The sequence below is a fragment of the Actinokineospora baliensis genome (genome assembly GCF_016907695.1).
GTDB lineage: Bacteria > Actinomycetota > Actinomycetes > Mycobacteriales > Pseudonocardiaceae > Actinokineospora > Actinokineospora baliensis.
Genome location: NZ_JAFBCK010000001.1, coordinates 4080001 through 4136909 on the forward strand (window position 1 = coordinate 4080001; position 56909 = coordinate 4136909).

The 56909-nt window shown below is 70.7% G+C and carries 51 protein-coding genes and 2 rRNA genes (2 of these 53 only partly in view); 28 read left to right on the forward strand and 25 right to left on the reverse strand.

What is annotated here, in order from left to right:
• Both JOD54_RS18945 and rrf read left to right on the forward strand, forming a co-directional pair.
• A 23S ribosomal RNA gene (locus JOD54_RS18945) occupies window positions 1–2663 on the forward strand (it extends 443 nt beyond the left edge of the window).
• A gap of 116 nt (window positions 2664–2779) precedes the next feature.
• Window positions 2780–2896: ribosomal RNA gene (gene rrf, locus JOD54_RS18950) — 5S ribosomal RNA — on the forward strand.
• A gap of 272 nt (window positions 2897–3168) precedes the next feature.
• Here the strand turns inward: rrf and JOD54_RS18955 are convergent.
• The 9 genes from JOD54_RS18955 to JOD54_RS18995 form a co-directional block, all read right to left on the reverse strand.
• Window positions 3169–4131, reverse strand: a complete 963-nt coding sequence (locus JOD54_RS18955; protein WP_307860546.1) for a TIR domain-containing protein — start codon at window positions 4129–4131, stop codon at window positions 3169–3171.
• 64 nt (window positions 4132–4195) lie between these two features.
• Entirely contained in the window at window positions 4196–5170 is a 975-nt protein-coding gene (locus JOD54_RS18960) for an SEFIR domain-containing protein (RefSeq protein WP_204451806.1), read from the reverse strand.
• Window positions 5171–5201: 31 nt separating this feature from the next.
• Window positions 5202–6143, reverse strand: coding sequence for a toll/interleukin-1 receptor domain-containing protein (locus JOD54_RS18965; RefSeq protein ID WP_307860548.1), 942 nt, complete (start codon window positions 6141–6143; stop codon window positions 5202–5204).
• 126 nt (window positions 6144–6269) lie between these two features.
• Window positions 6270–7205 (reverse strand): GNAT family N-acetyltransferase, encoded by a 936-nt coding sequence (locus tag JOD54_RS18970; RefSeq protein WP_204451808.1) that lies wholly within the window; start codon window positions 7203–7205, stop codon window positions 6270–6272.
• A gap of 175 nt (window positions 7206–7380) precedes the next feature.
• The gene (locus tag JOD54_RS18975) at window positions 7381–9024 is read right to left on the reverse strand and encodes a glycosyl hydrolase family 18 protein (RefSeq protein WP_204451809.1); all 1644 of its coding nucleotides are present in this window, start codon (window positions 9022–9024) and stop codon (window positions 7381–7383) included.
• A 149-nt stretch (window positions 9025–9173) separates the two neighbouring features.
• Window positions 9174–10676 carry a glycoside hydrolase family 3 N-terminal domain-containing protein gene (locus tag JOD54_RS18980; RefSeq protein ID WP_204451810.1) on the reverse strand — a complete coding sequence of 501 codons (1503 nt, stop codon included), beginning with the start codon at window positions 10674–10676 and terminating at the stop codon, window positions 9174–9176.
• Window positions 10676–11509, reverse strand: a complete 834-nt coding sequence (locus tag JOD54_RS18985; RefSeq protein WP_204451811.1) for a carbohydrate ABC transporter permease — start codon at window positions 11507–11509, stop codon at window positions 10676–10678. The genes JOD54_RS18980 and JOD54_RS18985 overlap by 1 nt, the downstream gene beginning before the upstream one ends.
• A gap of 4 nt (window positions 11510–11513) precedes the next feature.
• Complete coding sequence (locus tag JOD54_RS18990; RefSeq protein ID WP_204451812.1) at window positions 11514–12491, reverse strand: carbohydrate ABC transporter permease; 978 nt, start codon at window positions 12489–12491, stop codon at window positions 11514–11516.
• 9 nt (window positions 12492–12500) lie between these two features.
• Complete coding sequence (locus tag JOD54_RS18995; RefSeq protein ID WP_204451813.1) at window positions 12501–13799, reverse strand: sugar ABC transporter substrate-binding protein; 1299 nt, start codon at window positions 13797–13799, stop codon at window positions 12501–12503.
• Window positions 13800–13982: 183 nt separating this feature from the next.
• Here JOD54_RS18995 and JOD54_RS19000 point away from each other — a divergent pair, with 183 nt between their 5' ends.
• Window positions 13983–14771: a GntR family transcriptional regulator gene (locus JOD54_RS19000; RefSeq protein ID WP_204451814.1), complete on the forward strand. Its 789-nt coding sequence runs from the start codon at window positions 13983–13985 to the stop codon at window positions 14769–14771.
• Between the two features lie 188 nt (window positions 14772–14959).
• On the opposite strand, the gene JOD54_RS19005 is transcribed toward JOD54_RS19000, so the two are convergent.
• The 4 genes from JOD54_RS19005 to JOD54_RS19020 all read right to left on the reverse strand — a co-directional run bounded on the left by JOD54_RS19005 (window position 14960) and on the right by JOD54_RS19020 (window position 20504).
• A complete protein-coding gene (locus tag JOD54_RS19005) occupies window positions 14960–16480 on the reverse strand; it encodes a beta-N-acetylhexosaminidase (RefSeq protein WP_204451815.1) in 1521 nt (506 codons plus the stop codon).
• A gap of 110 nt (window positions 16481–16590) precedes the next feature.
• Entirely contained in the window at window positions 16591–17592 is a 1002-nt protein-coding gene (locus tag JOD54_RS19010) for a lactonase family protein (protein ID WP_204451816.1), read from the reverse strand.
• 1 nt (window position 17593) lies between these two features.
• Window positions 17594–19201 (reverse strand): N-acyl-D-amino-acid deacylase family protein, encoded by a 1608-nt coding sequence (locus tag JOD54_RS19015; RefSeq protein WP_204451817.1) that lies wholly within the window; start codon window positions 19199–19201, stop codon window positions 17594–17596.
• 1 nt (window position 19202) lies between these two features.
• Entirely contained in the window at window positions 19203–20504 is a 1302-nt protein-coding gene (locus tag JOD54_RS19020) for an amino acid deaminase (RefSeq protein WP_307860549.1), read from the reverse strand.
• 244 nt (window positions 20505–20748) lie between these two features.
• Here JOD54_RS19020 and JOD54_RS19025 point away from each other — a divergent pair, with 244 nt between their 5' ends.
• The 6 genes from JOD54_RS19025 (at window position 20749) to JOD54_RS19050 (ending at window position 25239) form a co-directional block, all read left to right on the forward strand.
• Window positions 20749–21753: a sugar kinase gene (locus JOD54_RS19025; protein ID WP_307860163.1), complete on the forward strand. Its 1005-nt coding sequence runs from the start codon at window positions 20749–20751 to the stop codon at window positions 21751–21753.
• Window positions 21750–22508, forward strand: a complete 759-nt coding sequence (locus tag JOD54_RS19030; protein ID WP_204451819.1) for an IclR family transcriptional regulator — start codon at window positions 21750–21752, stop codon at window positions 22506–22508. The genes JOD54_RS19025 and JOD54_RS19030 overlap by 4 nt, the downstream gene beginning before the upstream one ends.
• Before the next feature lie 25 nt (window positions 22509–22533).
• Window positions 22534–22911, forward strand: coding sequence for a RidA family protein (locus JOD54_RS19035; RefSeq protein WP_204451820.1), 378 nt, complete (start codon window positions 22534–22536; stop codon window positions 22909–22911).
• 77 nt (window positions 22912–22988) lie between these two features.
• Window positions 22989–23921, forward strand: coding sequence for a sporulation protein (locus JOD54_RS19040; RefSeq protein ID WP_204451821.1), 933 nt, complete (start codon window positions 22989–22991; stop codon window positions 23919–23921).
• 57 nt (window positions 23922–23978) lie between these two features.
• The gene (locus JOD54_RS19045) at window positions 23979–24347 is read left to right on the forward strand and encodes a PPOX class F420-dependent oxidoreductase (RefSeq protein ID WP_204451822.1); all 369 of its coding nucleotides are present in this window, start codon (window positions 23979–23981) and stop codon (window positions 24345–24347) included.
• 250 nt (window positions 24348–24597) lie between these two features.
• On the forward strand, window positions 24598–25239 hold the full coding sequence (locus tag JOD54_RS19050; protein ID WP_204451823.1) for a hypothetical protein: 642 nt from the start codon (window positions 24598–24600) through the stop codon (window positions 25237–25239).
• Here the strand turns inward: JOD54_RS19050 and JOD54_RS19055 are convergent.
• Window positions 25211–25996 (reverse strand): peptidase M10A, encoded by a 786-nt coding sequence (locus JOD54_RS19055; RefSeq protein ID WP_204451824.1) that lies wholly within the window; start codon window positions 25994–25996, stop codon window positions 25211–25213. The genes JOD54_RS19050 and JOD54_RS19055 overlap by 29 nt on opposite strands.
• A gap of 203 nt (window positions 25997–26199) precedes the next feature.
• On the opposite strand from JOD54_RS19055, the gene JOD54_RS35620 reads away from it, so the two are divergent.
• Window positions 26200–26934, forward strand: coding sequence for a response regulator transcription factor (locus tag JOD54_RS35620; protein WP_307860164.1), 735 nt, complete (start codon window positions 26200–26202; stop codon window positions 26932–26934).
• Window positions 26935–27455: 521 nt separating this feature from the next.
• Here the strand turns inward: JOD54_RS35620 and JOD54_RS19070 are convergent.
• Both JOD54_RS19070 and JOD54_RS19075 read right to left on the reverse strand, forming a co-directional pair.
• Window positions 27456–28247 carry a peptidase M10A gene (locus tag JOD54_RS19070; RefSeq protein ID WP_204451825.1) on the reverse strand — a complete coding sequence of 264 codons (792 nt, stop codon included), beginning with the start codon at window positions 28245–28247 and terminating at the stop codon, window positions 27456–27458.
• Between the two features lie 105 nt (window positions 28248–28352).
• Window positions 28353–29168 carry a DNA/RNA non-specific endonuclease gene (locus JOD54_RS19075; protein WP_204451826.1) on the reverse strand — a complete coding sequence of 272 codons (816 nt, stop codon included), beginning with the start codon at window positions 29166–29168 and terminating at the stop codon, window positions 28353–28355.
• 378 nt (window positions 29169–29546) lie between these two features.
• On the opposite strand from JOD54_RS19075, the gene JOD54_RS19080 reads away from it, so the two are divergent.
• From JOD54_RS19080 to JOD54_RS19095, 4 genes are read left to right on the forward strand one after another with little or no spacing between them, the layout of a single operon-like run.
• Window positions 29547–32012: a nitrate- and nitrite sensing domain-containing protein gene (locus tag JOD54_RS19080; RefSeq protein WP_204451827.1), complete on the forward strand. Its 2466-nt coding sequence runs from the start codon at window positions 29547–29549 to the stop codon at window positions 32010–32012.
• A 26-nt stretch (window positions 32013–32038) separates the two neighbouring features.
• The gene (locus JOD54_RS19085; protein WP_204456379.1) at window positions 32039–32506 is read left to right on the forward strand and encodes a roadblock/LC7 domain-containing protein; all 468 of its coding nucleotides are present in this window, start codon (window positions 32039–32041) and stop codon (window positions 32504–32506) included.
• Window positions 32506–32877, forward strand: coding sequence for a DUF742 domain-containing protein (locus JOD54_RS19090; RefSeq protein ID WP_204451828.1), 372 nt, complete (start codon window positions 32506–32508; stop codon window positions 32875–32877). Before JOD54_RS19085 ends, JOD54_RS19090 begins: the two co-directional genes overlap by 1 nt.
• The gene (locus tag JOD54_RS19095) at window positions 32858–33454 is read left to right on the forward strand and encodes a GTP-binding protein (RefSeq protein WP_204451829.1); all 597 of its coding nucleotides are present in this window, start codon (window positions 32858–32860) and stop codon (window positions 33452–33454) included. The genes JOD54_RS19090 and JOD54_RS19095 overlap by 20 nt, the downstream gene beginning before the upstream one ends.
• Window positions 33455–33800: 346 nt before the next feature.
• On the opposite strand, the gene JOD54_RS19100 is transcribed toward JOD54_RS19095, so the two are convergent.
• Window positions 33801–34832 carry a hemolysin family protein gene (locus JOD54_RS19100; RefSeq protein ID WP_204451830.1) on the reverse strand — a complete coding sequence of 344 codons (1032 nt, stop codon included), beginning with the start codon at window positions 34830–34832 and terminating at the stop codon, window positions 33801–33803.
• Window positions 34829–36172: a hemolysin family protein gene (locus JOD54_RS19105; RefSeq protein ID WP_204451831.1), complete on the reverse strand. Its 1344-nt coding sequence runs from the start codon at window positions 36170–36172 to the stop codon at window positions 34829–34831. The genes JOD54_RS19100 and JOD54_RS19105 overlap by 4 nt, the downstream gene beginning before the upstream one ends.
• 638 nt (window positions 36173–36810) lie before the next feature.
• On the opposite strand from JOD54_RS19105, the gene JOD54_RS19110 reads away from it, so the two are divergent.
• Together JOD54_RS19110 and JOD54_RS19115 are read left to right on the forward strand one after the other, a co-directional pair.
• A complete protein-coding gene (locus JOD54_RS19110) occupies window positions 36811–37911 on the forward strand; it encodes a tryptophan dimethylallyltransferase family protein (protein WP_307860165.1) in 1101 nt (366 codons plus the stop codon).
• Window positions 37912–37959: 48 nt separating this feature from the next.
• Window positions 37960–39330, forward strand: a complete 1371-nt coding sequence (locus JOD54_RS19115) for a tryptophanase (RefSeq protein WP_204451832.1) — start codon at window positions 37960–37962, stop codon at window positions 39328–39330.
• A gap of 33 nt (window positions 39331–39363) precedes the next feature.
• Here the strand turns inward: JOD54_RS19115 and JOD54_RS35625 are convergent, their stop codons facing one another.
• Window positions 39364–40311: a cold-shock protein gene (locus tag JOD54_RS35625; protein WP_204451833.1), complete on the reverse strand. Its 948-nt coding sequence runs from the start codon at window positions 40309–40311 to the stop codon at window positions 39364–39366.
• A 94-nt stretch (window positions 40312–40405) separates the two neighbouring features.
• Here JOD54_RS35625 and JOD54_RS19125 point away from each other — a divergent pair, with 94 nt between their 5' ends.
• The 3 genes from JOD54_RS19125 to JOD54_RS19135 all read left to right on the forward strand — a co-directional run bounded on the left by JOD54_RS19125 (window position 40406) and on the right by JOD54_RS19135 (window position 42948).
• On the forward strand, window positions 40406–41053 hold the full coding sequence (locus tag JOD54_RS19125) for a DUF998 domain-containing protein (RefSeq protein ID WP_204451834.1): 648 nt from the start codon (window positions 40406–40408) through the stop codon (window positions 41051–41053).
• Window positions 41054–41164: 111 nt separating this feature from the next.
• Window positions 41165–41926: a hypothetical protein gene (locus JOD54_RS19130; protein ID WP_204451835.1), complete on the forward strand. Its 762-nt coding sequence runs from the start codon at window positions 41165–41167 to the stop codon at window positions 41924–41926.
• Window positions 41923–42948: a DNA topoisomerase IB gene (locus JOD54_RS19135; RefSeq protein WP_204451836.1), complete on the forward strand. Its 1026-nt coding sequence runs from the start codon at window positions 41923–41925 to the stop codon at window positions 42946–42948. Before JOD54_RS19130 ends, JOD54_RS19135 begins: the two co-directional genes overlap by 4 nt.
• On the opposite strand, the gene JOD54_RS19140 is transcribed toward JOD54_RS19135, so the two are convergent.
• Both JOD54_RS19140 and JOD54_RS19145 read right to left on the reverse strand, forming a co-directional pair.
• Window positions 42928–45315, reverse strand: coding sequence for a glycoside hydrolase family 65 protein (locus tag JOD54_RS19140; protein WP_204451837.1), 2388 nt, complete (start codon window positions 45313–45315; stop codon window positions 42928–42930). The genes JOD54_RS19135 and JOD54_RS19140 overlap by 21 nt on opposite strands.
• Entirely contained in the window at window positions 45312–46046 is a 735-nt protein-coding gene (locus JOD54_RS19145) for an HAD family hydrolase (protein WP_204451838.1), read from the reverse strand. Before JOD54_RS19145 ends, JOD54_RS19140 begins: the two co-directional genes overlap by 4 nt.
• 89 nt (window positions 46047–46135) lie before the next feature.
• Here JOD54_RS19145 and JOD54_RS19150 point away from each other — a divergent pair, with 89 nt between their 5' ends.
• Window positions 46136–46513, forward strand: a complete 378-nt coding sequence (locus JOD54_RS19150) for an anti-sigma factor antagonist (protein ID WP_204451839.1) — start codon at window positions 46136–46138, stop codon at window positions 46511–46513.
• A gap of 287 nt (window positions 46514–46800) precedes the next feature.
• Window positions 46801–47106: a WhiB family transcriptional regulator gene (locus tag JOD54_RS34285; protein ID WP_307860166.1), complete on the forward strand. Its 306-nt coding sequence runs from the start codon at window positions 46801–46803 to the stop codon at window positions 47104–47106.
• A gap of 864 nt (window positions 47107–47970) precedes the next feature.
• On the opposite strand, the gene JOD54_RS19160 is transcribed toward JOD54_RS34285, so the two are convergent.
• Window positions 47971–48402: an ATP-binding protein gene (locus tag JOD54_RS19160; protein ID WP_204451841.1), complete on the reverse strand. Its 432-nt coding sequence runs from the start codon at window positions 48400–48402 to the stop codon at window positions 47971–47973.
• A gap of 94 nt (window positions 48403–48496) precedes the next feature.
• On the opposite strand from JOD54_RS19160, the gene JOD54_RS19165 reads away from it, so the two are divergent.
• Genes JOD54_RS19165 through JOD54_RS19175 form a run of 3 tightly spaced genes read left to right on the forward strand, consistent with a single transcriptional unit; the run spans window position 48497 to window position 49453 of the window.
• Entirely contained in the window at window positions 48497–48901 is a 405-nt protein-coding gene (locus JOD54_RS19165) for a phage holin family protein (RefSeq protein ID WP_204451842.1), read from the forward strand.
• Window positions 48898–49182: a DUF3618 domain-containing protein gene (locus tag JOD54_RS19170; RefSeq protein WP_204451843.1), complete on the forward strand. Its 285-nt coding sequence runs from the start codon at window positions 48898–48900 to the stop codon at window positions 49180–49182. The genes JOD54_RS19165 and JOD54_RS19170 overlap by 4 nt, the downstream gene beginning before the upstream one ends.
• Window positions 49183–49186: 4 nt before the next feature.
• Complete coding sequence (locus JOD54_RS19175; protein ID WP_204451844.1) at window positions 49187–49453, forward strand: DUF4235 domain-containing protein; 267 nt, start codon at window positions 49187–49189, stop codon at window positions 49451–49453.
• A gap of 20 nt (window positions 49454–49473) precedes the next feature.
• On the opposite strand, the gene JOD54_RS19180 is transcribed toward JOD54_RS19175, so the two are convergent.
• Complete coding sequence (locus JOD54_RS19180; protein WP_204451845.1) at window positions 49474–49647, reverse strand: hypothetical protein; 174 nt, start codon at window positions 49645–49647, stop codon at window positions 49474–49476.
• Between the two features lie 101 nt (window positions 49648–49748).
• On the opposite strand from JOD54_RS19180, the gene JOD54_RS19185 reads away from it, so the two are divergent.
• A complete protein-coding gene (locus JOD54_RS19185; protein ID WP_204451846.1) occupies window positions 49749–51683 on the forward strand; it encodes a SpoIIE family protein phosphatase in 1935 nt (644 codons plus the stop codon).
• 289 nt (window positions 51684–51972) lie between these two features.
• Here JOD54_RS19185 and JOD54_RS19190 read toward each other — a convergent pair whose 3' ends face one another.
• Together JOD54_RS19190 and JOD54_RS19195 are read right to left on the reverse strand one after the other, a co-directional pair.
• Window positions 51973–52368 carry a hypothetical protein gene (locus JOD54_RS19190; RefSeq protein ID WP_204451847.1) on the reverse strand — a complete coding sequence of 132 codons (396 nt, stop codon included), beginning with the start codon at window positions 52366–52368 and terminating at the stop codon, window positions 51973–51975.
• Window positions 52365–53471 carry a carboxylate-amine ligase gene (locus tag JOD54_RS19195; RefSeq protein ID WP_204451848.1) on the reverse strand — a complete coding sequence of 369 codons (1107 nt, stop codon included), beginning with the start codon at window positions 53469–53471 and terminating at the stop codon, window positions 52365–52367. The genes JOD54_RS19190 and JOD54_RS19195 overlap by 4 nt, the downstream gene beginning before the upstream one ends.
• Before the next feature lie 76 nt (window positions 53472–53547).
• Between JOD54_RS19195 and JOD54_RS35640 the strand changes: the two genes are divergently transcribed.
• The 3 genes from JOD54_RS35640 to JOD54_RS19210 all read left to right on the forward strand — a co-directional run.
• The gene (locus tag JOD54_RS35640) at window positions 53548–55035 is read left to right on the forward strand and encodes a CYTH and CHAD domain-containing protein (RefSeq protein ID WP_204451849.1); all 1488 of its coding nucleotides are present in this window, start codon (window positions 53548–53550) and stop codon (window positions 55033–55035) included.
• 78 nt (window positions 55036–55113) lie between these two features.
• The gene (locus JOD54_RS19205) at window positions 55114–55758 is read left to right on the forward strand and encodes a hypothetical protein (protein ID WP_204451850.1); all 645 of its coding nucleotides are present in this window, start codon (window positions 55114–55116) and stop codon (window positions 55756–55758) included.
• Window positions 55755–56909: the 5' portion of a calcium:cation antiporter family protein gene (locus JOD54_RS19210; RefSeq protein WP_204451851.1), read on the forward strand. 165 nt of this gene lie beyond the right edge of the window; only the first 1155 of its 1320 coding nucleotides appear in the window; it begins with the start codon at window positions 55755–55757; its stop codon lies beyond the right edge, outside the window. Before JOD54_RS19205 ends, JOD54_RS19210 begins: the two co-directional genes overlap by 4 nt.

Here is a 56909-nt window from a genome sequence, read left to right on the forward strand (position 1 = left end):
GAGAGTGTTCCCAAGTAGCAGCGTACTCGTGAAATTCGCTGTGAATCTGGCGGGACCACCCGCTAAGCCTGAATACTTCCTGATGACCGATAGCGGACTAGTACCGTGAGGGAAAGATGAAAAGTACCCCGGGAGGGGAGTGAAAGAGTACCTGAAACCGTGTGCCTACAAGCCGTCAGAGCCTTGAGGGGTGATGGCGTGCCTTTTGAAGAATGAGCCTGCGAGTTAGTGCTACGTGGCGAGGTTAACCCGTGTGGGGTAGCCGTAGCGAAAGCGAGTCTGAATAGGGCGCTTGAGTCGCGTGGTCTAGACCCGAAGCGGAGTGATCTACCCATGGCCAGGGTGAAGCGACGGTAAGACGTCGTGGAGGCCCGAACCCACCAGGGTTGAAAACCTGGGGGATGAGCTGTGGGTAGGGGTGAAAGGCCAATCAAACTCCGTGATAGCTGGTTCTCCCCGAAATGCATTTAGGTGCAGCGTCGCATGTTTCTTGCCGGGGGTAGAGCACTGGATGGTCTAGGGGGCCTACAAGCTTACCGAAATCAACCAAACTCCGAATACCGGTAAGTGAGAGTGCGGCAGTGAGACTGCGGGCGATAAGGTTCGTAGTCGAGAGGGAAACAGCCCAGAACACCAGCTAAGGCCCCTAAGTGTGCGCTAAGTGGGAAAGGATGTGGGGTCGCCCAGACAACCAGGAGGTTGGCTTAGAAGCAGCCACCCTTGAAAGAGTGCGTAATAGCTCACTGGTCAAGTGGTCCTGCGCCGACAATGTAGCGGGGCTGAAGCGCACCGCCGAAGCTGTGTCATTCACATATTACATCCGCATGATCCTTGAGGTCGTGTGCAGTGGTGTGGATGGGTAGGGGAGCGTCGTGTCACCGGGGAAGCGGCGGAGTGATCCAGTCGTGGAGGTGACGCGAGTGAGAATGCAGGCATGAGTAGCGATAGGCGAGTGAGAATCTCGTCCGCCGAATGACCAAGGGTTCCTGGGCCAGGCTGTTCCGCCCAGGGTAAGTCGGGACCTAAGGCGAGGCCGACAGGCGTAGTCGATGGACAACGGGTTGATATTCCCGTACCCGTGTGGACGCGTCCCTGGTGAGGTCGGTGATACTAACCGCCCAAAGCCCTGACCTTCTTCGGAGGGGAGGGGTGGAGCGCGGGATCTGATCCGGTAGTAGCCAAACGATGGGGTGACGCAGGAGGGTAGCTCCGCCAGCTGTTGGTGTCTGGTGTAAGCGTGTGGCCCGAGCGATAGGCAAATCCGTCGCTCATGAGGGTGAGGCGTGATGCATAGCCGATTGAGGCGAAGTAGAGTGATCCCATGCTGCCGAGAAAAGCCTCTAGTGAGTGTCCGTGCGGCCCGTACCCCAAACCGACACAGGTGGTCAGGTAGAGTATACCGAGGCGTTCGGGTGAACTGTGGTCAAGGAACTCGGCAAAATGCCCCCGTAACTTCGGGAGAAGGGGGGCCGCAGCGTTTGAAGCCCTTCGCGGGCTAGGGCGAGGCGGCCGCAGAGACCAGCGAGAAGCGACTGTTTACTAAAAACACAGGTCCGTGCGAAGTCGCAAGACGATGTATACGGACTGACGCCTGCCCGGTGCTGGAACGTTAAGAGGACGGGTTAGTGCGTAAGCGCGAAGCTCAGAATTTAAGCGCCAGTAAACGGCGGTGGTAACTATAACCATCCTAAGGTAGCGAAATTCCTTGTCGGGTAAGTTCCGACCTGCACGAATGGCGTAACGACTTCTCGACTGTCTCGACCACAGGCCCGGCGAAATTGCACTACGAGTAAAGATGCTCGTTACGCGCGGCAGGACGGAAAGACCCCGGGACCTTTACTATAGCTTGGTATTGGTGCTTGGTTCGGTTTGTGTAGGATAGGTGGGAGACTGTGAAGCGCTCACGCCAGTGGGTGTGGAGTCATTGTTGAAATACCACTCTGATCGTACTGAGTGTCTAACTTCGGACCGTGATCCGGTTCAGGGACAGTGCCTGGTGGGTAGTTTAACTGGGGCGGTTGCCTCCCAAAGGGTAACGGAGGCGCCCAAAGGTTCCCTCAGCCTGGTTGGCAATCAGGTGTTGAGTGCAAGTGCACAAGGGGGCTTGACTGTGAGACTGACAGGTCGAGCAGGGACGAAAGTCGGGACTAGTGATCCGGCCATGGCTTGTGGAAGCGTGGTCGCTCAACGGATAAAAGGTACCCCGGGGATAACAGGCTGATCTTGCCCAAGAGTCCATATCGACGGCATGGTTTGGCACCTCGATGTCGGCTCGTCGCATCCTGGGGCTGGAGTAGGTCCCAAGGGTTGGGCTGTTCGCCCATTAAAGCGGTACGCGAGCTGGGTTTAGAACGTCGTGAGACAGTTCGGTCCCTATCCGCCGCGCGCGTTGGAGACTTGAGGAAGGCTGTCCCTAGTACGAGAGGACCGGGACGGACGAACCTCTGGTGTGCCAGTTGTCCTGCCAGGGGCATGGCTGGTTGGCTACGTTCGGAAGGGATAACCGCTGAAGGCATCTAAGCGGGAAGCTCGTTCCAAGATGAGGTCTCCCTCCACCTTTGAGTGGTTAAGGCTCCCAGTAGACGACTGGGTTGATAGGCTGGAGATGGAAGCCCTGTGAGGGGTGGAGTCGACCGGTACTAATAGGCCGAGGGCTTACAACGAAGAGGCTACGCATCCACTGTACGGTGTCTGAGACACCAACCACCCCACCAGGGGCAGACCACACGACACTGTGTGGGCGCCTGGGTGGGTTGAGGTTGAGTTTGTTTCATAGTGTTTCGGCGGTCATAGCGGTGGGGAAACGCCCGGTCCCATTCCGAACCCGGAAGCTAAGCCCACCTGCGCCGATGGTACTGCACTCGTGAGGGTGTGGGAGAGTAGGACGCCGCCGGACAATCATTCGAGAACCCCCACCAGGATCCCTGGTGGGGGATTTCTCGTTTTCCGGCTCGCCTGCGGCATTGCGACCGGGTCCGTGGTGGTGCGGTGGGCTCGATGGGGCGAACCTGTTTTGCGCGGGGCCCCTGCGCCGCCCGTGGCAGGACCGCAAAGCTGGGGCCGAAAAGCATGGCCCTGCAGCGCACAACGCTACGGGCACCGCCACCCCACACAAAACAGGTCCACCCCATCGAGCATTGGGTGGGCTGGCTCTTGGCTGGTCCGGTCTCACAACACGGCTCGCCCGCCGAACGGGTTGGTGATCCCGAGCAGCCTGCACTGGTGGTCGAACTTGTTGAGCGCCTTCAGCGATCGCACCTCGCCCCAGGCGGCGAGCAGCAGCGGGCCGACCAGGAACAGGCTGCTGGGCCGGTTCGCGATCCCGCCGACGTTCAGGGCGATCACGCGCAACGAGACGACGAGGCCCAGGTAGGTCTCCTGCCACTGGCGAACCCGCCGGCGGTCTTCCTCACTGGTGGGCAGTCGCACCGCGCTGAGCCGCCACCAGCCCGCCTCCGCGGCGTCGTGGAAGCGGCGGATCGTTCGCGCGTGCTCGACCCAGCCCGCCTTGGTGATCAGCGGTTTGCGCACGTCCTGTTCGCGCGCCCTGGCCAACTCGGCGCGGATCGCCAGGCAGTGCGGGGAGACCTCCGCCGCGTACCCCACCAGGTCCCTCGGCGCTTGCGACCGGTGTCGCTCGGGCTCGGGTTCGGGCGGCAGCGGCGGGACCGCGCCGGGAGCGGGTTTGATCCGGCGCCGCTGGTGGGTGATGACGCGGACCAGGTCCTCGATCCCCGGGCTGCTCAGCTCCGAGATGGCGAAGTGGCTGGTCAGCGCGGGCATCAGGAACCGCGGCAGATCGGCGGGGGAGTGGGTGGGCAGGACCACGGGGAGGATCTTGGCGGTCCACGTGCGTGGGGCGCTGTGCAGCAGGTCGCGCAGGATCGTCGTCTCGGCGAATACCCGGTCGGCGCGGCCGGTCCCGCCCGCCGCGGCGGCATAGCGGGGTGAGGCGACGGCGATGACGCGGTCAGCGGACAGGATCGCCCCCGTCGCCCACGCCTGCCAATCCAGGCGTTCGTGCTCCCACTGGTCCAGGACCACGTCGATACCCGCGGCGACCAGGAGACGGGCGAGGAAGCGCACGTCGTCCTCGTGGTCGGCCGAGTCGTGGGCGTAGCTGAGGAACACCTGGGGCAAGATCGCGTCCCCTCCGGCCGGTGCCACGGGCGTCGAAGATCATCCCACGTGCCCCCTACCCGGACGCAGCCTTCTCGAGCAGTTCGCTCTGGTGCTTGAACTCGGAGAGCCGCTTGGCCACCCGGGTCGCCGCGTGGCTGACGACGAACGGGTCCGCCAGGGCCAGCAGGGTGGGCTTGCTCGCCCACTCCTCGCACGCCGCCGCGAGCTGGCCCGCCGCGGTCGTGAACCGCAGGTAGGACTCCTGCCACCGGCGCACCTGACGGCGATCTTCTTCGGCGGTCGGCAGCCGCACCGCGGCCAGGGCGGACCACCCCGCGTCGAACGCCGCGTGGTGGCGGCGAATCCTCTCCGCGTTGGCCCTGCGGCCCGCCTTCGTCAGCAGCGCGAGGTCGCCCTGCTCCCAGGTTTCCGGGGTGAGTTCGGCCTGCAGCGCGTTCCCGAGCGGGGCCACGTCGGCGACGTAGGCCGCTAGGTCGCGGGGCTCCTCCCGCAGCTGCGGTTCGGGGGTCGGTGGCAGCAGCGGGATCTCGCCGAGGGCGGGCTTGAGGAGGCGCGGCTGCCCGGTGATCACGCGGACCAGGTCCTCGATCCCGGGGCCGCTGAGCTCGGTGATCGCGAAGTGGCCGGTCAGCGCCGGGAGCAGGAACCGCGGCAGGTCGCGGCGGGAGTGGGTGGGCAGCACCACGGGGAGGATCTTGGCTGTCCACTCCGCTGGGGCCTCTTGCAGCAGGTCGCGCAGGATCGTCGTCTCGGCGACTGCCCGCCCATCGACCTGGCTCGTCCCGTCCGCCGCCGCCGCGTACCGGGGCGACGCGACCGCGATGACCCGGTCAGCCGTGAGGATTGCCCCGGTTGCCCACGTGTGCCAGTCGTGGCGCTCGTGTTCCCACTGGTCGAGCACCACGTCGATTCCCATCGCCACCAGGAGGCGGGAGAGGAAGCGCACGTCGTCCTCGTGCTCGGTCGAGTCGTGCGCGTAGCTGACGAACACCTGGACCAAGATCGCGTCCCCTCCAGCGGGTGCCACGGGTGCGAGATCATCCCACTCGGCACGGAGTTCAGGTCGTCGGGTTGGCGATGCCCAACAGGGTGCTGCGGCGGCTGAGCTCTGAGTAGGCGTTGTTCGCGCGCATCATGGACCAGCCGGTGGCGAGCGAGGCGCCTGGCAGCAGGGCGAGGAGCGGGCTCTTCGCGATCTTCGTGGTCCTGCCTGAAGCCTCGTCGAGCAGTTGTACCAGGCGAAGGTAAGCCTCCTGCCAGTGGCGGACACTGCGTCGGTCGTCCTCACCGGTGGGCAGTGGCACCGCGCTCAGGTCGTGCCAGCCCGCCTTGAGGACATCGTGGAACTGGTGGAGTCTGCGGGCGCTCGCGCCCCAGCCCTCGGTCGTACGGCTCGCCTCGTCCATGTAGCTGCGGATCCTCAGGCACACCAGCGACACGTCCGCAGCGTAATCTTCCATACCCCGGTGCACCTGCTTCTCGGAGCGTCGCTCGTCGAGGTCCGCCTCCGGCTCCGGCGGGAGGTGTGGAATCCCCCCTACCGCGGGGCGGACCCGCTTCGGCTGCTTGGTGATCACGCGAACCAGGTCTTCCACCCCAGCACTGCTGAGCTCGGTGAGCGTGTAGTAGTCCGCGATCGAAGGGGTCAGGAAGTCGGGGAGATCGCATGGGCCGTACTGGGGGAAGACGACGGGGAGGATCTTGGTTGTCCACTCCGCCCAGGAGCTGACCAGCCGGTCGCGCAGTGCTTTCGCCTCGTGCACCACTGTGCGGTCCGCGTAGGTGCCGTTCCCGTTGGCCGCAGCGACATAGCGGGGCGAGGCGATCACGATGACGTGATCCGCGTCGTAGATTGCCCGCATGACCCACTCTGACCAGTCGTGGCGCTCGTGCTCCCACTGGTCCAACACCACGTCGATTCCCATCGCCACCAGGAGGCGGGCGAGGAAGCGCACGTCGTCCTCGTGCTCGGTCGAGTCGTGCGCGTAGCTGACGAACACCTGGACCAAGATCGCGTCTCCTCCAGCGGGTGCCACGGGCGTCGAAGATCGTCCCACGGGCCGCGGGGAGAAAGGGGATCGCGCCCCCAGCCAGGCTTGAGGACGCGATCGTCGAGCGAGAACCCCTTATCCGATGGGCAGTTCCGCCCGAACGTCGTCCCCCCGGTGGGTCAGCGTGGCCCCGCACGTGCGCAGGGCCCCGAGCGCGGCCGCGTTGCCCGTTGAGGTGTCCGCGACGATGGTGCGGACCCCCGCGGCGGCGGCTTCGGCGACCAGGGCTCGCAGGGCGGCCGTTCCGATGCCCTTGCCTCGGGCGGAGCGGCCGAGCCACATGCCGGTTTCGGCCTCATCTTGCGACAGGCGGGCCATGCGGATCATGCCGGTGAAGCTGCCCTCGGACTCGACCGCGTACATCACCGTCCCGTTCGCGCCGTGGAAGTGGGCGCGGTGGAACTCGCGGAAGGCGTTCTCCGTTGCCGGGGTCCAGGTGCTGGTGCCGTCCTGGACCGGCATGACGTCGATGGGGCGGGCCTCGTGCACCGCCACGCTCAGCAGCCGTTCGGTGGTGGCCTCGTCGAGGGGCACCAGCCGGACGCTGGGGTTGGTGGGTTTGTCGGCCCGCACGACGTCGTGGATGCGGTCGAGGAAGCGGCGGGCCATGGCCAGCTCGGCTCCGTCGAACTCGCGCATCGCGTCGACCATGTCGGTGATCAGGCCGCCGTAGAAGGACCAGCCGAGCCGGATGGCGTCGTCCTGGACCGTGAGCAGGACCCGTCTGCGGTCGCGGTTGTCCCGGGTTCTGCGCACGTAGCCCGCGCGGACCAGGCGGTCGACCAGTGCCGTGACCGAGGCCGAGTTGAGCGCCAGCTTGCCGCTGAGCCACCCCGGCGTCGCCGGGACCTCTTCGCGCCGCGCGTCGAGCAGGTGCATGAGCGCGCGCAGGTCCGTCGGATGCAGGCCGTTGGCGGCGGCGAACTCCGCGGCCATCAGGTCGAGTCTGCCGGTGATCCGGCGCAGCAGGTGTACCAGCTCCAGTCCCGCGTCCCCGTCGTCCACGTCCACGTGGCACCTCCGCGTGAGCGCCGCCTCGTGGGCGAGCGCGCCGAGTGAGAAGAAGTCAACCAAGGGGCGGACCGGCGGTCCGCCCGCGAAAGAAACACCCGGCCGCAACGGGCTGAGCGGCTGCCCGGGGGTTGACCCGAGCAGCCGCCCACATCCGGCCCGTCCCAGCCGGAGACTAGCCGCGCAGAGCCGCGATCAGCTCACCGTTGCTGGTGTCACCGGAGAGCTCCCAGAAGAAGGAGCCGCCGAGACCCTGCGCCTTGCCCCAGTTGCGCTTGCCCGCGATGGTGGCGGGGGTGTCGTAGCCCCACCAGTTCCCACCGCAGAAGGCGTACGCGGTGCCACCGACGGTGCCGGTGGCCGGGCACTTGGTCTTGAGGACCTTGTAGTCCTCGAAACCGGCCTCGTAGGTGCCCGGAGCGGCGCCGGTCGCGGTGCCACCCGGGGTGGCCTGCGTGACGCCGGTCCAGCCGCGGCCGTAGAAGCCGACGCCCAGCAGGATCTTGCTCGCCGGGATGCCCTTCGACTTGAACTTGTTGATCGCGCCCTCGGTGGTCCACTTGTCCTTCGGGATACCGGGGTAGGCGGTCAGCGGCGAGTGCGGGTTGGTCGGGCCCTTGGTGTCCCACGCGCCGAAGAAGTCGTAGGTCATCGGCATGACCCAGTCCAGGTACTGGACCGCGCCCGCGTAGTCGGCGACGTCGAGCTTGCCGCCGTCGGCACCGTCGGCCGAGGTCGCCGCGGTGATCAGGTTGTTCGCGCCGAACTTGTTGCGCAGGGCCTGGGTCACCGCCTTGAAGGAGTCCGGACCGCTGGTGTCGCAGGTCAGACCACAGGCGTTCGGGTACTCCCAGTCGATGTCGATGCCGTCGAACACGTCGGCCCAACGGGGGTCCTCGACCAGCTTGTAGCAGGAGTCGGCGAACGCGGCCGGGTTCTTCGACGCCTGGCCGAAGCCACCGGACCAGGTCCAGCCACCGAAGGACCAGAGGACCTTCAGGTTCGGGTACTTCTTCTTCAGCTTGCGCAGCTGGTTGAAGTTGCCCCGCAGCGGCTGGTCCCACGTGTCGGCGACACCGTCGACGCTGTCGGCGGCGGTGTAGGCCTTGTCGTAGTCGGCGTAGGAGTCACCGATGGTGCACTGGCCGTTCTGGACGTTGCCGAACGCGTAGTTGATGTGCGTCAGCTTCGCCGCCGAACCGCTGGTGTCGACGTTCTTCACGTGGAAGTTGCGCCCGTAGACGCCCCACTGGATGAAGTAGCCCACGAGCTTGTTCCCCGGCGGGGGGTTGTCGGTCGTGGTGGTCGTGGTCGTCGACGACGAGGTGGTCGTCGTGGTGGACGACGACGTGGTGGTCGTGGTCGACGTGGTCGGCTTCGTGGTGGTGGTCGTGGTCGTCGTGGTGGTGGTGGGGTTGGTGCCACCGCCGCACGGCTGACCGTTGAGCGTGCAGTTGCTCGGCGAGCCGCTACCGGAGCCGTTGAACCCGAACGAGGCCGTGCCACCGGCCGGGACGTTGCCGTTCCAGGACAGGTTCGAGAACTTGTAGTGGTTGCCCGTCTTGGTCAGGGACGCGTCCCAGGCCGACGGGATGCTGGTGCCCGCGGGCAGGTCGAACTCGACGACCCAGCTGGTCAGCGCCGAGCTGCCACCGTTGCGCACGGTGACCTTGCCCGTCCAGCCGGAGCCCCAGTCCTGCGTCTTCTGGAACTCGGCGGTGGGCGAAGCGGCGCCACTGGCTGGCGCTGCCACGATTCCGAACGTGACGGCGGCCGCGGCGATGGCCGCCGCGGTCAGGTGCCATCTGATCCTGGACAATTGTTCACCTCGGAAGGGAGCAGGGATAACACTGTCTACCGTGGTCCAGACCAATTCTTCGGGACAAGGTCTAGACCAATAGTCTCACTCGAATGGAGCAGTGGCGCCAATCGAACGGACCGTCTGGGTGCGCGTGCGGACACGCGCGGTCACCGATCGGTGAGACCGGTGGGGTTGGTGTGCCTGGCTCGTCCGGACACCGCGGCCGCGCTGATCACCTCCGCCGCCGCGCGCAGGCTCGAGCGCGAGCCGCCGAACGTGTCGATCCGGCCCAGGGCGCCCAGTTCGGGCCCCGGGGTGCCGGTTTCCACGTGCACGACCGCCGTGGCGGCCCGGACGAGGCCAGCCACCAGTTCGAGCACCGCGGGGTGCCGGTGCGCGTCACGGGTGGTCACGACGACCTCCCGCCCGCGCGCCAGCTCGAACAGCTCGCCCGGCTCCGCCGCGGTCACCCGCAGGGCCCTCGTGCCGGGGAGCAGTTCGACCAGGTGCGGGCCCAGTCCCCAGGGGACCGGACCGGCGGCGATGGTCGGCTCGACTTCCACGTCGACCACCACCAGTTCAGGGGACAACGCTGGGAGGTGGGTGGTCCGCGTGGCCTTGCGCGCCACGGTCATGCCCAGGTCCACCTCGTCGCGCGCGGCGACGCCACCGGTCGGCGGCACACCAAGCGAGCGGGTGCGCTCGGCCGCGTGCGCCAGCCTCTCCTCCGACAGCGTGCCCGCCACGACCTCGGCCACGATCCGCTCGACGATCACCGCGACCGCGTCGGCGTCGGCGATCTCGCCGCCGATGCACAGCGCGTCCGCCCCGGCCCGCAGCGACCGCACCGCGGCGTCGGCCAGACCGGCCGCGTTGCCCAGGTGCCCGGCCACCGCGCCCATCTCCAGCGCGTCGGTGACCACCGCCCCGGTGAAGCCGAGTTGGCCGCGCAGCACGTCCTGGATCGCCGTCGGGTTGACCGTCGCGGGGTCCTCGCCCCACCCGGGCACCACCAGGTGCCCGGTCATCACCGACCGCACCCCCGCGGCGATCGCCGCGCGGAACGGGACGAGCTCCACCGCGTCGAGCTCCTCCGGTGTGCGCGGCAGCACCGGCAGGGTGAAGTGCGAGTCCGAAGTGGACGCACCGTGCCCCGGGAAGTGCTTGGCGCAGGCCGCGACGCCCGCGCTCTGCATGCCGCGCACGTAGGCGGCCACGTGCGCGGCCGCGGCGTAGGGGTCCGCGCCGAAGGCGCGCACCCCGATGATCGGGTCGTCCGGGGTCAGCGTCAGGTCCGCGCACGGCGCGAGGTCCAGGGTGACCCCGCAGGCGGCGAGCCTGGCGCCCAGCGCGGTGCCGACCTCGGCGGTGAGGCCGAGGTCGGCGGCCGCGCCGAGCGCCAGCGGTCCGGGCAGCGTGGAGCCGGTGGCGGCGTCGAGCCTGGTGACGTCGCCACCCTCCTCATCGATGCCGATGACCACGTCGGCGCGCTCGGCCCGCAGTTGCGCGGTCAGCGCGGCGACCTGCTCGTCGTCGACGATGTTGCGCCCGAACAGCACCACCCCGCCCAGGCCCTCGGCCAGCCGCTCCCGCACCCAGTCCGGGGCGCTGGTGCCCGCGAATCCGGGCAGCAGCACACCCTCGGCGAGCGCGTGTAAGCGCGAGGCCATCAGCCCTTCACCGCCCCGGCCGTGGAACCGGAGACCAGCTTGCGCTGCACCAGCAGGAAGAAGATCAGCGCGGGGATCGCGTAGATCACCGAGGCGGCCATGATGCCGCCCCAGTCGGTGCCGAACGCGGTCTTGAACGAGGAGAGCCACACCGGCAGCGTCTGCTTGTCCTTCTCCCGCATGAACACCAGCGCGTAGAGGAACTCGTTCCACGCGGTGATGAAGCTGAACACCGAGGTGGCGACCAGGCCGGGGCCAAGCAGCGGCAGCGTGACGCGGGTGAACACGCCCCAGCGCCCGCAGCCGTCGACCATCGCGGCCTCTTCCAGCTCCAGCGGGATGCCCTTGACGAAGCCGCGCAGCGTCCACACCGTGAACGGCAGCGTGAAGGCCACGTAGACCAGCAGCAGACCCCACAGCGAGTTGAGCAGGTCGGCGTCGCGCATGATCAGGTACATCGGCACGAACAGCGCTTCCAGCGGCGCCAGCTGCGCGATCAGCACCAGCAGGATGAAGCCCTTGCGGCCCCGGAAGCGCAGCCGCGCCAGCGGCACCGCGGCCAGCAGCCCGGCCGCCAGGGCGCAGGCGACCGCGCCGAGGGTGACGATCAGGCTGTTGGTCAGGAAGGTCGTGAAGTCGGGCTTGGTGATGGCGTTGACGAAGTTCTTCAGCGTCGCCGTGGTCGGGATCAGGTCGTAGGCGGGCGAGAGGATCTGCGCCGGTGTCTTGAGCGCGGTGGTGAACATCCAGTAGGTCGGGAACAGGAAGAACCCGGCCAGCACCAGGCCGAACACCGCGAGTGCCACGCGCTGGGCGGGCGACTTGTGCAGCATGGCTCTACAGCTCCGTTTCCGGTGAGCGGACCAGCAGTCGCATGTACCGCCAGGTGACCGCGACCAGCACCACCAGCATCAGCACCGCCACCGCGGCGGACACGCCGAAGTGGCTCGCCGCGATGCCCCGCAGGTACAGCAGCACCGGCAGGGTCGTGCTCTCCCCGTCCGGGCCGCCCTGGCGGATCGCCCAGACCTGGGTGAAGACCTTGAAGTCCCACAGGACCGACAGGAACGTCACCAGGGTCAGCAGCGGGCGCACCGAGGGCCAGCTCACCGCGCGGAAGGCCGCCCACCCGGACGCGCCATCGATCGCGGCGGCCTCGTAGAGGTCCCTCGGGGTGTTGACCAGTCCGGCGTAGAGGGTGAAGGCGATGAACGGCACCGCCTGCCAGATCACCAGCAGGCCGATCACGGCCAGCGTCGAGGTGCCGCTGGTGAACCAGGAGTAGCCCTTGAAGGAGTCGAACCCGATCAGCACCAGGGTCTTGTTCAGGATCCCGTACTGCTGGTCGAAGATCCACTGGAACACGGTGGTGGTGGCGATGATCGGGGTGGCCCAGGCCAGCACCAGGCAGACCTGCAGCACGCCGCGCACCCAGCCGCTCAGGTGTCGCATCAGCACCGCGATGCCCAGGCCCAGCAGCAGCGTGGTGAGCACGACGGCGGCGGTGAACAGCACGGTGCGCAGCCCGATGACCCAGAACTCCGGGTCGGTCAGGATCGCGGTGTAGTTGTCGAAGCCGACCCACTTGACCTCGCCGCGGACGAGTTCACCGAGGTCGAGCTTGCGCAGGCTGATCGCCAGCACCTGCAGCGCTGGCCAGGCCAGCAGGGCCAGCATGATCAGCACAGCGGGGGCGAGCATCAGGTAGGGGAGGGCTGTCTCGGACAGGGGGCGACGGGCCCGGCGCCGCGCGCCGGGCCGCGCGGCCGGCGGGGGAGTCCCCGCCGACCGCGCGGTGTCCACGGTTGAGGTCATCGTGTCCCGCTAGCCGGCGAACGCCTTGTTCAGCGCTTCGTTGGCGTCCTTGGTCGCCTGGTCGACCGGCTTGGCACCGGTCAGGAAGGCGGTCAGCAGGTCCTTGATCGGGTTCTGCCCGGCCTCGATGGTCGCCCAGCCCGGGGTGGCCGGGACGGCCTTGCCGTTGGCCGACGCCTTGGCCATCGCGGCGTTGATCGGGTCGGCCTCCAGGGCGCTGACGTCCTTGGAGGTGCCGGGGATCATGCCGACCTTGGCGAACTCACCCTGGTACTTGTCGCTGGAGATCAGCTTCAGGTAGTCGCGGGCGAGGTCCTTGTCCTTGCTGTTGGCCGGGACGGCCAGGTTCGAGCCGCCCTGGAAGACCGGCGCGGTCTTGCCAGCGGTCTTCGACGGGATCGGGAACGCCGAGGTCTTGTCCTTGATGGTCGGGTCCGACTTGGCCGCGGTCGCGACCTCCCACGGCAGACCGATGAACATCGCGACCTTGCCGCCGCCGTAGATGCCCGCCTGCTCCGGGGTCTGCTCGTCGGCGTCCTTGGGCGCCTTGGTGCCCGACTCCTCGACCAGCTTCTTGTAGAAGTCCAGGCCCGCCTTGGCCTCCGGGCTGTCGAGCGTGGCGGTGAACTTGGTGCCGTCCTTCTTGGCGATGTCGCCGCCCTCGTCCCAGATGAACGACAGCAGGGTGTACCAGTTCTGGCCGGGCAGGTACAGCGCCTGGAAGTCCGGGTCGCTGCCGAACTTGGCCTTCAGCTTGCCGATCGCGGCCAGCCACTCCTCGCGGGAGGTCGGCGCCGCGGTGATGCCCGCCTGCTCGAACAGGTCCTTGCGGTAGAGCACCTCGCGGTTGGCGGCGTAGAACGGGATGGCGTACTGCTTGCCGTCCCAGGAGCCGGACTCCTTGAGGCTGCTCAGCCAGTTGGCGCCGTTGAAGTCGCCCGTGTTGGCGGTGAGGTCCTCCAGCACGTTCTCGCTGGCGAACTTCGGCGCCTGGGTGTTGCCGATCTCGATCACGTCAGGCGCGTCGTTGCTGGCCAGGGCGGTGGTCAGCTTGTCCTGGATGCCGTTCCACTGCTGGATCTCGTACTTGACGGTGACGTCCTTGTGCGAGCTCTCGAACTCCTTGTGCAGCCCGTCGGTCAGCACGGTGGGAGCCGACCCGTTCATCAGCCACACGGTCAACGTGCGCGGACCGGACGGCGCGGGAGCCGAGGAGGAGGTCCCCGTCTCACCCCCGGATCCGGCGCACCCCGCGACCGCGAGCGCGACCGCGAACCCCCCGACCAAAGCCTTCGACCAACTTCTCACGGTGATGCATTCCTTCCGGACGCTGCTCCCCCCGGCACGAGAGGAGCGAAGGACTTGAGTGGTTTAGACCATTGCGATTAGAGTGGTCCGAGCTTCTCCGGCTTGTCAAGATAAATGCTTAAACGTGACATCAGATGTCCGTCTCGACACGGGTCGCCGACGCATGGGCGAGCAAGGAACAACATGGGTGAGAACCTGCCTGGCGATGCCGTGGAAAACGGGAAGAAATCGCCTCGAACACCGAAGCACTGGGAGCTCAAGGAGCGCCTGGCCGAGCTGCTGCGCGCGGTCTCCCCCGGGGGGTCGCTGCCCGGCGAGCGGGCGCTGGCCAGCGAGTTCGGCGTCTCCCGCACGACCGTGCGCAAGGCGCTGGCCGAGCTGACCGCCGAGGGCAGGCTGACCAGGGTGCACGGCAGCGGGACCTTCGCAGGCGAGGGCAAGGTGACCCAGCGGCTGCAGCTGTCCTCCTACACCGAGGACATGCGCTCGCTCGGCCGCCGCCCCACGTCGTCGCTGCTCGACGCCCGGATCGGGGCCGCTGACCCGGAGTTGGCCGCCCTGTTGGGCATCCGCTCCGGCGACGACGTGCTGCGCCTGCGCAGGCTGCGCAGGGCCGACGGCGAGCCGATGGCCATCGAGACCTCCCGGCTGCCGCTGCCGCGCTTCCCCGGCCTGGACCGCTACGTCGGCGACGGCTCGCTCTACGGCGTGCTCTACCAGCACTACGGGGTCGAACTGGGGCACGCGGAGGAGACCATCGAGACCGCGCTGGCCACCCCGGCCGAGGCCGCGCTGCTGGGCAACGAGGCCGGTGCGCTGATGCTGCTGCTGTCCCGCCATTCCTTCGACACCGAGGGCCGACCGGTGGAATGGGTGCGGTCGGTATACCGGGGCGACCGTTACAAGTTCGTTGCGACCTTGGTCTCGCCGCAATCGTCGGATGATTCGGTCGAACACCGGTTGGAGCGCTGAGCGACGATTCCGGTTCGGCGGGTGCGCCGGGCCGGAATGCATTCCCAGACCACCCCCGGGCACCGGGCGCGCTTTGTCGCGGCCGCGGTTTTCCCGGCGGGCTCCGGAGCGTTCTGGTGCGGGGGTGGCGGGGTGCTCTCCTCGGGTCGGGGGCGGGGTGCTCATCGGTGGGGACGACGTCGCGCGGGTCACCGGTCCGGGTAGGGACGGCCGGGCACGCCGGGTCTGCGCTGCCAGGGTCGGGGACCGGTCAGTGGCCGGTACTCCACCCCCAGCGCGTCCAGCCGGGGCAGGTGGTGGGTGGCCACCCGCTCGACGAACTCCTCGGTGTCCACCGGACCGGGTGCGGTCCGCGGGCTCCAGACCACCTCGGCGAACGCGGCGAGGCGGGGGAAGGCAGCGTAATCGACGCGCCGCGGGTTGTCGAAGTGCTCCGACCACAGCTGCGCCTGCGCGCCGAGCACCCTGGCCGCGGCCGACTCGGGCAACTCGGCGGGGACCGGCTCGTAGGCCCGGATGTCGGCCAGGGTGCGCACGTGCCCGACCGGGATCGGCTCGCCGGGGTCGGCCGACTGCCGGTGGTCGAGGTAAACCCGCTGCTCAGGGCACATGACCACATCGTGCCCCGCCAGCGCCGCGCGCACACCCGCTGCCTCGCCGCGCCAGGACGCCACGATCGCGCCCTCCGGCAGGTCACCGGCGTCGAGGATCTCGTCCCAGCCCAGCACGCGTCGCCCGTTCGCGGCCAGGTGCCCGGCCATCGTGCGGATGAACCAGGCGTGCAGGTCGTCGGGGGAGTCCAGGCCCAGTTCCGCGACGCGGGCCTTCACCGCCGCGCTCGCGTGCCACTGGGTGGTGGGCACCTCGTCGCCGCCGAGGCAGACCACCGGCGAGTCGAAGATCGCCATCACGTGGTCGAGGACCGCGCGCAGGAAGTCCAGGGTGGACTCCGCCGGGTCCAGCACGTACTCGCTCACGCCCCAGGCGTGCCACACCTGGACCGGCTCCTTGGTGACGCCCAGGTGCGGGTAGGCGGCGATCGCGGCCTGGCTGTGCCCGGGGATGTCGATCTCGGGCACCACCGTGATGTGCCGCTGCCGTGCGTAGGCGACGATCTCGCGCAGGTCTTCGGTGCTGTAGAAGCCGCCGTGCGGGCGGTTGTCGTGCGTCTGGTCGCCGTCGGGCTGCCTGCCGACCCAGGACCCGGCCCGCCACGCGCCGACCTCGGTCAGCAGCGGGTAGCCGGGCACCTCGACCCGCCAGCCCTGGTCGTCGGTCAGGTGCAGGTGCAGCACGTTGAGCTTGTGCGCGGCCAGCAGGTCCAGCATCCGCAGCACCCCGGCCTTGGGGATGAAGTGCCGCGCCACGTCCAGCAGCACCCCGCGCCAGCCGAACCTCGGGTGGTCCTCGACCTCACCGCAGGGCAGTTCCCACCCTCCCGTGTGGATGTCCGCCGCGCGGAAGGCGTCGGGACCCAGCAACTGGCGCAGCGTCTGCACCGCGTGGAAGGCGCCTGCCGGGTCGTGCGCGCGGGCGTCGACACCGGTGGGCGATATGGAAAGTCGGTATCCCCCGGGAAGTGGCACGGCGGCCGGGTCCAGCGCCACTGTGGAGGGGTCGAGCACCGCGGCGGGGGAGTCGACCTTGAGCGCGCCGGGGTCCCGCCTGGCCGAGACCGGCCGGGGGAGCAGGGTCTCGAAGCCGGTCATCGGAGCGGCGTCCCTTCCACGTCAGGTTGCGCTCTGTGCAACCTTCGTTTCACTGGCGGCAATGGTGAGGATGGTAGGGCCGCCGCCCCGGTGGCACAAGCACCGCCGGATCAGGCGAAGGTGACCCAGCAGGCACCACGCACGGTGACCTCTCCCGCGACCGGTCCGGGTAGCCCGGTCGCCGGGTCGAGCGGCAGCCAGGCGACCGTGCCGGAGTGCTGGTTGGCCACGTACAGCCAGGTCCCGTCCGGTCCGAGTGAGCAGTGCCTCGGCCAGGCGCCGCCCGATGAGGAGGTCTGGACCAATTGTGGCGCACCGGGGCCGATCCGCAAAACCCCCACCCCGTTCTCACCGCGCGTGGTCACGTAGAGGAACCGCCCGTCGGGGCTGATGACGATCTCCGCCGGGTAGGTCGGGTCCGGCGCCCCCGGTCCGGTGACGGTCACCGACTCACCGCGCCGCAGCACCCCGGCCGCCGGGTCCCACGCCGCCGCGGTGACCGTCGGGGTCAGCTCGCCGAGCACGAACACCCGGGTGCCGTCCGGGTGGAACACCAGGTGCCGCGGGCCGGTCTTGGCGGGCAGGTCCATCCGGGAGTGCTCGGCGAGCGCGCCGGTGGCCCGGTCGAACCGCAGCACGAACACCGCGTCGAGCCCGAGCGCGGTCGCCAGCAGCCACTGGCCGCTCGGGTCCGGCACCACCTGGTGCGCGTGCGGGGACGCGCCGCTGGCCGGGTCCTCCAGCAGCAGCGCCGACCCCAGCGGGCCCGGCGAACCGTCCGGGTCGAGCGGGTGGCTGGTGACCACGCCGTCGCTGTAGTGCGCGGTGACCAGGTGCCCGCCGACGACCTCCAGGTGGGTCGGACCGGCACCGCCCGAGAGTTGCTCGGCCAGCACCGCGGGGCGCTGCGGGTCGGTGATGTCCACCGCGGTCAGCACACCCTCGGGCAGTTCCGACACCGCGTAGAGGGTGGACCGGTCCGCGCTGAAGGCCAGCGCGGAGGGCTCCCGGACCTGGCGGAGCGCGCCGGTGACGGTGAGCGGTCCACCGTCTTCGGTGGCCACCACGAGCCCGTCGCCGTCGAGGGTGCCGATGTAGGCGGTTCTGGTCATCTCAGGCACCTGTCCGTCGGATCGAGTGGCCGGGCAGCGCGCCGGTCGGCTCGCCGCCCTCGAGCACCGCGACACCGTTGACCAGCACGTGCTCGATGCCGGTCGCCCGCTGCCTCGGCTCGGGGTAGGTGGCGGTGTCGCCGACCGTGCCGGGGTCGAACACCACCAGGTCCGCGGCGTGGCCCACCCGGACCAGGCCGCGGTCGGTCAGCCGCAGCCTGCGCGCCGCCCGCCCGGTCAGGTGCGCCACGCACTCCTCCAGGCCGAGCACCCCCGCCTCGCGCACGTAGTGGCCCAGGTAGCGCGGGAAGGTGCCCCACGCCCGGGGGTGCGGCCGGTCGCCGACCAGCAGCCCGTCGCTGCCGCCGGTGTGCGCGCGGTGGCGCATGATCGCCCGCACGTTGTCCTCGTGGCCCACGTGCATCAGGCACGAGGTGCCCAGCCGCTCGGCGAGCAGCGTGTCGGCGAACAGGTCGAACGGGGCCAGGCCCGCCGCCGCGGCCGACTCGGCGACGGTGCGGCCGACCAGGTGCCGGTGGGCGGCCAGGCGCACCCCGTTGATCTCGATGGTGGTCCAGTCCACCGGGACGCCGTGGCACCCGTCGGAGCCGCGCACCTCCAGGTCCACCCTGACCAGCTCCCTGGTGTCCACATCGGACAGCCGGGCCAGCGTGGCCTCGACGCCGCCCGCGGCCGCCCAGCTCGGCAGCAGCGCGGACAGGTAGGTGGCGCCTGCCAGGTACGGGTAGCTGTCCAGGGTGATGTCCGCCCCGCGCGCCATCGCGTCGTCGAGCAGGGCGAGGAGGTCGTCTGCCTTGCCCGCGTTCTCGGGGAAGTTCATGGTGGCGTGCGCCAAGTGCAGAGGGCAGCCCGTGCGAAGGCTCAGCTCCACCATCTCTCTATAGGCGTCCAGCGCACCGGCCCCGTAGCTGCGGTGGTGCGGGCTGAAGTACCCGTCGTGCGCGGCGACGACCTCGCACAACGCCTCCAGTTCCGCCATGTCCGCGTACATGCCGGGCGTGTAGGTCAACCCGGCGGACAGGCCAACCGCGCCCTCGCGCAACCCGGCCGCGGTGACCTCGCGCATCCGCTCCACCTCGGCGGGTGTCGCGGGCCGGTCGTCCAGGCCCATCACCAGCATCCGCACCGTCCCGTGCGGCACCAGGTAGGCGGCGTTGACCGCGATCCCCTTGTCCAGCCTGCCCAGGTAGCAGCCGACGTCGCGCCAGTTCCAGTCGAACCCCTCGGGGTCGCCGTTCCAGCCCGCCAACTGCTCGCGCAGCACCTCGATCGTGCGGTCGTCGACCGGGGCGTAGGACAGCCCGTCCTGGCCGAGCACCTCCAGGGTGACCCCCTGCGACACCTTGGCCAGGTGGTCGGGCTCGGCCAGCAGCCGCAGGTCCGAGTGCGAGTGCATGTCGATGAACCCCGGCGCCAGCACCAACCCGTCGGCGTCGACCACCACGCCCGGCTCCGGCCGCGCCAACTCCCCGGCCGGGTCGATCGCGGCGACGCGACCCGCGCTCACCAGCACATCGGCCCGGTAGCCGGGGGAGCCGGTGCCGTCTACGACTGTTGGCCCTCGGAAGAGGACGTCCGGTGCGGTCATGTCAGAAGAAGGTACGGACCAGGTCCACCACGGTCTCACCGTCGGTCCCGGTGAGCGGCAGCAGTTGCCACTTGTCGAACACCGTGCACGGGTGCGACAGGCCGAGACCGACCCAGTCGCCGACCGCGATGCGGGTGTGCGACCCGACCGAGAGGAACGCGTGCTGGTCGTTGAGCGCGGTCACCCTGGCGTCGTGCAGCCCGTGCGTGCCGGTCGCGGTCCGCAGCACCTGCGGCTCGGGCAGGTCGATGTCGTAGGGCACATCCCGCTTGCCCACCGCCAGCAGCGCCAAGCCCGGCTCCGGCCGGGACACCACCTGCGCCCACGCCCGCAACGCCGACCGCAGCGGCGGGACCGACGACACCCTCGGGTGCGCGCCCAGCGGGGAGATGTCGCGGTAGAAGCCGTCGTCGTGGGTGATGTAAGCGCCGCTGCGCAACACCGGCAGCACGGGCAGCCCCGCGGGCCACGGCGCGGTGAGCGCGTCGGCGACCCGGTCGAAGAACGCGCTGCCCCCGGCGGTGACCAGCACGGTGTCGGTCTCGAACCGGCCGCGCAGCATCGCCACGGTCTCGCGCACCCTGCCCAGGTACGCGTCCACCGCGGCCAGGCTGCCCTCGCCCGCGTCCGGCCCGGCGGGCCCCTCGTAGCCGCCCACCCCGGCCAGCCGCAGCGCCGGGCTGGCGGTGATCGCCTCGGCGACCGCGCGGGCCGTGGACTGGTCGCGCACCCCGGTGCGCCCGCCCGCCATCCCGACCTCCACCAGCACGTGCACCGGCCGGGCCAGCGGCACAGTGGTCAGCGCCTCGGTCATCAGCTCAACGCCGCGCACCGAGTCCACCCAACAGGTGAACTCGAAGTCCGGGTCCGCGGCCAGCTCCCCGGCCAGCCAGGCCAGGCCACCCGGGTCGAGGAACTCGTTGGCGAACAGCACCCGGCTCACCCCGAACGCCCGGTACACCCGCAGCTGCCCGACCGTGGCCGCGGTGATGCCCCACGCGCCGTGCTGGAGCTGGCGGGCGAACAGCGCGGGCGCCATCGTCGTCTTGCCGTGGGGGGCCAGCGCCAGCCCGCGCTCGGCGCACCAGGCGGCCATGGTCGCCAGGTTGTGCTCCACGGCCTCGTTGTCCAGCGCCACCACCGGTCCGGTGAACCCGTCCCGGAACAGGCCGGGCCGCTTGGCCAGGGCCTCGCCGACGGTCAGCCCGAACAGCGCGTGCGGGACGGACTTGAACCGCCAGTCCAGCCGCTCGTCGGCCAACCCGGCCACCGCGTCCTGGTCGATGCGCGCCGCAACCGCCACCCGTGCCCCCTCGTTGTCCGGGGCGTCGGTCGCCCCCGCCGGTGAATCCACCACAACCCAACCGTGCGGTGGTGGCGGCGTCACCCGCCGACCAGGCACTCTGGCGGATCTCACCCCCGGGACGGATCCCGGCCGGACACCAGTTGCGTTGTGCGCAACGGCTAGTGCGCCATGTGATACGCAGTGTGTAGCATCTGCCGGGTACCGGTCAACGGCGCCGGATGCTCTGTGGTGTGGAGGCTGGGTGGGCGACTCTGGTGGCTCGTTGTCCGGGGGCGTGACCGGGGCGCGGGTCGTGTGCCTCGGCGAGACCATGGCCGTGTTCGTGCCCGCCGAAGCGGGGCCCGCCGAGGCGGTCACCGCCTGGACCCGCACCGTCGGCGGCGCCGAGTCCAACGTGGCCAGCACGCTGGCCCGCCTCGGCGTCCGCTCGGCCTGGGTGAGCGCGGTCGGCGCCGACCCGTTCGGCAGGGCCGTGCTGGCCGCGGTCGGGTCCGCGGGGGTGGACGTCAGCGGCGTGCTGGTCGACCCGAGCAGGCCGACCGGCCTCTACGTCAAGGAGAGCGACGCCGCCGGGAGCCCGGTCCGCTACTACCGGCGCGGGTCGGCCGCCTCGGCGATGGGGCCCGACACGCTCGACCGGCTCGACCTCGCGGGCGTCGAGGTCATCCACATCAGCGGCATCACCGCCGCGCTCTCACCGGACTGCCTCGCCCTGCTGTGGGCCGTGGTGGACCTGCCGAGGACCACCCACCAGGTGAGCTTCGACCTCAACTGGCGTCCCGCGCTGTGGGCAGGCGCCGACCCTGCCGTGCTGCGGGAACTGGCCGACCGCGCCGACACGGTGCTCGTTGGCGCGGACGAGGCGGAGACCGTGTGGGGCGCCAAGAGCCCTGCCGAGGTCCGTGCGGTCCTGCCGACGCCGCGGACCCTGGTCGTCAAACAGGGCGCTGTCGGGGCGACCCTGCTGCGCCATGGCCTGCCCGAGGTGTTCGAGCCCGCGCTCGCGGTCGAGGTGGTCGAACCGGTGGGCGCCGGGGACGCCTTCGCCGCGGGGTACCTCGCCGCGGAGCTGGCGGGCTCGTCGCCGGCCAGGGCCCTGCGCTGCGGCCACGTGCGCGCCGCGACCGTGCTGCGCACCCACCACGACGTGGCCGAGCCGCTGGCCGCCGACGTCGTCGACCGGCTGGTCGACGTCGACGCCGCGACCTGGGCCGCCACCGAGCTGACCGGGTTCGGTGACCGGTGAGCCAGAGCCTCGACCGCGCGCTGGTCCTGCTCGACGCCCTCGCCGAGGGGCCGCGCACCCTCGACCAGCTCGCCGAGCACGCGGGCGTGCACAAGACCACCGTGCTGCGGCTGCTGCGCACCCTGGAGTCCCGCCGGTTCGTCCAGCGCGACGGCGCCCGCCACTACCGGCTCGGCACCGCCCTGTTCGACCTGGCCAACCGCTCCCTCGACAGCCGCGACGTGCGCCGCTGCGCCGAACCGGCGCTGCGCGAGCTCAACGAGCTCACCGGGCACACCGTGCACCTGGCCAGCTACGAGGGCGGCGAGGTCGTCTACATCGACAAGTACGAGAGCCGCCACCAGGTCCGGATGTACTCCCGGGTCGGCAAGCGGGCCGCGCTGCACTGCACCGCCGTCGCCAAGGTGCTCGTCGCCGCACTCGACCCCGACCGCCGCCACAAGGTCGCCTCGGAGATCGACTACGTGCCGATGACGGCCAACACCATCACCTCGGCCGAGGTGTACCTGGCCGAGCTCGAGGAGGTCGCCGCGCGCGGGTACGCCCTCGACGACTCCGAGCACGAGGACTTCATCCACTGCGTCGCCGCCCCGGTGCGCGGACAGCGCGGCGAGGTCATCGCCGCGGTGTCGGTGTCGGTGCCGCGCGTGCTGCTCGACCATGACGGCCTGCTCGCCCTGGTTCCGGACCTGCTGCGCGCCGCGCGGCTGGCCTCGGAGGCGTGCGGGCACAGCCAGCCACAACCGCACCAGTGATCCGTGAAACCGTGAAGAGGAACCCATGCCCAGGACCGCACTGACCCCCAACACCGCCCCGTCGGACATCCCGCTCTCGCCGGGGGTGCGCAAGGGCAACATCGTCCAGGTCGCGGGCCAGGTGGCCTTCCACCCGGAGACCGGGGCCGTGGTCGGCACCACCGTCGCCGAGCAGACCGAGCAGACCATGCGCAACGTGCTCGCCGTGCTCGCCGAGGCGGGCGCCACCGAGGCCGACGTCGTGATGTTCCGGGTCTACCTCACCGACACCGCGCACTTCGCCGAGATGAACGCCGCCTACGCGGAGTTCCTGTCCGACCCGCGCCCGGCCAGGACCACGGTCTACGTCGGACTCCCAGCGGGCCTGTTGGTGGAGATCGACGCTTTGGCCGTGCTTGACTGAGAGCAGGGGAACCACGGGGGCCGTGGCGCGTCAGTAGGGGCGAGGAACGGCTCCGGGTTGAGGGGAAAGGGTCAGGGATGGTCTTCAAGAAGATGCTGCGGGCGCTGGGGGTCGGCGGTCCGTCGGTCGACACCGTGCTGTCGGACTCCCGCGTGCATCCCGGTGGGGTGCTCACCGGCGAGGTCCGCATGCTCGGCGGTGACGCCGACTCCGACATCGACTACGTGGCGCTGTCGCTGGTCACCAGGGTCGAGCGCTCCGACGACAGCGTGGCGCCCGTGGAGTTCGACCGCGCGGTCGTCGCGGGCCGCTTCAGCCTGCCTGCCGGGCAGCAGCGGTCCATCCCGTTCCAGCTGCCGGTGCCGTGGGAGACCCCGGTGACCGAGGTGTTCGGCCGCCACCTGCACGGCATGGCGCTGGGCCTGCGCACCGAGCTCGCGGTCGCCAAGGCCGTCGACAAGGGCGACCTCGACCCGGTGCACGTGGTGCCGCTGCGCTCGCAGGAGGCGGTGCTGGCCGCGTTCAGCCAGCTCGGCTTCCAGTTCAAGACCGCGGACCTGGAGGCGGGCCGCATCCACGGCGTGCACCAGCAGCTGCCCTTCTTCCAGGAGATCGAGTTCTACCCGCCCGCGCACCTGGCGCGCGGTATCACCCAGGTGGAGCTGACCTTCGTCGCCGAGCCCGGCGGCATGGCCGTCGTGCTGGAGGCCGACAAGCGCGCGGGCCTGTTCACCGCGGGCGGCGACGTCTACGGCCGCTTCCACGTCAGCCACGCCGACGCCGAGCGCACCGACTGGCGGGCCAACATCGAGCAGTGGCTCACCCAGGTCGCAGGCCGCCGCTCCGCCCACGGCTCGCACGGTGCCCACGGCTTCCACGGCGGCGGCCACCACAGCGGCCCCGGCGTCGGCGGCGTCGTGGCCGGTGCCGCGGCGGGCATCGTCGGCGGCATGGTCCTCGGCGAGGTCTTCGACGAAATCGGCGACTTCTTCGGCGGCGACGAGGACTGAGTCCGGTGTGGCCGGGGGGTGCGCGGTGTCCGCGCACCCCCCGACTACGTTCGACCCATGTCGCCCGAGTTCCTCGCCTTCTGGCAAGAGCGCCACCTGTGCACCCTCACCACCCTGCGCCCGGACGGCACTCCGCACGTGGTCCCGGTAGGCGCCACAGTGGACGGTTGCCTGGTCCGCGTGATCACCGACGGCGGATCGGCCAAGGTGCGCCACATCCGGGTCAACCCGTGGGCCGTTGTGTCGCAAGTGGACGGTCGCAGGTGGACGTCCATCGAGGGCCCCGCCCGCGTTCTCGACGACCCGGCGGAGGTCGAGCTCGCCGAGGCCCGCTACGCGACCCGCTACCGGGTACCCCGGGTCAACCCCAACCGGGTCGTCATCGAGGTGACCATCGAGCGGGTGCTCGGCACCGTCCAGCCCTAGGCCCGCTACTCCTTCGAGAGGGCGGAGCTGGTCTGCTGTTCTGGCTCGTGGACGGTGGGGATCCGGACAAGTGGCCGGTTGTGTTGTCGGATCTCAACTACGACCACTGGGAGGAGTTCGACGGCACGGCGGTCGACATCCTCTCCGCGTTGGTGGCGGGTGAGCTACCCAGTCAGATCTTGTCGCGATCAGAGGGCGCTGAGCCCTATCGCCCGCGGCAGGCCCGATCGGATGCGCACGGGAGCCTGTGGTGAGCGCTGTCGCGGAGTTGGCGAGAGTGGTGGGGTGGGACGGGGCGTCCTACGCCGTCACGGACTGGGACGTGGTGCACCAGGGGCTCGGGTTCGAGTTGCCCGAGGAGTACCTGGAGCTGCACCGGGTCTTCCCGCCGGGGGAGTTCTGGAGTCCTTCCGGTGACGGTGTGATCGTGCAGCCGCCGTACCGGGTTGATGGGGTTCCGGTGTTGCAGCGGCAGTTCCGCGTCGAGCTGGACGAGTTGCGGCAGTGGCGGGACGAGCATCCCGAGGACGTTCCGGATGCCGTGTTCCCCGAGCCCGGCGGGCTGGTTCCGTGGGCGCGGGGGAGCAGGCCGGTGCTGTTGTGGGACCCGTCGGCGTGGACGGTGGTTGTTTCCAGTGGCGGCATCTGGCGCTTCGACGACGACCACCCCGTTCTGGAGCGGTTCGCGATGAGCGCCGTGGAGTTCCTGGTCGGGTACCTGACCGGGGACATCCGCAGTGTGCTGCTCGACCCGGAACCGGGGCCTGGTGGGCAGCCCCGGTTCCGGCCGTTGCCGAGCGACGAGTGGGAGCGGATGTCGGCGGTGCGTGGGCCGACGGTGCGCAAGATCTCGTTGCGGGGAACTACTTCTTCGAGGTTCCCGCGGCCTTGAGGCCCGCGAGGTCACCGGCGCCCAGGAGCCTGCGGGAGGTGTCGCAGGGCGCGCTGGATGGGGTCATGGTCTGCGCGGCGTTGCGGACCTGGTCCACGTGCGCCAGTCCCGCGGTGTGCAGGCGCTCGTGGGTCATCGTGGTCTCCAGGTCGTAGAGCTGGCCGGAGCAGTTGGCGGGCTTGGTGGTGAACCAGGTGTAGACCACGTTGTCGATCAGCGCGTCCGAGGCGATCACCACGCCCTTGGCGTTGAAGAACGTGCACGTGTAGGCCAGCACCTTCGGCGGCAGCGCGCCCCAGCCGGTCACGCTCTTGCCGTCGTTGCCGGTGCAGGTCAGGTCGCTGGCGACCTGCGGCTTGATCTTCTCGGTGCCCGCGTACTTGTAGGCGGTGGTCAGGCCGCTGGTGATCCCGCACCGGTTGAGGCCCTTGGCGACCGTGTCCCCCGAACTGGTGATCGCGGCCAGTGCATTGCTCGCGATCGCCGGTGGGGCGCCGTCGCCGTTGTAGTACCAGTTGTAGGTCCCGCTGACCTTCCACGTCTTGAGCGCGTAGCTGCTGTCGGAGCAGGCGGTGTCCTCCGTGGGCGCTGAGGCGCCCGCGTACTGCGCGTCGTCCTCGTCGGCGGCGTAGATCGCCTGCCCCACCACGAACACCTGCTCCTCTTCGACCCCGGGCGACCCGGGTGCGCTCGGTGCCGCCGCGACTCCGGCGGCGAGTACCACGGCGAGGGCGACGGTGACCTTGCTGCGGCGCATGACAGTAGTCCTTCCTCGAAAATGTGGCGTGGGTCACTATGGCAGCCAGCTTGACACCGCTGGGGAGCGGGAGAGTTGAGCGGATAGTTGCCGTTCGGTTGCGCAACGTGGCCACCTGTGGGTGACAACCGTGTTGTGCGGGCCGGTTGGTGGGGAATTACCGTGGCTGACGCGGGCCCGTCGGGGAGCCCGCTGCGGAGGGGGTGAGCGCGGTGGTGTCCCGGATCCTCGCGGTTGACGACGACCCTGATTCCCTGGTGGTGCTGCGGGTGCTGTTCGACGGCGCCGGGTACGGCGTGCGGTGCGCCCGCGACGGGCGGACCGGGCTGCGCGCCCTGCTCGAGTACCGCCCCGAACTGCTGGTGCTCGACCTCGGCCTGCCCGGGTACGACGGCCTGGACGCCTGGAAGGTGCTGCACCGGGTGCGCGAGCTCGCCGACCTGCCCATCCTGCTGATCGCCCGCCACCACACCGTCGCCGACACCGTCCGCGCCCTGCGCGCGGGCGCCGACGACGTCCTCGCCACCCCGTTCGCCCCGCTCGAACTGCTCGCCAGGGTCGAGGCCCTGCTGCGCAGGACCGGCCGCGACACCACCACCCTCGACGCCGTCTACGACGACGGCGACATCCGGGTGGACCCCAGGACCCGCCTGGTCACCGTGGACGGCCGCGAACTGGAGCTGACCGGGACCGAGTTCCGCCTGCTCACCGTGCTGGTGCGCAACGCGGGCGCCGCCCTCACCCTCACCGACCTGCTCGCCGCCGTCTGGGACGACCCCACCGGCATGGCCACCGACCGCGTCAAGTTCGCCGTCCTGCGCCTGCGCCGCAAACTCGGCTGGGCGGGCAACAACGCCCCCCTCAGCGCCGTCCGGGGTGTCGGCTACCGCTACCGCCCCCGCGGCGTCCGCCGCTACAGCCCCCTGACCTCCGTCTGACCGCTTCCTTACGCCCGGCTCGCCCCGACTGTCTCCGCCGCGCGCTGAAACACCCGCCCCGGGAGCGCGGCTACCCTTCGCGCCGACCGCGCCCACCGCGCCCACCGCGCCCACCGCGCCCACCGCGCCCACCGCGCCCACCGCGCCCACCGCGCCCACCGCGCCCACCGCGCCCACCGCGCCCACCGCGCCCACCGCGCCCACCGCGCCCACCGCGCCCACCGCGCCCACCGCGCCCACCGCGCCCACCGCGCCCACCGCGCCCACCGCGCCCACCGCGCCCACCGCGCCCACCGCGCCCACCGCGCCCACCGCGCCCACCGCGCCCACCGCGCCCACCGCGCCCACCGCGCCCACCGCGCCCACCGCGCCCACCGCGGATGGGCAAACCCACATCGGCCGCGCTCGGCAGCAAGTGGTCCGAATCCCGTGTCCCGGCTCCGTTCAGCGGCGATCACAGCCCCCGGACATGGCTGTGGCCCACTCCCGAGCCGGGGGAGTGGGCCACGAGCCGTCAGGCGTTAGCGGGTCGCGCGGGCGGCGAGGGCCTTGAGGCCCGCGTAGTCACCGGCGCCGAGGAGGCGGCGGGAGGTGTCGCAGGGGGAGCTGGCCGGGGTCATGACCTGGGCGGCGTTCTTGGCCTGGTCCACGTGCCCGAGACCGGCGGTGTGCAGGCGCTCATGGGTGAGGGTGGTCTGCAGGTCGTACTGCTGGCCGGTGCAGTTGGCGGGCTTGGTGGTGAACCAGGTGTAGGCCACGTTGTCGATCAGCGTGTCCGAGGCCACCACGGCGCCGCGGGCGTTGTAGTAGGTGCAGGTGTAGGCGAGCATCTTCGCGGGCAGGGCGCCCCAGCCGGTGACGGACTTGCCGTCGTTGCCGGTGCAGGTGCCGTTGGTGGCGATCTGCGGCTTGACGGCGGTGGTGCCCGCGTACTTGAAGGTGCTGCCCGCGATCGTGGGCTGGCCGCAGCGGTTGGTGGCCTTGGCGACGGTGTCGGTGGCGGCGGTGATGGTGCCCAGCGCGGTGCTCGCGATCTTGGCCGGGACGCCCGCGCCGTTGTAGAGCCAGTTGAGCGAGTTCACCTTCCACGTCTTGAGCGCGTAGGTGCCGTCGGTGCACGAGGTGTCGGCGGTGGCCTTGGTGGTGGAGCCGGTGGCGGCGTCGCCGCTGACCGCCTCGTCGTAGGTGTAGGCGGTCGCGACCAGGTACAGCTCGCTGTCGTCGGCGGCGTCGGCGACCGGCTGCTCGGCGAGGATCACGGCGCAGGCAGCGAGAACGGTGGCCAGTGCTGCGGTCATCTTGCTGCGGCGCATCTGAGGTCCCCTTCGGCTCTTGGCTTGATGGGACAAGCCTCAGCCGCGCGGGGAGCGCGCCGGTTGTGATCACGGGTGTGATTCGGGTGCCGCGAGAACCGCTGGTCAGGACCAGGAGATGTCGTCCGCCGAGTCCAGCGGCGGCCGTTCGTCGAGCCCGGCGGCGACCGGTGCCGCGGTGTCGGCGGCCACCAGCGCGGGCGGGAAACCCAGTGCCAGTCGGGGTTCCAGCTCCGCGAGCGGCACCTGGTAGACCCGGAACTCGGCGAAGTCCAGGCTCTCCAACCGGTTCAGGCTCTGCGTCAGCACGAACGCGCTCGCTTTGAGCGCCCCGGCCTGCACCGACGCGATCACCTTCCAGAACTCGCGCGGCAGCAGCACACCCCGGTAGGCGCGGTCGTCGTCGCCGAGCACCGGGCCGCCGAACACGCTGACCCGCAACCGGTCCACCTCGACGTCGGCGTAGAGCGCGTCCTCCAACCGGCCCCACAGGCCCGCGCGCACGCTCTGGTTGAAGTCGTCGACCTGCGGGGTGATGTTGGTGAAGTAGAACGAGTCGCGGTTGGCCCGCTTGGCCTCCGCCTCGGTGCCCCACAGCAGGTCCGCCCGCCGCGCGAGGTGCCCGCGGTCGAGCCGGTTGCCCTGGTACACCTCGTCGCCGACCTGGGCGGCCTCGGGCAGCCGGGGGTCCTTGACGAACGGGATGCCGGTGCGGGCCAGTTTGCGCAGCCCGCCGCCGTCGACGTTCCACGCCACCCAGTACGCGAACCGCCGCGACGCGCTCAGCGCGAGCGAGAAGTGCGTGTAGTCCACCCGGGTCGACCCGTCGAGCCGCACCGCGTCGGCCTCCGGTCCTGGGCCGAGTTCGGGGACCGGCAGCGGTACGCCGAGGAAGTCGGGGTCGTAGCCGGGGGCTGCCATCGGGGGCTCCCTTCCGCCGCGAGGGGGTGGGTGAACGGTCCCGCCGCCCGCCCCCGGTTGGCAAGACCCGGGGATCACCGGCGCCCGCCAGGCCGCCCGGGTGGGCAACCCTGCGTGCCCGCCCGGCGGGATTGGTCCACCGCCCCGCCGCGGCCGGGGGACGCCGTACGCCCCGACTACCTGCTGTTCGCCGGGCCCGCCATCCCAGGACACGGACCGGTCACGTCCGCTTTCGGGTGAACCGGTACGCTCCAATCTTGCGTACCGCGTGTGATCGCTGGCGCTGAGTTAGATTGATCTTGTTTGGATCGGGTCTGTCACTCGCCGGGGCGAAACCCGCCTGGTGGCGTCAGTGGCAGCCGACAAGTGTGGAGAGCTGTGAAGCGGAACAGCGGGTCGCCCGCGAAGTCGACCACGACGATCCGGTCCCGCCTCACCGGCGTCGTGGTGGTGCCCAGCGTCATCCTGCTGGTGATGTGGGCGGTGTTCTCGTCCTACACCGTGTTCGACGGCATCTACCTCAAGGCCGTCACCAGCGGCGTCAAGGACGCCTCCATCCCCGCGGTCGACACCTTCGCCGCGCTGCAGCGCGAGCGGCAGCTGACCATGACCGTGCTCAGCTCGGCCAACCCCGACACCCTCGCGCTCAAGACCCAGCAGCAGACCACCGACAAGGTCGTCCAGGAGCTGCGGGTGGCCCTCGACGGCCTCTCCGCCAACGCCCCCGCCGAGGTCAACGCCCGCGTGCAGGCGCTCAACCAGGCGCTGGCCCCGCTGCCGCAGCGGCGCGCCCAGGTCGAGTCGGGCCGCGCCAACTCCGCGGAGATCTACAGCTACTACAACGGCGTGCTCGACGCCGGTACCGCGCTGTTCGACACCCAGGCGCGCATCGTGCCCGACCCGGTCGTCGTGCAGGCCGGTCTGACCGCCACCGACATCTTCCGCGCCGCCGACCGCATGTCTCGGGCCTCGTCGCTGGGCGCCGCCGCGCTGACCGCAGGCGCGTTCACCGCCGACCAGCACGTCGAGTTCGCCAACCTGGTCGGCTCCTACCGCGCGACCGTCGCCAACGCCGCCTCCGTCGGCACAGACGACGTCAAGGCGCACTACCAGCGGCTCACCGGCGCCGAGTCCTGGCTGCGGTTGACCGCCGCGGAGAACGCGCTGATCGGCGCCGCGCCCCGGCTGGGCGACACCGGTGGTCGCCGCGCCGAACCGGTCGCCATGCCGGTCGCGGCCGCGGAGTGGGAGGCGATCACCCAGAGCGCCTCGGAGGAGCTGATCAAGCTCGCCGTCGAGCAGGCCACCGGCGGTGTCGAGCTCGGCCTCGACCGCGCCGACCAGAAGTTCTTCGAGGTGATCATCGGCAGCCTGATCGCGCTGCTGGCCGTGGTCACCGGCATCGTGCTCGCCGTGCGCATCTCGCGCAGGCTGGTCAACAAGGCCCTGGTCACCCGCCTCGACCAGCTCAAGAACGACTCGCTGCAGCTCGCGCACGAGAAGCTGCCCGGCATCGTCGACCGGCTGCGCCAGGGCGACCGGGTGGACGTGGGCGCCGAGGTGCCGCCGCTGGACTACGGCACCGACGAGATCGGGCAGGTGGCCGACGCGTTCAACGCCGCCCAGTACACCGCCATCGCCGCGGCGGTGAAGGAGAGCCAGGCGCGCGAGGGCGTCAACCGGGTCTTCCTCGGCATCGCCCACCGCCACCAGGGCCTGGTGCACCGCCAGCTCAAGATCCTGGACAAGATGGAGCGCGAGGAGGAGAACCCCGAGCACCTCGACTCGCTGTTCCAGCTCGACCACCTCGCCACCCGCGCCCGCCGCAACGCCGAGAACCTGATCATCCTCGCCGGTGAGCAGCCCGGTCGGCAGTGGCGCAAACCGGTGCGGCTGCTCGACATCCTGCGCGCCGCGGTCGCCGAGACCGAGCAGTACGTCCGGGTCAGGGTGCGCCAGGTGCCCGATGTCGCGCTCAACGGCGTCGCCGTCGCCGACACCATCCACCTGGTCGCCGAGCTGGTCGACAACGCGGCCTCGTTCTCCCCGCCGCGCTCGCAGGTCGAGGTGTACACCAGCCAGGTCTCCGGCGGGGTCGTGGTGGAGATCGAGGACCACGGGCTGGGCATGACCGCCGAGGACCGCGAGCAGCACAACCAGATGCTCACCCACCCGCCGGAGTTCGACGCGATGGCGCTGCGCGGGGAGTCGCGCCTGGGCCTGTTCGTGGTCGCCCGGCTCGCCGCCCGCCGCGCGATCCGCGTCGAGCTGCGCGAGTCGCCCTACGGCGGCACCGTCGCGCTGGTGTTCATCCCCTCCGACATCGTCGCCGACACGCCCGACTTCGTGCCGGAGTCCGACGCGCCGAGCCCCCGGCCGCGCAAGGCGCTCGACCGCGCCCCGGCCCCGGTGCTCGACAGCGAGGCGGTGGTGGCGCCGCCGCAGCGCGGCATCGACAAGTTCTGGTCCGACGCCGGTGACGACCTCACCCGCGCGGAGGCGGAGGTGGCGGCGCAGTGGCCGCTGACCGACGAGGAGGCGCCGGAGCACCCGGCCGCCGTGGCCGGGAACGGGGTGGGGGACTCGCCGCACACGGACAACGGGCACCGCGACGGCGCTCGCGCGGACGGAGCCGGGACCGAGGGGGAGCGGCCGGTCCTGCCGCGCAGGCAGCGCCAGCAGAACCTGGCCCCGCAGTTGCGCGACGACCCGCTGCTGCCGGACTGGGAAGCCGACGCCGAGCCGGAGCAGAACGAGCAGACCGCGAAACGGGTCCGCGACACGATGGCCGCCTTCCAGCGCGGGACCAAGCAGGCGCGGCGGACCGATGGAGCGCAGCAGTGAACCCCCCGGGTGCGGCCGCGGGGTTGATGGTGGGGACGACGGGGAAGGAACAGCCGAAGGTGAACGACAAGATCGGTCAGGACCACCAGCTGAACTGGCTTTTGGACGACCTGGTCCGCCGGGTCGTGGGGATCCGCCACTCGGTCGTGCTGTCCGCGGACGGGCTGCTGCTCGGCCGCTCCGCCGAGCTGTCCAAGGACGACTCCGAACACCTCTCCGCGATGGCCTCGGCGTTCCAGAGCCTGGCCCGCGGCACCGGCAGGCAGTTCGGCGGCGGCCAGGTGCGCCAGACCATCGTGGAGATGGACCACGCGTTCCTGTTCGTCACCGCCGCCGGTCGCGGCGCCTGCCTGGCCGTGCTCGGCGAGGAGGACGCCGACGTCGGCATGATCGCCTACGAGATGAACATGCTGGTCAAGCGGGTCGGTGCCCACCTGGCGTCCGCCCCGCGCGGCGGCGCCCCGGTCACCGTGCCCGGCCGTCGGCCCTCGTGATGTCCGGCGAGGCGGACTGGTGGTTCGACGAGGCGGCCGGACCCCTGGTCCGCCCGTACGCGATGACCAGGGGGCGCACCCGGCCCAACGCGCCCAACCTGAACCTGGTCACCCAGGTCCGGGTAGCCCGCCCGCCGTCGGACCCCTCGACGCTGAGCCCGGAGCACCTGCAGATCATCGATCTGTGCACGGTCCCGCTCTCGGTCGCCGAGGTCGCCGCCTACCTCAACGTCCCGCTCGTGGTGGTCAAGGTCCTGCTCAGCGACCTGATCGAACGCGGCGACGTGCAGGCGGGCGCGCTGTTCCAGACCACGGAGATCAACGACACGAAGTTGCTGCAGGCGGTACTCGATGGCATTCGGAGGATCTGAACAGGTGAGCGACACCCCGGTGGTCCCCACCTCAATCAAGATCGTCGTGGCAGGCGGCTTCGGCGTCGGCAAGACCACCATGGTCAACTCGGTGAGCGAGATCCCCCCGCTGCGCACCGAGGAAGTCCTCACCGAAGCCAGCGTCGGCGTCGACGACATGCGCGGCATCGAAGGCAAGGAGACCACCACGGTCGCCCTGGACTTCGGCCGCATCACCATCAACCCCCAGGTCGTGCTGTACCTGTTCGGCACCCCCGGTCAGAACCGCTTCTGGTTCATGTGGGACGAACTGGCCCACGGCGCCCTGGGCGCCATCGTGCTGGTCGACACCCGCAGGCTCGACTCCAGCTTCCCCTCCATCGACTTCTTCGAACGCCGCGACATCCCGTTCATCATCGCGGTCAACGGCTTCGAGGGCTCCTGGGAACACACGGCGGACGAAGTCCGCCAAGCCCTGGACATCGCCCCCACCGTCCCCATCATCAACTGCGACGCCCGCCTCAAGCAGTCCAGCAAGGACGTCCTGGTCGAGCTGGTCCAGTACACAATGGACCTCCTCAACAAAGCCCCCGTCTAGCCGCACCCACCCCGGCCCCCGAACCCGGCCCACCGAGCCAACCCACCAAAGCAACCACCCGAGTCAGCCCACCCAAACCCAACCCACCGAGCCAGCCCCGCCAGCCCGACCACTGGACACTCGGAGTCGCTGGTGCCAACTGCTCGATGGGGTGGATCTGTTTTGTGTGGGGGTGCGGCGTCCGTAGCGTTGTGCGCGGACAGGGCCATGCTTTTCGGCCCCGGCTTTGCGGTCCTGCCACGGGCGTCGTAGGGGCCCCACGCAAAACAGGTCCACCGCATCGAGCCTGCACTTAAATCGCGGATCCAGTGCAAGGCGCGAAGCGACGAGCCGACCCCCAAGCGCCTCAAGCGTCCGTCTCGTCCTCAAACTCCCCGAGGATCTCCTCCAGCAGATCCTCCAACGCCGCCAACCCCACAACCTCCCCACCAGCCGCCACCAACGCCAACTGCGCCCGTTCCCCCCGCATCCGCCCCACCGCGTCCGCCGCGCTCAACTCCGCGCCCAGCACCAGCGATGGCGTCATCAACTCCTCAGCCGTAGCCGAAGCCGCTGACATCGTCGCCCGCACCGCGTCCCGCACGTGCACCAACCCAACAGGTTCCCCGCGCGCGTCCAGCACGAACAACCGCGACCGCCCGCTCGTCCGGCACACGTCCTCGATCTCGCCGACCGACGCCGTCGAGTGCACCGCGACCATCGCCGACCGGGGCGCCATGACCTGCCGGACCGTCGTCTGCTGTGCTTCGAGCACGCCGGAGAGCATCTGGTGCTGTTGTTCCGGCAGCAGCCCGTGTTCCCGCGATTCCCGCAACAGCATCCGCAGGTCGTCCGGCCCGTGCGCTTGGGCGACCGTGTCCTGCGGCTCGACCTTCACCGCGCGCAGCGTCGCGTTGGCGAGTCCGTTGAGGACGGTCAGCACCGGGCGGAACACCCGGGTGAACGCGCGGAACGGCAGGGCCAGCCACTGGGCCGACCGTTCCGGGTGGGAGATCGCCCAGGACTTCGGGGCCATCTCGCCGATCACCATGTGCAGGAACACCACGATGGCGACCGCGAGGACGAAGGCGATCGGGTAGCTCCAGGCCTCCGGCAGGCCCAGTGCGGTGAACAGCGGGTCGAGCAGGTGCGCCACCGCGGGTTTCGCGAGGGCGCCGAGGCCGAGGGTGCACAGGGTGATCCCCAGTTGCGCGCCCGCCAGCATCACCGACAGTTCGCGGGTGCCCGCGACGGCCGCCCGCGCGGCGCGGCTGCCCTCCGCGGCGGCTTCCTCGAGCCGGTGGCGTTTGCTGGCGACCAGGGCGAACTCGGCCGCCACGAAGAACGCGTTCGCGACCAGCAGCACGAACGACACGAGAAGAGCGGGTCCGGTGCTCACGCCGACACCTCCGAGCGGACCGACACCAGCACCGTGCGCGGGACCCGGCGGTGCACCTCGGTGACCGACACGACCGCTGTGCGCGGGCCGTCGTCGAGGTCGTCGGCGGCCAGGGCGACCTCGACCTCCACGTGGTCGCCGGGCCGGGGGACCCGGCCGAGGTGCTGCATGACCAGGCCGCTGACCGTGTCGTAGCCGGTGCTCTCGGGCAGTTCGATCCCGGTGACCTCGGCGACCTCGTCGACCCGCCAGCGGGCGGGCACCGACCAGGACCCGTCGGCGTGCGCCACGGCCTGCACCTCCATGTGGTCGTCCTCGTCGAGGATCTCGCCGACGACCTCCTCGGCGACGTCCTCGAAGGACACCACGCCGGCGAAGCCGCCGAACTCGTCAACCACGCAGGCCAGTTGCCGGTGTTCGGCGCGCAGCCGCTCGAGGACCTCGGGCAGCGGGAGGCTGTCGGGCAGGAACAGCGGGGCGACCGCGATGTCGCGCACCGGGGTGCTCGCCCGGTCGCCGGGCGCCACGGTCAGCACCTCGGCGATGCCGACGACCCCGATCACGTCGTCGACGTCGGAGCCGACCACCGGGAACCGGGAGCGACCGGTGTCGAGCAGTTCGACCACCCGGACCGTGGGCTCGTCGGCGCGCAGCAGGTGCACGTCCACGCGCGGCGTCATCACCTGACCCGCGGTGAGCGCGCGGAAGTCGAGGCCGCCCTCCAGCAGCCGCGTGGTCCCGGCGTCGAGGTGCCCGCCCTGGCGGGACTCGCCGATGATGCCGCGCAGGTCCTCGGCGGTGGCGCCCTGCGGCAGCTCCTCGATCGGTTCGATGCCGACCGCGCGCAGCAGGCGCGTGGAGACCGTGTCGAACAGCCGGATCAGCGGGCCCGCGACCGCGAGGTAGATCAGAGTGGACCGGCTCAGCGAGCGGGCCAGCGCCTCCGGCTTGGCGATCGCCAGGTTCTTCGGCGCGAGCTCGCCGAAGACCATCTGCACCGCCGTGGAGAACAGCAGGGCCACCACCAGCGACAGCGCGGTGCTGACCCCGGCGGGCAGCCCGGTGAGGCCGAGCAGCTCGGCGGTGCCGTCGCCGAGGAAGGGCTCGGAGACGTAGCCGACCAGCAGCGCGGTCACCGTGATGCCGAACTGGGCGCCGGAGAGCACGAACGACAGCCGCTGGGTGACCCGGTAGGCGCGTTCGGCCGCCTTGTCGCCGTCCTCGGCGAGCTGGCGCAACCGGTTGCGGTCCACGGCGACGTAGGCGAACTCCTGGGCGACGAAGTAGCCGGTCGCCGCGGTGAGCAGCAGGACGGACAGGACGCCGATGAGGATCAGCACCGGCCCTCCGGGGTGGTCACGGTCGGGCGCGGGGCTTGGCGAGTCGTGAGCCGGGCGTGACCCGGCTCGGGACTGCAGCCATCAGTCGAACTCATGCCCGCCACGCTAACACGGTGTCCGTTTCGGCGGGCGCCACCGGCGGGCCGCGCCACCGTCCACCATGGACTTACGAGGAGTCCGCCCCGGCCGCGGTGTCCACGCGCACCCCGATCGGACCATCGGAGGGCCCACGTGACGAAGATCGCTCCTCGCGCGCCCGTGCGTACGCACGGTCACCGGGGCACGCGGGCGCACGCGCCCCCGTTGATCACCGGTGGACCGGTCCGCCTCGTCCACCGCGGCTGTCGACACTGCTCAGTGGATCGCGCACGCGGTACGGCAAAAGTGGTGAGTTGTTCACAAAGTGAATTGCTTCACAGGTGCCCCGCCGCTTTCCGGCGACCCTCCGTGGTCAGCGCATTGTCACTAGCATGGTGCACACAATACGGCAACAGCGGATGTCGGATCCTTTCCTCATTTACGCTCAGTCAGTGCGTGTTGGAAGTGGATCACCGCGTTGGCGGTAGTGGCTGGTTCGTATTCACCCGTACGTTGCCTGAAGTCGTCGGTGTCGTGAATGGCTGGGTAGGGGTCTGCGAGTGAGGATCACGCGGTCGGGAGCGGTCTCGCTCAACGAGCACACCGGGGCCCAACTGCGCCGGTTGTGTGCGGTTGTGGGCTTGGCCGAGCGCGCCGACGAGGTGGCCTCGGTGCTCGCCGACATCCTCGGCCCCTCCGGTGACCGGTCGCTGGCCGACCCGGTGCCGTGGCGCTCCGATGTGGCCGATGACCACACCCCGGTCGAGTACTCCATCGCGTTCGAAGAGGACGGTTCGCACACGCTGCGGCTGCTGGTGGAAGCGGGCGCGCGCGAGCCGAGCCCCTCGGCCAACCTGCTCGCCGCACTGGCCGCGCTGGACCGGTTGGCGCAGCGCTACCCGTTGTCGTTGGACCGTTTCGCCGCGGTGCGCGAGCTGTTCCTGCCCGCCGAGCCGCGCGGGGTGTTCGCGCTCTGGTTCTCCGTCGTGGTCACGAAGGCGCGGGTCGCGGTCAAGGTCTACCTCAACCCGCAGGTGCACGGCCGCGCCGCGGCGCCCGGTCTGGTCGCCGCGGGCCTCGAGCGGCTCGGCCTGACCACCGCCTGGTCCGACCTCGGCGCGCACGCACCCCGGCCGGGGTCCACATTGGACCGGTTCTCCTTCTTCGCGCTCGACCTCGACGACACCCCGCGGTCGCGGGTCAAGGTCTACCAGAGCCACTTCCGCGCCGGGCAGCGCGAACTGGGTGTGCTCGGCGCCGCGTGCCCGCTCACCGACGCCGACGTGCTGGCCCACTTCACCGCGACCATCGGCCGCCGCGACCGCTACGACGGGCGCCCGCTGGTGACCAGCCACATCTACCTCGCCGGCCACGAGCGGCCGCGCGGGTTCTCCGTCTACCTGCCGGTGCGCGACTACGTGCGCGACGACGTGGTGGCCCTCGCGCGGACCAGGACCCTGTTGTCCGCGCACGGTTTCGACGCGACCGTCCTCGACGACGCGGTCGCCGCGGTGACCGGCAGGCCGCTCGCGGCCGGGGCCGGTCTGATCGCGCACGTGTCGCTGCGCATGGGCAGCCCGCGCCCGGGGGTGACCGTCTACCTCTCGGCCGAGGCGTACGCGGTGCCCGTGCCGTGCGTCGCGGCGGTCGGTGCCGCGTGAGCCGTCGGAAGCAGGGGAAACCGCCGAGGAAAAGGACGTAAACAACAGATGCCGCTCATGGAGCCGTACCGGGTCAAGGTCGTCGAACCCATTCCTGTCCTCACCCGGTCCGAACGCGAAGCGGCAATGGCCAGAGCCGGGTACAACCCGTTCAACTTGCGGGCCGAGGAAATCACCATCGACTTGCTCAGCGATTCCGGGACCGGTGCGCTCTCGGCCGCGCAGCAGGCCGGTGGCGCGCTCGGTGACGAGACCTACGCGGGCGCGGCGTCCTGGTTCCGCTTCCGCGGCGTGGTCGACGACCTGACCGGTTACCCGCACATCTTCCCGGTGCACCAGGGCCGCGCGGGCGAGCGGATCCTGTTCGGCGCGCTGCTCGAGCCGGGCCAGTTGTGCGTGAGCAACACCCACTTCGACACGACCAGGGCCAACGTGCTGCTCGCGGGCGGCACCCCCGTCGACCTGCCCTGCGCCGCGGCCGCCGACCTCGACAGCGACCACCCGTTCAAGGGCGACATCGACCTCGACGCCCTGCGCGACGTCCTCGCCGGACCCGAGTCGGTCGGCGTGGTCGTCATGACCATCACCAACAACGGGGGCGGCGGCCAGCCGGTCTCGATGGCGAACCTGACCGCGGTGCGGGACCTGTGCCGCGAGCACGGCGTGCCGTTCTTCCTCGACGCGGCCCGCTTCGCCGAGAACGCGTGGCTGGTCGTGCAGCGCGAACCGGGCTGGGCGGACAAGACCCCCGCCGAGGTGGCCCGGGCCGCTTTCGAGTTGGCCGACGGCGCGGTCGCGTCGCTGAAGAAGGACGCCATCGCCAACATCGGCGGTTTCCTCGCCCTGCGCGACCCGGGTTTGGCGGCCAAGTGCGAGCTGGTGCTGATCGCGACCGAGGGCTTCCGCACCTACGGCGGCCTCGCCGGGCGCGACCTGGAGATGCTGGCGCAGGGACTGCGCGAGGTCGTCGACCCGCGCTACCTCGCCTCCCGCGCCGCCGCGACCCGCTACCTGGGTGACCTCATCAAGGCCGCGGGCGTCTCGATCGTGGAACCGGCGGGCATCCACGCCCTCTACCTCAACGCGGGGCGGCTGCTCACCCACATCCCGCCCGCCCAGTACCCCGGGCACGCGCTGGCCACCGAGCTCTACCTGGCGGGCGGTATCCGCTGCGCCGAGCTGGGCACCCTCTACCTGGGGGAGGAGGACGAGAACGGGGTCCTCACCAAGGCCGCACCCTACGAACTGGTGCGCCTGGCCATCCCGCGCCGCGTCTACACCCAGAGCCACCTGGAGTACGTGGCCGAGGTGGTGGGGGAGATCGCCAAGAGCCCGGAGTCCGTGCCCGGCTACCGGATGGTGTCCGCCCCGCCGCTGCTGCGCCACTTCAACTGCCGCGTGGAGCCGATCCGCTCTTAGCCCTGGTCTCACACCGGCTCTGGGAGCTGATCGTCAGAGGCGTTCGACGCGGTCGGCCTGCGGGCCCCGGTCGCTCTGGCGCACCGCGTACCGGACCCGGTCACCCTTCTGCAGCGGCTCCGACCCCATGATCACGGACACGTGGGCGAAGAGGTCGTCGCCGCCCGCGTCCGGGGTGATGAACCCGAAGCCGCGGTCGGCGTCGTAGCGCGCGACGACGCCCTCGCCGCCTCGTGCGGGCACGTCCCGCGCGGCAGGCCCCGCTGCCGCGGCGGGTGCCGACCGCTTCGGCGCCGTCTGGGGCTCGGCGCCCCGGACCAGGTGCACGTCGCGGGCCTGCGGGCCCTTGTCCCCACTGGTCACCTCGTAGGCGACGCGGTCGCCCTCCGCGAGCCACGTCAGCCCTTCGACCAGGGCCCGGGCGTGGACGAAGATGTCCCCGGCGCCGGAGTCGGGGTTGATGAAGCCGAAGCCCTTGTCCTCGTCGTACCAGGCCACCGTGCCGTCGGCACCGTCCGCGGTACCGGCCGCAGCGGGTGCCCCCGCCCCTGCTCCCAGCGGGATCACGTACCCGGCCTGCGGGCCGCGCTCGCCGTCGACGATCAGGAAGGCCACCCGCTGACCCTCGGTGACCACGCCGCCGGTCACGATGGCGGAGCTGTGCACGAAGACGTCGACGCCGCCGCCGTCCGGCGACGCGAAGCCGTACCCCTTGCCCGGCTCGTACCAGTTGACGGTGCCGAGCAGGCCCACGGCGCTGCCGGTGGCCACATCGGCGGTGACGCGAACGCGCAACGCCTGGGGCCCGCGGTCGTTCTCGCCGACCTCGAACACGACGGCCTGACCCTCGCGGAGCACCTTCCCGCCACCGTCCTCAACGATCTCGGAGGCGTGCACGAACACGTCCGGCGAGCCGTCCTCGGGCGCGAGGAAGCCGAAACCCCGTTCGACGTCGAACCAGCGGACGGTCCCTTGCGGCATCAAAGACTCCAGGTCGAGAGAGCGGGCACTGGCCCCCAGTCTCTCTGACAGGCTTCTTAGGGCACCCACAGGGTCCGCACCTACCCTGGCCGTCATGACCCTGACGGCGACAACCAGACGAACCGGACCGCTGGTGGCGCTCGTGGGCCTGCTCGGTGGTGTCGTGCTGCTGCTGTCGTTGCACGTCCTGCCGCCGACCGACCAGATCAGCCCGGTGCGGCGGACGATCAGCGAGTACGCGCTGAGCACCAACAAGTGGGTGTTCGACGCGGCCGTCCTGCTGATCGCCGCCGCGTCCGCGGCCGGGTTCTTCCTGCTGTGGCGTCGGCGGGCGCACCTGCCGACCGCGGTGTTCGGCGCGATCTGGACGCTGAGCCTGCTGGCCGTGGTGGTGTTCACCAAGAACAACTGGGCGGTCGGACCCAGCACCGGCGGGATGGTCCACCGCTACGCCAGCGTCGCGGCGTTCCTGTCGCTGCCGTTGGCCGTCCTGGTCGCCGCGGGGTGGGTGTTCCCGCGCGAGCGGGCGTGGCGGTGGGCCGCGCGCGGGTTCGGGGTCGTGTCGCTGCTGTGGTTCGGCACGATCGTGGTCGGCGCGGTCAACATGCTCGCCGGTGGGCCGCCGTGGTGGCGGTTCGTGCCGCTGGGGCTGGTCGAGCGCGCGATCGCCGGGTTCGCCGTGGCGGGCCTGGTCGTGCTGCTGCTCGGCCTGCACCGCGCAGGCCGCCGCGGGGTCCACTGATCCATCCCGCCCAAGGTCCCGGCCTGCTTGTGGTGTCACATCCGGCGTCCGGTTGGCGATACGGTCTGCGTGATCGATGTCTGTACCGATGAAGGCTGGTCACTCCCGACCGTGGGGACGTATCCCTTCGGTCGCCCCGCCCTCCGCCGGGCTCCCCGCCTGCCGGAGACCGACCGCGCCGCGGCGTTCGTCCTCGGCGTCTACCCGGGTGCGCTGCGCGTGCGCTGGCACCGCCCCGGGTGCCCACCGATCCCGGCCTTGGCCGTGGACGACGAATCCCCGACCGACGCCGAACGGGCGCTGGACGCCTGGCGCGACACCGTGGGCTGGCGCCCCGAGTGGGGCTCGGTGGAACTCCCTGATCCCCCCGACGCCGCCCGGCTCGTCGTGAACGAGGTCCTGGCGCCCCTCGGCCTGGACCCCCGAGCCGTCTACGCCACCCACTGCGTCCCCAACTACTTCGTCAAGTCCGGCGACCGCCAAGCCAACGCCATCGCCGCCTACGACCGCTTCGCCAGCAAAGCGGGCCTGCCGCCCGCCGCACTGCACCGCCGCCCCGAACGACGCGAACTGGTCCACCTAGCCCTCCGCCGAGAAGGCCGAAACCTCCTCCGACAACTGAAAGACGCCGACGCGCCCCTGGTCATCACCCTCGGCCAAGAGGCAGCCGACGTGTTCGCAGGCCTCGCGGGAATGGACCGCGTCCCCTTCCGCCTGACCGGCAGCTACGGCTCCACCCACCCGGTTCCCCTCGGGGCCCGCGAACTCCACTGGATCCCCCTCATCCACCCCGCCACCCGCCGAGGAGCCGGCTGGCGCAACACCCACGCCCGATGGGCCTTGGAGCGAAGCCGCGTTTTGCCGAGCAGATGACCGGGAACCTCCGCCACGTCAACTCGGCGGGAAGGGGTCTGGTGCGACTGCGGCGTAGTGACTGTGCATCTCCCGGGATCCGCCGCCGCAAGGTCGGGCGAGGGTTCTCCTATAGGTCCGACGACGGGAGCCCCGTCACCGAGGGCGAGAAGGACCGTATCCGGCAGTTGGCCATACCTCCCGCTTGGCGGGAGGTATGGATCTGCCCCCAGCCCAACGGCCACATCCAGGCTGTGGGGCTCGATGACGCCGGGCGCAAGCAGTACCTCTACCACGGCCAATGGCGTGAGGAGCGCGACGCGGAGAAGCACGAGCGCGTACTGGTGCTCGCCCAGCGCCTGCCGCGCGTGCGTGACCGGATCGAGCGCGACCTCTCCACGCCCGGGCTGACCCGTGACCGCGTCTTGGCGGGGGCCTTGCGCATCCTGGACCGGGGCGTCTTCCGCATCGGGGGCGAGGAGTACGCCGAGGAGAACGACTCCCGCGGCGTCGCGACCCTCTTGCGCCGCCACGTGACCCAGGCCAAGGGCGAGCTGCACTTCGAGTTCCCCGCCAAGAGCGGGCAACACCGCGTCGCCACCATCCGCGACCCGCTGCTCGCCAAGCTCGTCGTTGCCCTCCGCAGGGGCCGCCGCGACGATGACCGCCTCTTCCACTACCGCGACAAGACGGGCGAAGGCGAGATCCGCGCCGACGACGTCAACGAGCGCTTCAAGGAGTTCGCGGGCGACGACTTCACCGTCAAGGACATGCGCACCTGGACGGCCACGGTTCTGGCCGCCACGGAGTTCGCCGCCTATGACGGTCCGCCGACCAAGCGGGCCGAAGCGGCCGTGATGCGCACGGTGGCCGAGCAGTTGGGCAACACGCCCGCCATGGCCCGAAAGTCCTATGTGGACCCCAGGGTGGTGGCGGCGTTCACCGAGGGGCGGACCATCCGGGCGGCGTTCAGCCGGATCGCGGGGGAGGAGCCAGTGCGCGAACCGCTGGAGCGGGCCGTGCTACGGCTGCTCCGGGCCTGAGTCGGGGTGTGCGTCGCCCGCCTTCGTGCGGCGTCGAGGTGCGCGGCCCGCGGGGGTTTCCGGTGTCGGGAACTCCGGGGCGGCCGGGATCGGGAGGGTTACCTCGCCGTCGATGAGGATCTCGGTGCCGTGGTGGGCGGCGGGGATCGGTTCGCCGGAGATGAGCCGGTAGGTGGCCTCGGCCGCGGTGATCTCCACTTGGAGGCGGGTGCCGCGGAAGCACATCCGGAACGCGACCCGGTCCAGTGCCGAGGGCAGCCTGGGGGCGAACGTCAGCTTCCCGTCGTGGTCCCGCATTCCGCCCAGGCCCGCGACGACCGCCTGCCACGCCCCCGCCAACGACGCCATGTGCAGGCCGTTGGCCACGTTCTGGTGCAGGTCGTTGAGGTCTGTCAGTGCCGCCTCGGCCAGGTAGGCGTAGGCGAGGTCCAGGTGCCCGCACTCCGCGGCTACCACGGCCTGCGTCCCCGCCGACAGCGAGGAGTCGCGGACCGTCCTGGCTTCGTAATACGCGAAGTCGCGCGCCTTCTGCTCCAGGTCGAAGGCGTCGCCGCGCAGGTGTAGGGCCAGGACCAGGTCCGCCTGCTTGACCACCTGTTTGCGGTAGAGCTCGAAGTACGGGTAGTTCAGCAGCAGCGGGTAGTGCTCCGCGGGCGTGCCCTCGAAGTCCCACTCCTCGTGCGCGGTGAACCCCTCGGCCTGTTCGTGCACCTGGAGCATGTCGTCGTAAGGAATGCGCATCCGCTCGGCGGCCAGTGCCCACTCCGCGGTCTCCTCTTCGGTGACCCCGAGGCGCTTGGCCACCTCCGGGTTGCGACCGCACGCGGCGATGGCTTCCCGCAGGTTCTTCTGCGCCATCAGGTTGGTGTAGACGTTGTTGTCCACCACCGCCGAGTACTCGTCCGGCCCGGTGATGCCGTCGATGCGGAACCCGTCGTGCGGGTCGTGGTGCCCCAGGGACCGCCACAGCCGCGCGGTCTCCACCAGCAGTTCGGTCCCCGCCGCCCGGTCGAACTCGGCGTCGAGGGTCGCCGCGTGGTAGCGGGCGACCGCGTCGGCGATGTCCGCGCTGACGTGGAACGCCGCCGTTCCCGCAGGCCAGTACGCCGAGCACTCCTTGCCGTTGATCGACCGCCACGGGAACGCCGCGCCCCGCTTGCCCAGCACCTGCGCCCGTTCCTGGGCCAGCGGCAGCGTCGAGTGCCGCCACCGCAGCGCGTCCCGCGCCGCCTCCGGCATCGTGTAGGTCAGCACCGGCAGCACGAACGTCTCGGTGTCCCAGAACGCGTGCCCGTCGTAGCCGGGACCGGTGAGGCCCTTGCCCGGGATGGCCCGGCTCTCCCCGCGCGCGCCCGCCTGCAGGATGTGGAACAGCCCCAGCCGCAGCGCCTGGTGCAACTCGTCGTCGCCGTCGACCTCGACGTCGGCGGCCTCCCAGAAGTCGTCGAGGAACTCCCGCTGCTCCGCGAGCAGCCCGTCCCAGCCGGTCTGCAGCGCCCCGGCCAGCGCCGCCTCGACCTGCGCGCGCAGCGCGGGCCCGGAGCGGCTGCTCGACCAGCCGTAGCCGACGTACTTGGTCAACCGCAACGCCTCGCCGACCGGGATGTCGGCCGCCACGGTCAGCCGCGCCAGGTCCTCCTCAGCGGAGATCTCGGTGCGCAGCCCCGGGGTGTCGGCCACCTCGTGGTCCATCCCGGCGGCGATCCGCAGCCCGGACTCCCTGGTCCGGTGCACCAGCACCGCGCGCAACCCCGTGCTGGCGTGCGCCTCGGCCGCCAAGGGCGACTTCAGCGCCAACGCCACCCGCGGGTCCCTGGTGCGGCTCTCGATCGGCTCGTTGGCCAACAGGTCCGACTGCACGACCAGCTGGGTCGGCCGCGACTCGCCGTCGGCCACCGGTTCGACCTCGTAGCGGATGGCCGCGACAGCGCGCTGGGTGAACGACACCAGCCGCTTGGTCCTGACCCGCACCGTGCGGCCGGTCGGCGACTCCCACAGCGTTTCCCTGGTCAGCACCCCGGTGCGGAAGTCGAGCGTGCGGTGGTGCTCCAGGGCCCGGCCGTAGCGCATGTCCAGCGGCTCGTCCTCGACCAGCAGGCGGATGATCTTGCCGTCGGTCACGTTCACGACGGTCTGGCCCGCCTCCGGGTAGCCGTACCCGGCCTCGGCGTAGGGCAGCGCGTGCTCTTCGTAGAACCCGTTGAGGTACGTGCCGGGCAGCCCGACCGGCTCACCCTCGTCCAGGCTGCCGCGCATCCCGATGTGCCCGTTGGACAGGGCGAACACCGACTCGGTGCGGTGCAGCTGGTCCACCGCGAGCCCGGACCACCGCAGCTCCCACGGCGCGACGTCGAACCCGCCGCTCACTTCGCCCCGTCCAGCAGCTCCGCCAGGTCGTCGACCACGACGTCGGCGCCGTGCTCGCGCAGCTGGTCTGCCTGATCCGCCCGGTTGACCCCGACGACGTACCCGAACCCACCCGCCCGACCGGCCTCGACACCCGACAGCGCGTCCTCGAACACGGCGGCCTCCCCCGGGGACACGCCCAACGCGCGGGCTCCCGCGAGGAACGAATCCGGGGCGGGCTTCCCGCGCAACCTTTGGTCGACGATGGTGACCCCGTCGATCCGCGCCTCTATGAACGGGGTCAAGCCCGCAACCTCCAACACGTGCTCGCCATTGGCCGACGACGTCACGACCCCGATCCGCTTCCCGGCTGCGCGCGCGGCCTCCAAGTAGGCCACCGAACCCGGGTAGGGCTCGATCCCGCGCTCATCGATCAACCGCAGCAGCAGGTCGTTCTTGCGGTTGCCCACGCCGTTGATCGTCGCCAGGTCCGGTGCGTCGTCCGGCTCGCCTTCCGGCAACCGGATCGCCCGCGACGCCAGGAACGTCCGCACCCCGTCCGCCCGGGGCCGCCCGTCCACGTAGGCGTTGTAGTCGTGGTCGGTGAACGGTTCGCGCTCGCCCTCGGTCCAGGTGGCCAGGAAGCCGTCGAAGGTCTGCTTCCACGCGATCCGGTGCAGGGTCGCGGTGCTGGTGAGCACACCGTCGAGGTCGAACAAGCAAGCCGTGACACCCGCGGGCAGCCCGATCATGCCCAAACGCTACCGGCGCCCGCCCGCCGCGGCAGGCCAACCGGGTGCTCGTTCTGCCGCGGTGCGCGCGCTGCTGGGAGAATGCCCCCATGTCGGTCCCCACCCCCGACTCGGCCGCGGGCGCCGAGACCCTGTTCGAGATCGCCGTCGAGGAGCACCCCGGCGGCGCGGTCGTCGTCCGGGCGCGGGGGGAGATCGACCTGCTCACCGCCCCGCGCTTCGCCGAGGGCGTGGTCGGCGCCATCGACGCGGGCGCCGGGTTGGTCGTGCTCGACCTGGACCGGGTGACGTTCTTCGGGTCCGCCGCGGTGGCGAACCTGGCCAGGGCCGCCGAGCGGGCCGACGCCGCGGGCACCGACTTCCGGCTGGTGGTCGGGGCGTCGATGGCCACCCGCGTCCTGGAGATCAGCGGCCTCGCCGACCTGCTGGAGCTGCGGGCCACGGTGGCCGAGGCACTGGCCGGGTAGTTACCACCGGGTTACTCCGGAGAGTGACCGACGCCACCCTGGGCCGGGAACGCGGCGACCCCCTCGCGCGTTGAACCGGGTGTCGCCGCGCGGAGGGGATCCGCGGTCGTTTCCCGGAGATGTTCCCCCCAACGTCGCTGGACGCACACCGTGCGCCTCCGCGGCGGCGACGTGAAAGCCGCCGGCCGGACATACCCCCACCCCAGTCCGGTCGGCGGCACACCCCACTACGGTGCGTACTCGCCGCGGAGGTTTCCCGCGCCACCGCACCGGGTATCGCGCTCGTCGTGAGAGCCACCGCGAACATCCCCCAGCCCAGAACGCCCGCGCCGAGAACGGGCGAGCCGTGGCAGGACCACGGTGCCTGCCGGGGCGTGCCCTCGGAGAAGTTCTTCAGCCCCGACAACGAACGAGGCCGAGCCCGAGACCGCCGCGTCCTGGCGGCCAAACTCGTCTGCGCCCGCTGCCCCGTCCTGCGCCCCTGCCGCGACCACGCCCTCCGCACCGCCGAACCCCACGGCATCTGGGGCGGCCTCGACGAACGCGAACGCGCCGAACTCCGCGCCCGCGGCACCACCCCCGCCGCCCACTAGCCCCGGGCCGCCAGCCGAACAGTCGCACTGCCGCCACCGCGTAGCGCACGGCTGCGGTCCCCGCTTTCGCCGACTGCTGGCTCCTGGGTCGCGGGGTGGAGTTAGTTGGCCTGTTGCCACCGCGTCCCGCGGCCGCGACCCCACTCTCGCCGACCGCCAGCCCCCGACCGCTGGCCGCAGCTGTCGGCCTGTTGCCACCGCCTCGCGCGCGACCGCAGCCAGTCCGGCCCTTGCTCGAGCCACAAACGGCCGCCCGCCACGCACCAGCCGCCTTGCGCCACCCAGACGGCCCCGCACCCCGCCCACTGCCGCCGCCTCGCCCGCGGCCGCAGGTCTCACGCCGACCGGCGCCCCGAAACCGCTGCCGCCGCCTCGCCCGCGACCGCAGGCCTCACGCCGACCGGCACCCCGAAACCACTGCCACTGCCTCGCGCGCGCGACCGCAGCCCCCACCCTCACCGGGGGGCTGCCCCGATTCCAGTGTATCGGGTCTGGCCTGCGAAAAGCGGGCGCGCGGAAATCTGTGGACAACTCGGCCGTTGTGGACAAGTGGGCCATGGTGAAGACAAGTGGGCCATGGTGAAACAGAGGGCGGGTGCGCCACGAGCCATCAAGAGCTCTGCGAACACGGGCAGGCCACGAGTCGAGGCGGCGATCACCGGTGGGCGGCCGATCGCGGCGGCTGGCTGGGCTCTGATGCCCGATGCGGGTCCCAGCCACTCACGGAGGAACGCAACGACTTCGGGCGGCGGTCACTGGGAGTCCGCGAACAGCGAGCAGCCGCGACAAGCAATGCGCGGCGGCCTGCTCGCCACCGAGCGCGGCGCCGATGCGACCGACAGGTGCCGATGAGAGGCGCCGCAATCAGGCGCGGGCGCGGCGGGCCATGGAGAACTCGATGACCAGGTCGGCGAACACCTCTCCCGGCCGCAAGCTGCTGTGCGCGTGTTCGGCCAGCGCCGTCACCAGGGTCCAGCCCAGTCCGGCTTCCTCCAGCGGCGCGTCGTCCAGTACTGGGACCCAGCAGCGGACCGCGACCGCGTCCTGGTCGATCTGGAAGCGGACGCTGAGCATGCCGAACGGGACCGCCCGGGCGAGCAGCATCGTGCAGGCCTCGTCGACCATCAGGCGCAGGTCGTCGATGGAGTCGATGTCGTAGTCGCGCCGCATCGCCACCGCTGTGGACACCGTGCGCACCAGTGGCAGTTGTCCGAGCGCGGCGTCCACCCGCAGTTCCACCACCTCGCCCAGTCTGGTCCTCCTAGCCGCCGCGGTGTCCTGTCGGGGATCGGTCACGGGGCTCGGATACCCATCGGCCCGCCGCCCACACCCACCCGGGGCGAGGAACCGGGCAGGAGTAACCGCACGTGATCGGGGGTAGCTCCAGGGTATGAACGAGGCGAAGCAGGGGAGCGAGCCGTCCGCGGGCGAGCTGGTCGGCAGGCTGGGGGAGCAGGTGTCCCGGTTGGTGCGCGACGAGTTGGCGTTGGCCAAGGTGGAGTTGCGGGACAAGGCCAAGCAGGCCGGGCTCGGCGCGGCGTTGGGTGGGACCGCCGGGATCCTCGCGTGGTTCGCGGTGGGGACGCTGGTCGCCGCCGCGGTCGCAGGCCTCGCTGTCGTGCTGCCGGTGTGGGCGGCGGCGCTGGTCGTCGCGGGGGCGTTGTTGGTGTTGGCCGCCGTCGCGGGTGCGGTGGCGGCGAGCAAGGTCCGCCACGCCACGCCGCCCATCCCGGAGCAGGCGATCAAGAGCACCCGCCAGGACGTGGCCACCGTGAAGGAGAGCGCTCACCGATGAGCAAGCAGACCGAGCAGGAGGCGCTGCGCGCCGACATCGAGCAGGCCAGGGGTGACCTCGCCGAGACGGTGGACGCGTTGGTGGCCAAGACCGACATCAAGCGCAAGGTCGGCGACAAGACCGAGCAGGTGCGGGACGCGCTCGTCGAGCGTGCCCATGAGGCGAAGGCCAAGGCGGGTGACGCGGTCGTCATCGCGCGGCACAACCCGGTGCCAGTGGCGGTAGCCGCCGCCGTAGTGGCCGGGCTGGTCGCCTTGCTCGTCCGACTGATCGGCAGGTGACGGCGTGCGACTGCTCTATAGGCCGCTGAGTCTGCTCATCAGCGTTCTCGGCGGACTACTCGCTGGCACCCTGTTCAAACGGATCTGGCGCGGGGTGACCGGTGACGATGAGGCGCCCGAGGCCACGTCACCGGAACACTCCACGCGCGAGGTGCTACTCGCGGCCTTGCTGCAGGGCGCGATCTTCGGGGTGGTGAAGGCCGGGGTGGACCGCGCGGGCGCCAAGGGGTTCCGCAAGCTCACCGGCGAGCACCTGGACAAGAAGGACTGACGATCGGCACGCGGTGCGGGTCAGTCGGGCGGCTCTTGGGCCTGCGGCTCGGGGGCGGGTTGATCCGCGTCGGCCGGGTCGGCGTCGGCGTGGTCGACGGTGATCGACTCGTGGGTGTGCTTGCTGGCGTAGTCCTCCAGCGGCTCGGTGCTGCGGTCGAGCAGCTCGTCGGCGTTCTCGTCGTTTCGGGTCACCGGCGTGGGGTATCCAGCGGTGGCGTTGTCCACACCGGTGGTGACGATGTTGCGCGGCGCTCGCCGGGGGTAGAGGCTGGCCGTCGAGCACCGGCGGCCTGATGGGGGGCATCGAACTGCACCAGGACGACGCCGCTGCCCTCGCGTTCGAGGCAGCCCCCGCGATCATGTGGATGTTCGCCGGTCCCGATCACCGCATCGTCGCGGCGAACCGGCTGGCCAGGGCCAGCGTGGGCGACCGGGCCGGTCTCCTCGGCGCCCCGGTCCGGGAGGCTGTCCCCGAGGCCGCTGACCAGCAGGTGTTCGAGCTGCTCGACGAGGTGGCCCGCACCGGCGAACCGCAGTTGGGGGTCGAGCGCCGGGTCGAGGTGGACCTCACCGGCACCGGTGAGCTCGTCGAGGGGTTCTTCACCTACAGCGTTGTCCGGTTGATCGCGCCTGATGGCACTGCCGTGCTCGTGGCGCACGTCATCGATGTCTCCGAGTCGGTCCGACAACGCCGCGCCGCGCAAGCGGAAGTAGCCGACGTACGGCAACGGTTGGCCATAGAGCGCACGGTGGTGCTCCAACTCCAGCGCAGCCTTCTTCCGGCGGGCCTGCCGCTGCTCCCGGATCTCGGCCTTAGTGCGGTGTACATGCCCGCGGGGGAGTGGATGACCGCGGGCGGTGATTGGTACGACGTTGTCCCTATGCCTGGCGATCGCGTAGGGCTCGTTCTCGGTGACGTGGTCGGTCACGGCCCCACGGCCTCTGGTGCGATGGGGCAACTGCGCGCCGTCGCCGCTGAACGCCTTGTGCGAGGGGGCACGGTCGTCGAGGTACTGCGGGCGTTGGACACCGTTGCCAGGGTGTCGCCGGATGCTCGCGGCTCGTCTGTGTGCGTAGCTGTGTTCGACCGCCTCACAAGGGTCCTGGAGTGCGGCGGTAGGGGACATCCCCAGCCGCTATTGCTAAGCGCAGATGGCGAGCCGCGATTCCTCGATGGACCTATAGGCCCGCCGTTGGCGTTCACCGATGCGGACTCGCCGGTCACCTACACAACTCTTGGGGCGGGAGAGTCCCTGATCCTCTACTCGGACGGCCTGGTCGAGGCCCCTGGGCGCGGGTATACGGAGTCCCGCGCCCGCCTCCTCGACTGCGTCGCCCACGTGGCCGCCCGCAACACCGACACCGAACCCCGCGACCTCCCGGACCGCCTCTGCTCCGCGCTGGCCGCGATGGTCGACAACCAAACCTCCCGCGACGACGTCAGCGTCCTGGCCGCGACCGTGCTCTCAGGCCCGTCCCCGCGCCTGGACCTCGCACTCCCCGGCGTCGCCGAACAACTGGCCGTCCTGCACCGAGAACTCAACGTGTGGCTGAACGCCTTGTCCGCCCACCGCGACGACCGCACCGCGATCGCCCTGTGCGTCGTGGAGGCGGTCACCAACTCGATCGAACACGGCTACCGCGACCACAGCGGCACGGTGACGGTCCTAGGCGAACTCGACGGCATAGGCGGCGTGACGGTGACCGTGGCGGACACGGGAATCTGGCGCGACCCCGTGGAACGCAGCCCTTACCGCGGCCGGGGCATGCTCATGATGCGCGAGTGCAGCGACACCCTCCACGTCGACACCAACGAGTCGGGAACGACCGTCTACATGCGCCGGACGATCCGACACCCCCCGGTGCCGCTGCCGGAGTTCGACACCCCCCACCGCGTCACCGTCCCGCACTCGGTGACGGTCAAGACGGAGGTCGAGGGCAAGACGGTCCGCGTCTTCGTATCGGGGATCGTGGATTCCTCCAACGCGAACGAGCTCCGCTCGGCGTTGCAGGAGGCATCCCGCAGTGGTGTGGGGGAGTGCGTCCTCACCCTGGACGCGGTGGACTTGTTGACCAGCGCGGCCCTGAGGGTGTTGTTCGAACAGGTAGCGGACCTGCGCGCGGCGGGCCGCGAACTCAAGCTGATCGCCACACCAGACAGCCCCGCCGCCGCCGCGTTCAGCGCCAGCGGGCTCGACCAGATCCTCCCCTTGCACGCCACCGAGTGACGGCAGCGAGACGCCGCTCATGCACGCTCAACGCGATGCAGCCGCATCCCGCAGCTGACGACCTCTAGGGCGGCCCGGTGCCCTCACACGCGCCGAATGCCCGGCCTGTCAAGCGCCAGACACGTGAGGCGCGTTCTCGACCCGCCCACTCGGCTGCAGTCGCATCATGTGCTGGCTGCCACTCGTGGCCGTCTGCCGCGCCCAGCGTTGAGCGTGTGACTGCCATTGGGCCCAAGATGCGAACCCGGGGCATCCGAGACCCAGCCTGCTCGTCCTCCGGAGTGGTCCGTCAGCCTTCCCGTAGCGCCTCCGCCACCGACCCACCGGCCTCGTCCGCGGCCTGGCCGTTGCGTTCGGCCTCGCTGTGCCTGGGGTGGGCAGGCTCCGGCGGTGCCGGGTCGTCGAGGTCGTCGCGGGGGTGATCGATGCGGTCGTCCACCGCCGCCAGCGGGGTCGAGGGGCCTGGGCGGTCGGCGTCGTCCGCGCTCACGTCGGGTTCCTCTTCGGCCAGGCGCTGGTCGAGGGACTCGCCTTCGCGTTGTTCGGCCGGGGTCATCCCGTGCCGGTCGGCTTCGGCCCAGTGTTCGGCGGGGTCGACCCCCTCCTCCAGGGGGTCGACGCGCAGGTTGTCCTCGTCCAGGGTTTCCGCCTGGCTCAGGTCCGAGTCGTAGCCGTGGGTGGTCATGCGCTCGTCGTACCCCGCCTGCCTGAACGACAAACCGCGCTGGTCTGCGTCGCCAGCATCGTTGTCACGGCGTCGACACCGCCGTTCTTGTGCGCTTCGCGCTGTCGGTGCGCTCCGTCGCCGTTGTGGTCGAGCCAGGTCATGGTGGACCGGACGAACTCGAGTTCTCCGCTAGCGCGCAGTTCGTCGGTGTGCGCGCTGACCAGGTCACCGATGACCGAGGTCGCCTCGCGCAACGCGCCGGTCGCCGGGTCGGGTACCGAGGCGGACCGGCCGCCCTTGGCCGCTCGCCACTGCGCGGCCCGGATGATCTCCGTCGGCACCCTCGGTGGCGGTTCGGTCGAGCGCAGCGCGTCGGACACCAGCAGTCGCACGAGCACCGCCACGAACGCGGCTTCCTCGACCGTGCCCATGACGTCGGACACCCGGACCTCGACGGTCGGTTGGGCTTCGGAGGGCCGCACGTCCCAGTAGACCATCTTGCGGTCCATCGCCGCCCCGGACGCCAGGAGCCCGTTGACGATCTCCTCGTACTCGTCCACCGAGTCCACATAGGGTGGCGCGCCCGCTGTCGGCCACCGGTTCCACAGCACGTGCCGCGCGGAGGCGTAGCCGGTGTCGGTGCCGTCGTGGAAGGCGGAGTTGCCCGACATGGCCAGCAGCGCGGGCAGCCAGGGCCGCAGGGAGTTGGCGACCCGCAGCGCGGTGGCCGTGTCCTCGACCCCGACGTGCACGTGGCACCCGCACGTCACGCCGCTGAAGATGAACGGCCCGACGTGGCGGGCGATCCGGTGGTAGCGGGTGCCCGGCCCGATCAGCGAGATGTCCCGCTGCTGGTGCGGGGCCGTCCCGGCCGCGATGAGCAGCGCGTCCTGCTCGGCGGCGCCCGCGGCCAACCTGGCCCGCAGCGCGGCGAGCTCGTCGCGGATCTCCTCCGCGTACCGCAGGATCCCGGTAGCGGACTCGACCTGGCAGCGCAGCAGCTCCGGCTTGAGGTCGACGTCGGTCACCCCGGCCACCGCCTCCGGGCCCTGGTTGACCAGTGACCCGTCCGGCCCGACCAGGAGGAACTCCTCCTCAACCCCCACGGTCAACTCGGTCAAGAGTCCTCCTCCTCGGCGCCGATTGTCCCCTTAGTACCCAGCCGCGTGAACGCTCACGCGGTGACATAGTTGACAGGTGGCTACCAGAGTGCGCGAGACCGAACGCAAGTACGAGGCCCCCGCCGACTTCACCCTGCCCGACCTGACGTCGGCGGGTCCGGTGAGCGCGACAGCGGGTCCTCGCAGTTCGGACCTGGATGCCACCTACTTCGACACAGTCGACCTGCGGTTGGCCCGCGCGGGCATCACCCTCCGCAGGCGGACCGGCGGTGACGACGCGGGCTGGCACGCCAAGCTCCCGGTCGCGCCGGATGTGCGCGACGAGATCCGGTTCCCCCTCGGGCGGGCCAAGACGAAGGTCCCCGCGGAGTTGGCCGCTCTGGTGCGCTCGCACACCCTCGGTGCGCCTCTTGCGCCGGTCGTCCGCATCGCCACTCAACGTGACGAGTGGGAACTGCGGGACGCGGACGGCACCACCATCGCCCTCCTGGCCGACGACAAGGTGACTGCCCACCCGCTCGACGGCACACCCCACTCGTGGCGTGAGCTGGAGGTCGAAGCCACCGATCTGGATGTCCTCGACGCCGTGGGCGCCGCTCTGGGCGCCACCCCGGCGAAGTCGACGTCCAAACTCGCCCAGGCCCTGGGTGACCGGGCGCGGCCGCGCAAGCGGGTGGAGTTGTCGGCGAACCCGTCCGCGGGCGATGTGGCCCTCACCTATCTGCAGGCCCAGACGTCCGCGATTCGTGCCAACGACACCGGCATCAGGCTGGACACGGATGACTCGGTGCACCAATTCCGTGTCGCGTCCCGGCGGTTGCGCAGCGCGCTGCGCGCGTTCCGACCGCTGCTCGACGCGGACCGGGTCAACGCGCTGCGCGAGGAACTCAAGTGGTTGGGCGGCGTGGCCTCACCCGCGCGCGACGCCGAGGTCTTGGCCGAGCACTTCGCCGGTGAACTCGAGGCGCTGCCGAGCGAGGACGTGCTGGGCAAGGTCCCCGCCCAGATTGACGCTGAGCTGAGCCGCGCGTTGGCCGATGGGCGCGCGGAGATCCTGTCGACATTGGACAGTGACCGCTACCTGGCTCTGCTGACTGATCTCGACGCTTTCCTCGCGGACCCGCCGTGGACCAAGCGCGCGCGTCGTCCTGCGGTGCAGGAACTGCGAAAGCCCGTAGTGAAGGCTTGGCGGACTCTAGAGGCATCCGTGCGGGCCGTGGACGAGTCCAGCAACAGGGATGCTGCCCTTCACCAAGTGCGTAAGGACGCGAAGAAGGCGCGGTACGCGGCCGAGGCAGTAGCGCCCGTGTTCGGTAAGAGGCTGGACCGGTGGGGCAAGAAGGTCAAGAAGGCGCAGACTGTCCTCGGTGTGCGGCAAGACGCGGCAGTAGCGCGAGAGGCTGTGCGGGAGATGGGCGTGCGCGCTCACCTCGCCGGTGGCAACGGGTTCACCTACGGAGTCCTCTACGCGCGTGAAAGCGAGCGCGGAGCTCGCGCGGAAGAGGACTTCGCCCGGGTGTGGCGCAAGCTGCTGGGCGTGAAGGGACCCCGTTGGCTCCGTTGACACCTTCTGCATGCGGTTTCACGGTGCGGGGGCGGTGGTACACCCAGGGTGACCGGTTGGGTGTGGAAGGGGCCTGTCGTGGACGACAGTACGTACGTCTTGTTCTTGGTCCTAGGTATCGCGCTCGTCCTACTGGACGGGCAGATCATCTATAGGAGCGGGCTGCGGTACCTGGCCGACTCTTACGGTGAGGCCGAGTCGGCGCGGTCGATGGCGCGGTTGGTTTCCGTGCTGTTCCACTTCGCCGTACTGGGCGTCCTGCTGCTGATCTCCGCCGTCGACATCGGCGGTGACACGCAACTCGAGGCGATGGTGCGGCGCTTGGGCGTCGTCCTGCTCCTGCTGGCCGTGTCACACTTCCTGGCGATCAGGATGCTGACCAGGATGCGCGACCGGCTGGACGCGGAGAACCTCACCAAGCAGCGGATGGACCACATGCAGCAGCACGGTGTGCCGACCCCGCCGCAGGGGCTCGCCACCGGCCCGGCGGCGGGTCAGATCGACTCCGAGGACATCGCCCGCGCCAACGGCACCGCCGAGACCCGCCTGTCGCGGGCCCCGGGCGCCGAGCCGGGTATCGGGACCGTTCCGGCCCGCGCCGACGGCACCGTTCCCGAGCCGAGGGGCCAGGCGGTCCCCGGCCAGGAGGTGCCGGTTCGGCCGAACCTGGGCTCCGAGGCGGTCGCCCGCCGGGGTGGCGCGGTCGGGCCGGACGGGCATTGATCTCCAACCCACCGCGGCCCGCCACCAAGCGGGCCGCGGTGCCGTTGGTCGTCACGGCCGCGGCCACCGCGCCCGGGGTGTACCTGGGCCTCACCGGCACCCACCTCAGCCCCGCGCTCGCGGCCCTGCTCTTCGGCATCGCCGTGGTGGGGGCCGCGTTCGTGTTGTCCTGGGTCGCCGAGGCGGTCCAGGTGGACATCTCCGCAGGTCTGGCGATCACCGTGCTCGCGCTGATCGCGGTCCTGCCCGAGTACGCCGTCGACTTCGTCTTCGCGTCCGAGGGAGGTCGCGCGTTCGCCGAGTACGGCCCGTCTTGTGTGCCACCCGGTTCCACGGACCAGTCCAGCTGCGGCTTGGCGCTGGCGAACATGACAGGTGCCAACCGGATCCTCGTTGGCGTCGGCTGGGCCGCGGTGGTGCTGCTCGCGGCCTGGAGGATCCGCCGCAATGGCCAAGACAAGAGCCAGGAGAAGCCGCGTAAGGCAGGCGTCACCCTCGAGCGCACCGACGCGGTTCCCTTGGCGTTCCTCGGTGTCGCGACCCTGTACTCGTTGACGCTGCCACTGCGCCACAGCATCACGCTCATCGACGCCGTCGTGTTGGTGGGAATCTTCGTCCTCTATGCGGTGCGAGTCGCTAAAGCACCGCCAGGCGACCCGGACTTGGAAGGCGTCGCGAAGGTCTTGGGGGAGCAGCCGAAGCTCCGCCGCAGGCTCGCGTGCGCTGGGCTGTTCGCCTTCGCCGCCGCGGTCATCTTGCTGGTGGCGGAGAACTTCGCGCACGCACTCGTCGAGACCGGCACGCAGGTCGGCATCAGCCAGTTCTTCCTCGTGCAGTGGGTCGCACCACTCGCCTCGGAGGCACCTGAACTGCTGGTGGCGTGCCTGTACGCGTGGCGGCTCAAGACCACCGACGCCCTGGCGACCCTGGTCTCCTCCAAGGTGAATCAGTGGACCCTGCTCGTCGGCACGCTGCCGGTCGTGTTCGCGGTGGCCTCCGCCTCGACCTCAGGCCTGCCGATCGACGCGGCCCAGCGCGAGGAACTCCTGCTCACCGCCGCGCAGTCGCTGTTCGCGGTGTCGCTGCTGCTGAGCCTGACGATCACCGTGCGCGGTGCCCTCGTGCTGCTCGGTCTGTTCATCGCCCAGTTC

Bases quoted from the DNA above. Each gene is read 5' to 3' on its own strand.
- JOD54_RS18985 (WP_204451811.1), bottom strand. From the start codon at position 11,509: ATGCTGCACAAGTCGCCCGCCCAGCGCGTGGCACTCGCGGTGTTCGGC.
- JOD54_RS19170 (WP_204451843.1), top strand. From the start codon at position 48,898: ATGAGCAAGCAGACCGAGCAGGAGGCGCTGCGCGCCGACATCGAGCAG.
- JOD54_RS19070 (WP_204451825.1), bottom strand. From the start codon at position 28,247: ATGCGCCGCAGCAAGATGACCGCAGCACTGGCCACCGTTCTCGCTGCC.
- JOD54_RS19015 (WP_204451817.1), bottom strand. From the start codon at position 19,201: ATGACCGCACCGGACGTCCTCTTCCGAGGGCCAACAGTCGTAGACGGC.
- JOD54_RS19090 (WP_204451828.1), top strand. From the start codon at position 32,506: ATGTCCGGCGAGGCGGACTGGTGGTTCGACGAGGCGGCCGGACCCCTG.
- JOD54_RS19035 (WP_204451820.1), top strand. From the start codon at position 22,534: ATGCCCAGGACCGCACTGACCCCCAACACCGCCCCGTCGGACATCCCG.
- JOD54_RS19045 (WP_204451822.1), top strand. From the start codon at position 23,979: ATGTCGCCCGAGTTCCTCGCCTTCTGGCAAGAGCGCCACCTGTGCACC.
- JOD54_RS19145 (WP_204451838.1), bottom strand. From the start codon at position 46,046: ATGATCGGGCTGCCCGCGGGTGTCACGGCTTGCTTGTTCGACCTCGAC.
- JOD54_RS19185 (WP_204451846.1), top strand. From the start codon at position 49,749: ATGGGGGGCATCGAACTGCACCAGGACGACGCCGCTGCCCTCGCGTTC.
- JOD54_RS19075 (WP_204451826.1), bottom strand. From the start codon at position 29,168: ATGGCAGCCCCCGGCTACGACCCCGACTTCCTCGGCGTACCGCTGCCG.
- JOD54_RS19055 (WP_204451824.1), bottom strand. From the start codon at position 25,996: ATGCGCCGCAGCAAGGTCACCGTCGCCCTCGCCGTGGTACTCGCCGCC.
- JOD54_RS19040 (WP_204451821.1), top strand. From the start codon at position 22,989: ATGGTCTTCAAGAAGATGCTGCGGGCGCTGGGGGTCGGCGGTCCGTCG.
- JOD54_RS19135 (WP_204451836.1), top strand. From the start codon at position 41,923: ATGACCGGGAACCTCCGCCACGTCAACTCGGCGGGAAGGGGTCTGGTG.
- JOD54_RS19125 (WP_204451834.1), top strand. From the start codon at position 40,406: ATGACCCTGACGGCGACAACCAGACGAACCGGACCGCTGGTGGCGCTC.
- JOD54_RS19190 (WP_204451847.1), bottom strand. From the start codon at position 52,368: ATGACCACCCACGGCTACGACTCGGACCTGAGCCAGGCGGAAACCCTG.
- JOD54_RS19005 (WP_204451815.1), bottom strand. From the start codon at position 16,480: ATGACCGGCTTCGAGACCCTGCTCCCCCGGCCGGTCTCGGCCAGGCGG.
- JOD54_RS19165 (WP_204451842.1), top strand. From the start codon at position 48,497: ATGAACGAGGCGAAGCAGGGGAGCGAGCCGTCCGCGGGCGAGCTGGTC.
- JOD54_RS19095 (WP_204451829.1), top strand. From the start codon at position 32,858: ATGGCATTCGGAGGATCTGAACAGGTGAGCGACACCCCGGTGGTCCCC.
- JOD54_RS19115 (WP_204451832.1), top strand. From the start codon at position 37,960: ATGCCGCTCATGGAGCCGTACCGGGTCAAGGTCGTCGAACCCATTCCT.
- JOD54_RS19150 (WP_204451839.1), top strand. From the start codon at position 46,136: ATGTCGGTCCCCACCCCCGACTCGGCCGCGGGCGCCGAGACCCTGTTC.
- JOD54_RS19000 (WP_204451814.1), top strand. From the start codon at position 13,983: ATGGGTGAGAACCTGCCTGGCGATGCCGTGGAAAACGGGAAGAAATCG.
- JOD54_RS19010 (WP_204451816.1), bottom strand. From the start codon at position 17,592: ATGACCAGAACCGCCTACATCGGCACCCTCGACGGCGACGGGCTCGTG.
- JOD54_RS18990 (WP_204451812.1), bottom strand. From the start codon at position 12,491: ATGACCTCAACCGTGGACACCGCGCGGTCGGCGGGGACTCCCCCGCCG.
- JOD54_RS18980 (WP_204451810.1), bottom strand. From the start codon at position 10,676: ATGGCCTCGCGCTTACACGCGCTCGCCGAGGGTGTGCTGCTGCCCGGA.
- JOD54_RS35625 (WP_204451833.1), bottom strand. From the start codon at position 40,311: ATGCCGCAAGGGACCGTCCGCTGGTTCGACGTCGAACGGGGTTTCGGC.
- JOD54_RS19085 (WP_204456379.1), top strand. From the start codon at position 32,039: ATGGTGGGGACGACGGGGAAGGAACAGCCGAAGGTGAACGACAAGATC.